We start from the raw sequence: 53,778 nt of genomic DNA, 5'->3' as shown, positions 1-53,778 counted from the left end.
GAGCATCGCTAACGGCTCGATCTTACAGTTGTGTGACACGCGTGCTGCGCTGCGGCGTTCATCCACAGCGACCCTCCGTCACGCGTCCGTCATGATCCTGTCATCAAGCGCATCGAAGACGAGCGTGATCTTTCCCTCGATCGCTGATGGACGTACGCGATGGCCGGCAAAATGCTTTCCACTGAACCAATGGTCGACCCCACTGCGTCAGTGCGCGACTGCCAGCTTGGCGCCTACACCGAAGTCGGCGCCCGGACCATTCTGCTCGAGGTCACGATGTCGGATTATTCGTATGTCGTGAATGACTCGCAGATCACCTACACAACGATCGGCAAGTTCTGTTCCATCGCAGCGATGACGCGCATCAACCCGGGTAATCATCCGATGCACCGGGCCTCGCAGGCGCATTTCACCTACCGCGCCTCTAGCTACTTTTCGGGCGAGAGCGACGATGCCGAGTTTTTTGCGTGGCGCCGCAAGCATCACGTCCATATCGGCCATGACGTCTGGACCGGCCACGGCGCGGTTATTCTGCCTGGCCGCTCGATCGGCACCGGCGCGGTGGTCGCGGCCGGCGCCATCGTGACCAAGGATGTCCCCGCCTATACGATCGTTGCAGGCAACCCGGCACGGCCGATCAGGCGGCGGTTTCCGGAATCCATTGCCGACCGGCTTGCGGAGCTCGCGTGGTGGGATTGGGACCATGAGACGCTTCGCCGCGCCCTGCCCGATTTCCGCAAGCTCGATGTAGAGGGCTTTCTCGAAAAATACGAAGCCGCCGCAGCGGCTACTCGCCGTCCATACAGCCAGAGTGCCGCATCGTGACTGAACTGTTCATCGAAGGTGGCCGGGCCCTGCTCGGTCACGAAATCGTCGAAACCTCATTGCGGATCGCTGGCCGCGAGATCGCGGCCGTAGGTGCGGACAGCACCCACAGCATCGGCGGCGTCAATGCCGATGGCCTCCTGGTATTGCCGGGCATTGTCGATCTGCATGGCGATGCCTTCGAGCGGCAGATGATGCCACGCCCCGGGGTCGACTTCCCGATCGATGTGGCGCTTGTTGACAGCGACCGGCAGGCGATCAGCAACGGGATCACGACCGTCTATCACGCCACGACCTGGTCGTGGGAGCCCGGCCTGCGCAGCGCCGACAATGCCAGGCGCTTGCTGGAGGCGATCGAGCAGATGCGGCCGCAGCTCGCCGCCGACACCCGCTTCCACTTGCGTCACGAGACCTACAATCTCGACGCGGAAAGCGAAATCATCGACTGGCTGTCGGAAGGACGCGTCGACCTGTTCGCCTTCAACGACCATATGGACTCGACCGTCGCCAGCCTCGCCAAGCCGCAAAAGCGCAGCCGAATGGTCGAGCGCACGGGTCTCAGCAATGAGGCGTTCGATCGCCTGGTGGAACGTGTGGTCTGCCGCGGCCACGACGTGCCGGCTTCGATCGACCGGCTGGCGCAGGCAGCGCGCGCGGCAGACGTCCGGATGCTCTCCCACGACGACGAAAGCCCGGCGATGCGGCAGGCCTTCCGTGCGCAGGGCGTTGCAATCGCCGAATTCCCGGTCAACGAGGAAACTGCACGCGATGCTGCCGAAGCCGGAGACTTCATCGTGTTCGGCGCGCCCAATGTGGTGCGCGGCGGCAGCCATACCGGCTGGACCAGGGCCTCCGACATGATCGCCAAGGGCCTCTGTTCGGTGCTTGCGTCGGACTATTATTATCCGGCGCCGCTATTGGCGGCATTCCGGCTTGCGGCCGACGCCGTTCTGCCGCTGGCCGCGGCATGGCAATTGATCTCGGCGGCACCGGCGCGTGCCGCCGGCCTCGCCGATCGCGGTACGCTCACCGCAGGGCAGCGCGCCGACATCCTTCTCGTCGATGACACGGTGCCGCTGCGGCCGCGGGTCGTCGCAGTCATTGCCGCGGGGCGCCTTGTACATCTGACGGAGGCGAATCGCCTCGTCCGTTCGTCCGCAGCATCACGCAAGGCGGTTGCAGCCGCGTGAGGCGGCCCTATTCTGGCGCAATGGCACATTACCCCCGTTACGCAATCTATTATGCGGCCACGCCCGGCAGCGCGCTCGACCGGTTCGGCGCCATGCTGCTCGGCTACGATGCCCATAGCGGCGAAGACCTTCCCTTTCCGGACGATCTCCCGTTGGACTGGCGCGAGCTGACGCGCGATCCGCGCAAATACGGCTTTCACGCCACGCTGAAGGCGCCGATAGCGCTGGCCGACGGCAAGGCCGAGGCGCAGCTTGCTGCGGCCTGCGAATTGTTCGCCGATCTGGCCCGGCCAGTGCCCGTGATCCAACCGGTTGTCGATTCGATCAGCGGCTTCATTGCGGTCATTCCCGGCGAACCGTCGGCAGATCTCGACCTGCTTGCCGCCCAGGCGACCAGAGCATTCGATTCGTTCCGTGCTCCACTCAGCCCGGAAGATCGCGCGCGGCGAAGTCCGGAGGCGCTGACGCCACGGCAGCGCGACTATCTCGACCGCTGGGGCTACCCTTACGTCTTCGAGGAATTTCGCTTCCACATGACGCTGACGGGACGGCTTCCCGCCGAACGGCGCGAGCCGATTGTGGCAATGCTGCGCAGCAGGTTTTCGACAACCGGCATCGGCGCGATCGCGATCGACGCCATCGCCTTGTGTCGCCAGGACAATGCGAATTCGCGGTTTCGGGTCATCGGCCGCTGGCAATTGCGCGACTGACGCCCACACCGCTCATTCCGCCAGCGCCTCTTTCCGCGTTCTCAGAATTGCCGGCGAAAGCATTGCCAGCAACAAGGCGGCGACGACTGCGAGGATGACCGCGCTGATCGGCCGCGACAGAAAGACGGTGAAATCGCCGTCCGCGATCAACATCGCGCGCCGGAAGTTTTCTTCCAGTTGCGGGCCGAGCACGAGGCCAAGCAGGAGCGGCGCCGGCTCGACGCCGATCTTGATGAAGAAATAGCCGATCAAGGCGCAGCCCATCATCAGCCAGACATTGAATAGGCTGTTGGCGATCCCATAGGTGCCGATACAGCAGAACAGAACGATGGCGGGAAACAGCAGGCGGTAGGGAATCTTCAGCATCGAGACCCACAGGCCGATGAGCGGAAGGTTGATGACCAGCAGCATCAGGTTGCCGACCCACATGCTGGCGATGACGCCCCAAACGAGCTTGGGCTGCTCGGTCATGATCTGCGGGCCGGGCTGGATGCCCTGCATCATCAGCGCGCCGATCATCAGCGCCATCAGGGCGTTGGCGGGAATGCCGAGCGTCAGCAGCGGAATGAAGCTGGTCTGGGCGCCGGCATTGTTGGCGGCCTCCGGACCGGCAACGCCCTCGATGGCGCCCTTGCCGAAGCGTGAGGGATCGCGGGCGAGCTTCTTTTCCAGTGCGTAGGAGGAGAACGGCGGAAGGGCAGCGCCGCCGCCGGGCAACACCCCCAGCACAGAACCCAGCGCCGTGCCGCGCACCACGGCCGGAAAAGCCGCCCGCAAGTCCGTCCAGCTCGGGATCAGGCTGCGGATCGACTGGCTGACGACACGGCGCTCGGCGGGTCTTTCCAGATTGGCGATGATTTCACCCAGCCCGAACAGCCCCATCGCGATCGGCACGAAATCGAGACCATCCGATAGAGCGGCGATGCCGAAAGTCATGCGTGCGACGCCCGAGGAGACATCGATCCCGACGAGGCCGAGCAACAACCCCAGCAGCACCATTGCCAGCGATTTGGCGACCGAGCCATGCGCCAGCACGACCGCGGCAATCAGGCCGAGCACGAGGAGACTGAAATATTCGACCGCGGTGAATTTGAGCGCCAGCACCGACAACGGCACGCTGAGTACCGCGATCACGATCGTCGCCATCGTGCCGGCAAAGAACGAGGCAATGGCTGCAATGGCCAGCGCGGTTCCGGCCCTGCCCTGCTTCGCCATCTCGTGACCGTCGATGCAGGTGACGACCGATGACGTCTCGCCCGGCACATTGACCAGGATGGCGGTGGTCGAGCCGCCATATTGCGCGCCGTAAAAGATACCAGCCAGCATGATCATGGCGCTTGCAGGCGACAGGCCGAAGGTGAAGGGCAACAGCAACGCCACCGTTGGAATCGGACCGATGCCGGGCAGCACGCCGATCGCGGTCCCGATGACCACGCCGATCAGGCAGAAAATCAAATTGTTGAGTTGAAGGGCCGTCGAAAGACCCATCAGCAGATTGTCAAAGAGTTCCATATGGTCTGCCTGCGAAGCGTGCCGCCCTAGCGGGGCCAGATCGGGATCGGCAAGCCCAGCAACTTGACGAACAGAAGAACGGCGGCGCCCGAAAGCACGACGGCAAACGCCACGGTCTCGACAAGCCGGCCTTCTCGCGTGGCAACGCTGGCGAGCATCACGGCGGCGACGGAGGCGATCGCGAGGCCCAACCGCTCCGCCGTCAGCGCGAAAACGCCGACAGAAGCCAGGATCGCCAGCAGCGGCCGCAACTGAACGGGCGCGATGCCGCGACCCGCGCGCCAGAGCCCGCGTCCGGTAAAGAAGACGCCGAACGCCATCAGCGCGAGTGCGACGACGCGCGGCATGTAGCCCGGCCCCATATCGGCGGCGTGCCCGACCGTCAGATTGCGCGTGGCGACGAGCGTACCCGTCGCCACCGCCACGAGGAACAGGCCGAAGAGCAGGTCCTGCAGGTCGATCCGGGAACGCGTCATCGGCACGCCCTTAGCTGCCCTTGATGCCGGCTTCGCGAATGATCGTGCCCCAGCGCGTCGTCGCGTCCTTGAGCCAGTTGCGGAATTCCTCCGGCGATTGGCCGCGCACCACGCCACCCTGCTCGGCGATCTTCTGCTGAATCTCGGGCAGCTCCAGGATCTTGCGGATTTCGGCGTTCAATCGCGCGACCATGGCGGGCGGCGTGCCACCGGTGGTCAGGATGCCCTGCCAGGTCCCGGCGTCGCCGCCGGGCAGGCCCGCCTCCTTGAAAGTCGGCAGATCGGGAGCCGAGGCAATCCGCTGCTCGCCGGTGACGGCAAGTCCGACAAGCTGCTTGTTTGTCACAAAGGGCATCGTCGCCGCAGCGCCGTTGATGATCACGCCGCTCTCCCCGGACACCACGGCGCGCGAGGCAGCGGCCCCACCCTTGTAGGGAACGTTCTTCCACTGAATTCCCAGTTCCTTCGCCATCACCACGGCGGTGATATGATTGGCGCCGCCGACGCCGGAATTGGCGACGGTGAGCTTGTTCGGATGGGCCTTGGCGTATTCGATCAGCTCCTTGGACGTCTTCGCCGGGACCGACTCATGGACGGCCAGGACGTAGGGGCCGAACATCACCATGGAAATGGGCGCAAGGTCCTTCTGAACGTCGAAAGTGAGATCGGAGAACAGGCTGGGCGCCGTTGCCAGCGATCCGACATCCATCAGCAGCAGCGTGTGGCCGTCGGGCTGCGCCTTGGCGACGGCATCTGCCCCGAGATTGCCCGCTGCACCAGGCTTGTTCTCAACCACGACCGACTGGCCGATGGCGGCGGATAGTTTTGGACTGATCAGGCGCGCCAAAATGTCCGAGGTGCCACCGGGAGCGAACGGCACGATCAGCCGCACGGGCCGCTCAAAATTCTGAGCACCGGCTCCGCTTGGCGCCAAGGCACACACCGTAAGGACAGCGGCGGCAATCGCCCGGGCGAGAGTTGGCATAGACATCGGTCGTTCCTCCGTTTCAAAGCGCAATTCAGCGCGATCCCGCCGTTTTCACCGGCAGGCTGCAGACCTTCGAGGCAGCGTTGGGCAGGAATGATAGGTCATGGGCAGGGTGGCCTATGAATTAGTCTGCGGATAGGTCGATACCTTTTTTGGATGGATCGGCCGTGCATCAGCCGGTAGAAGTCGGACATCCGGTCGGTCACCGGCCCTTCGTCTCAGGTTGAAAATACAGATTTCATGTTTGAGCTGAGCCAGTTGCGCTGCTTTGTTGCAGTTGCGGAAGAACTGCATTTCGGGCGCGCGGCGCTGCGGCTGAACATGACGCAGCCGCCGCTCAGCCGACAGATCCAGATTCTCGAACGCGTCCTCGACGTGACACTGCTGGAGCGCAGCAACCGGGCCGTCCGGCTGACGCCGGCGGGCCAGCGTTTTCTGATTGATGCGCGGCATCTCCTCAAGCTTGCGGAAAGCGCGGCCGTGCTGGCCCGGCGGATGGGAAGCGGCAAGGCCGGATCGATCAATATCGGCTTCACGGCGACATCCGCCTACAGCTACGTGCCGGCGCTGGTCGCGGCCTGCCGGCGTGAACTTCCCGATATCGAGATATCGCTGAAGGAAATGGTCTCCAGCGACCAGCTCAAGCGGCTCGATTCCGGCGAGATCGATATCGGCCTGCTCCGCCCGCCGATACCGCGCGGTGGTCTTGACGCCTTCCGCGTGACAGCGGAACCGCTGGTTGCGGCGCTGCCGAGCGACCATCCGCTGGCTCGGGCGGACGAGCTACGTCTGGAGGATCTCGCAAGCGAGCCCTTCATCATGTACGAGCCCTATGAAGCTCGCTATTTCCACGATCTCCTGGTCGAGCTGTTCTCACGCGCAAATCTAGTGCCGAATTACGCGCAGCATCTTGCGCAGATCCATTCGATCCTTGCCATGGTGCATTCGGGTGTCGGCGTGGGGTTAGTCCCCGAGACCGCGGCGAATCTGCGCTTCAGCGGCGTCGTGCTGCGGCCCGTCCTGATGCAGTGGCAGCGCCCGGCCGAATTGTTCTTTGTCCGGCGCGGCGACAATGACAATCCGCTTCTCCCCGTCATTGCCGGCATTGCCCGAGATCTTGCCGGCCAACCCGGCTCGATCCAATCAATGGATCGATTGATACAGTGATTGGGTCTTCGTCCGTGGGCATCTTGCATTAATCCTTTGGCGTAAGCCGCTGAAGGATCAAAGCATGAGCAGGATGACCCCCAAGGAGATGGCCAGCCGGATCGGCGATGGCCTGCTGTCGTTCCCCGTCACACCGTTTAGGCCCGACAACACGTTCGACGAGACCCGCTACCGTTCCAATCTCGACTGGCTGTGCGGGTATGAGGTGGCGGGTCTGTTTGCCGCCGGCGGCACCGGCGAATTCTTCTCGCTGAGCCCGGCCGAGGTTGCGAAGGTCGTGGCAACGGCTGTGGACGAGACCAAGGGACGCGTGCCGGTGCTCGCCGGGATCGGCCATGGCACCGCGATGGCGACGCAACTTGCCATTGGGGTCGAGGCGGCCGGCGCCGACGGCTTGCTGCTGCTGCCGCCCTATCTGGTCTTTTCGGAACAGGAAGGACTGGCTGCCCATATCGAAGCGGTGTGCAACGCGACCAAGCTCGGTGTCATCGTCTACAACCGCGATAATGCGGTCCTGAACGAGGATACGCTCGAGAGACTGTGCCAGCGCTGCCCCAACCTGGTCGGCTATAAGGATGGTATCGGCGACATCGAGCTGATGACCCGCATCCATCTACGCATGGGCGACCGGCTGACCTATATCGGCGGATTGCCGACGGCCGAGACCTTTGCACTGCCTTATCTGGAAATGGGCGTAACCACCTATTCCTCCGCGGCATTCAACTTCGTCCCGGAGTTCTCGACCAAGTTCTACGCGGCCGTGCGGCGCCGCGACCGCGAGACGGTGCAGGCGGGGTTGCGCGACTTCATCCTCCCGCTGATCGCGATCCGCAATCGCAAACGCGGTTATGCCGTCTCGATCATCAAGGCCGGTATGAAGGTGATCGGCCGTGACAGCGGCCATGTCCGTTCGCCACTGACGGACCTGACGCCCGCCGAGACCGAGGAAGTGGCGGCACTCGTCGCGCGTCTCAAGACCAGCGAGTTCGCGAAGCGGGAGCTGGCGGCCGCGTAGCCGCAGCGCGTTAGAGCCCGGTTCTGATTAAATCAGAACCGGGCTCTAGATTCTGTTTTTGACGCGTTTTCTTGACGCGAACCGGTGTCCACTTCGCTTGAAAACGCTCTATCGCCGCTGGTTGTAGACGTCCAGGCAGACGGCGCCGAGCAGCACCAGGCCCTTGATCACCTGCTGGTAGTCGATGCCGATGCCGAGGATGGACATGCCGTTGTTCATGACACCCATGATCATGGCGCCGATCACGGCGCCACCGACCTTGCCGACGCCGCCATAGGCGGACGCGCCGCCGATGAAACAGGCCGCGATGACATCGAGCTCGAAGCCGGCCCCGGCCTTCGGCGTCGCCGTATTGAGCCGCGCGGCAAATACGAGACCGGCGAGAGCTGCAAGCACGCCCATATTGACGAAGGTCAGAAACGTCAGCCGTTCGGTCTTGATGCCGGACAGGCTGGCGGCCCTGGCGTTGCCGCCGATGGCATAGATGTGGCGGCCGATCACGGTGCGGGTGGTGACGAAGCCGTAGAGCGCGATCAGTGCCGTCATGATCACGAGCACATTGGGCAGGCCGCGATGCGAAGCGATCAGGCCGGCGAAGAACACGATCACGGCGAACAGCACCGCGCTCTTGGCGAGGAAGAAACCAAACGGCTCGACCTCGATGCCGTGTGAGGCCTGCCGCGCCCGGCTCTTGGCACTGGTGTAGACCAGGGCCACCGCCAATACCGCGCCGATCAACAGCGACGTCGGATAAAGCGTGCCGGCGCCGGGAAACAGTTCCGGGATGAAGCCCGAGGACAGTTTCTGGAAGGTCGGCGGAAATGGCCCGACCGACTGACCGGCCAGGATGGCAAGCGCAAGCCCTTTGAACACCAGCATGCCGGCCAGCGTCACGATAAAGGACGGGATCTTGAAATAGGCAACCCAATAGCCTTGCGCGGCGCCGATCAGGGCGCCCACCAGCAGGCAGGCGATGAAGGCCAGCGGATAGGCAATGTGATAGCGCACCATCAGCACGGCTGCGACGGCGCCGACAAAGCCCGCGACCGAGCCGACCGAAAGGTCGATATGGCCGGTGACGATGATCAGGAGCATGCCGAGCGCCATGATCACGATGTAGCTGTTCTGCAGCACCAGATTGGTCAGGTTCAGCGGCTGCAGCAGCGTGCCGTCGGTCATGACCTGGAAGAACAACATGATCGCAAACAACGACAGCAGCATGCCGTAGTTGCGCAAATTGTTCTTGATGAAGCCAGCGTGCCCGGGCAGCGCAACCGTCTTGTCGGTCATGGCCGCAAATCTCCCTGAAGTACCTTCTTGTGCATTTCCTTGTTGCGCATGATGGCGCGCATGATCCTTTCCTGGGTGGCCTCGGCGGCGGTGAATTCTCCGACCAAAGCGCCGTCATTCATCACGCAGATGCGATCGCAGACCCCGAGCAGTTCCGGCATTTCCGACGAGATCATCACTACGCCCTTGCCTGCCTCGGCAAGCTCGTTGATGATACAATAGATTTCGTATTTTGCCCCGACATCGATGCCGCGCGTAGGCTCGTCGAGGATTAATACTTTCGGATCGGTCATCAGCCATTTCGACAACACCACCTTCTGCTGATTGCCGCCGGAGAGTTGGCCGGTCTCCTGATAGACGTCGGAACAGCGAATCCGCATCCGGTTGCGGTATTCGCTCGCGACACGCAGCTCGGACATGTCATCGATCCTACCCTGCCGCGCCACGCGGCTCAGGCTCGCCAGCGTGATGTTCTTGCGGACGTCGGCATCCAGGATCAGGCCAAGCTCCTTGCGATCCTCGGTGACGTAAGCAAGGCCGGCGTCGATCGCCGCCGCCACGCTCGTCAGGTTGACCTCCCTTCCGTCGAGCCAGATACGTCCGCTGATCCGCTCGCCCCAGGCGCGGCCGAACAGGCTCATGGCGAATTCGGTACGGCCGGCACCCATCAGCCCGGCGATCCCAACCACCTCGCCGCGCCGGACCTCGAAATCGACGCCCTTGATAACCCTGCGGTCCCTGTGAATCGGGTGATACACCGTCCAGTCCTGCACGGCGAAGACCGGTGCGCCGATGGTGGCGGTGCGTTGCGGAAAGCGATGCGCCAGGTCGCGATTGACCATGCTGCGGATGATCCGGTCCTCTTCCACGGGCTCGGCCCGGCAATCGATGCTGTCGACGGTGCGGCCGTCGCGCAGCACCGTGATCCGGTCGGCGACGCGCGCGACCTCCGACAATTTGTGCGAGATCAGGATCGAAGCGATGCCATGGGCGCGGAAGGCAAGCAGCCGGTCCAGCAATGCAGCGCTGTCATTCTCGTTCAGGCTGGCAGTCGGCTCGTCGAGGATCAGCAATCGCACCCTCTTGGATAGCGCCTTGGCGATCTCCACCAGTTGCTGCTTGCCGACGCCGAGGTCCGTCACCAGCGTATCGGGCATCTCCGTGAGGCCGACCTGGGCCAGCAGTTCCTGGGTGCGGCGATAGACCGTGTCGCGGTCGATCACGCCGAGGCGCGAGGGCGGATGCGACAGGAAGATGTTCTCCGCGATCGACATCAGCGGAATCAGCGCCAGCTCCTGATGGATGATGATGATGCCGAGCGCCTCGGAATCATTGACGTCGCGAAAGCGCCGCTCCTCGCCGTCGAATATGATGCTGCCTTCGTAATCGCCATGGGGATAAACGCCGCTGAGAACCTTCATCAGCGTCGACTTGCCGGCGCCATTCTCGCCGACCAGCGCGTGGATCTGCCCCGCCTCCACCGTGAAGTTGACGTCGCGCAGGGCCTGCACGCCGGCAAAGCTCTTGCTTACGCCGCGCATTTCGAGAATTGCGGTCATCGTGCCATCATATCCTTTGTCTCTCTGCCCGCCGCACAGACAGGCACGTGGCGACGCCGGTTATCGCCGGCGCCGCCGTCCTGCTCAGTCGATCTGCGATTTCTTGTAGTAGCCGCTGTCGATCAGCACCTTCTCCCAGTTGCTCTTGTCGACGACGACGGGCTTCAAGAGATAGGACGGGACCACCTTGACGCCGTTGTTGTAGGTCTTGGTGTCGTTGACGGTGACTTCCTTGCCGCTAAGGGCTGCGTCCACCATGTCGGCGGTGACGCGGGCGAGATCGCGGGTGTCCTTGAAGATGGTCGAATACTGCTCGCCGCGCAGCATCGATTTGATCGACGGCACCTCGGCATCCTGGCCGCTGACGATCGGCATCGGCATGTTGCCGCTGCCGTAGCCGACGCCCTTCAGCGACGAGAGAATGCCGATGGAGAGGCCGTCATAAGGCGAGAGCACCGCGTCGACCCGCTTGCGGCCGTAGAACGCGCTCAGGAGGTTGTCCATCCGCGCCTGGGCGGTGGCGCCGTCCCAGCGCAGGGTCGAGACCTTGTCCATGCCCTTCTGGCCGCTGCCAATCACCAGCTTGCCGCTATCGATATAGGGCTGCAGCACCGACATCGAGCCGTTGTAGAAGAAGTAGGCGTTGTTGTCGTCCGGCGAGCCGCCGAACAGTTCGATGTTGAACGGCCCCTTGCCTTCCTTCAAGCCCAGCCGCTGCTCGATCGATTGGGCCTGCAGCACGCCGACCTGAAAATTGTCGAAGGTGGCATAGTAGTCGACATTGGGCGTGTCGCGGATCAACCGGTCATAGGCGATCACGATGATCCCCTTGGCCTTGGCCTGCTTCAACACGTCGGACAGTGTGGTGCCGTCGATCGCCGCGATCACCAGTACCTTGGCGCCCTTGGTCACCATGTTCTCGACCTGCGAGAGCTGGTTCGGGATGTCATCCTCGGCATATTGCAGGTCGGTGTTGTAGCCGCGCTCCTTCAGTATCTTGACGATGTTGTTGCCGTCGTCGATCCAGCGCGCCGACGATTTAGTCGGCATCGCGATGCCGACGGTTCCCTTGCTTTGGGCGAACGCGCCGCTCACCGCCGTCGTGGCCATGGTCGCTGCCAGCGCCAGAGCCGACAATGTTGTTTTCAGACTAGTCATGCTTCTCTCCCTTGATCACCGAGGATCTATGATTCCTGGATTTTCAGACCGCTGGCTGCGGTTCTCGAAACTCAGTCGCTCTGCGCGTTTGTGCCGCGCCTCGTATTCCTCCATCAACCCGTTGCAAGTTTGACGTCTGGTTCAGGGCGGCCACGCGCTGCAACGTCGAGCAGGAAGGTGCGGCCATGATCGGGGTCGGCGCGTTTCGCGTCGTCTCCCATCCCCTGCCAGGCCGACGTAACGAGCAGGCGCGAAAAATCCTGGCCGACAAAAGCGGGACAACTCGATTGCCGTGCCGGAACGCGGAGACTGCGCAGATGCTCGCCTTGCGGGCTGTAGACGTCAATGCAGCCGCCACCCCAGCGCGCGTTCCAGATCAGCCCGTCGGCATCGACCACCGCACCGTCGATGCCGCCGCCGCCTCGCCAGGTGATCAACGGCGCGGGCGCACCGCGCGGCAGGCCGGTCGCCGCATCGAGCTCGACGCGGAACAGCACGTTCTCCCCGGTGTCGGCGAAATAGCCGATGGTTCCGTCCGGCGAGAAGCAGATCGCGTTGGGAATCGTGATGTGATCATAAAGGCGCGATAGCTCGCCGCGGTGCAGCGCATAGATGGCGCCCAGTCCCCGCTCGGCCTGGCGGCCCATGGTGCCGATCCAGAAGGTGCCAGACGGGTGCACCCGTGCATCGTTCGAACGAGTCGCGGCATTGTCGGCTTCCAGCGGGCGGTACAGCGTCATCCGTCCTTCCGTCGTATCGCGCACATAGAGACCGTCATCCGCGACGAGCAACTGCCGATGCGCGTCGATCCGCCCAAGCGCGCTGCCCATCACGCCGAGGGAATGGATTGCGGTCCGCCCGGTATCGAGCTGCGCCTCGAACAGCCGGCGCCCAATGATATCGAACCACCAGGCGGTATCGGTGGCAACGTCGTAGGTCGGCCCTTCGCCAAGATGGCACCGCTCGCTGCAGAGAACGGTCGTCGGCACCTCTTCCTTCTTGCAACCACCAATCATCGCCCGCGCTCCCCGGGCAACTCTACCGCGGATTGTGTCCCGATTGCGCCCTCGATCGCATGCGTGAAGCGATATAGCGTGGAGTGGTGATAGACCTCGCCCGGCGAAAGCCGTGCCGTCGGGAAGTCCGGCCGATTGGGCGTATCGGGCCAAGCGTGCGGCTCGAGGCAGATGGCATCGGACTGCCGATACAGGCGGCCGCCTTTTCCAGCGGTGGAGCCGTCGAGAAAGTTTCCAGAATAGACCTGCAGGCCGGGCTGGTTGGTGAACAGTTCGAGTATGCGGCCGGATGTTGGCGCTGCGAGCCGCGCGGCGAAGCGAGGCTCGCCACTTGGCGGCCCACTTGGCGGCGCGAGGCAGAAATTATGATCATAACCGCGGCCAAGACGGAGCTGCGGATGGTCGTTGCGGATCCGCGCGCCGATCTCGATGCCTGTACGGAAGTCAAACGGCGTACCGTCCACCGCGGAAGGTGGCTCTGGCAGCGGGATCGCGCCGGCATCGATGGCAAGGAAATGATCCGCCGCCACGGTGAGGCGATGATCGAGAATGTTCTGGCCGGAGCCCGCACCCGCCAGATTGAAAAAGCTGTGATTGGTGAGATTGACCACGGTGGGACGATCGGCTCGCGCCGTCATGTCGAGAGACAATTCCATCGGCCCGGTGAGACGCCAAGTCACCTCCACGTCGAGCGCGCCGGGATATCCCTCCTCGCCATCGGCGCTGGTGTAGGCGAGCGTCACGGCCGGGCGATCGCCGTCCTCAATCCCAACAATCCGCCAGTTGCGGCGATCGAAGCCCTCCAGCCCGCCATGCAACGCATTAGGTCCGTTGTTGGCCGCGAGCTGCACCTCAGTGCCATCGAGCACAAAGCGCGCGCCGGCGATACGGTTGGCGTAACGCCCGACGGTGGTGCCGAAGAACTGCCGGCGGGCGAGATATCCCTCGAACGCGTCATGGCCGAGCACAATGTCGTCGCGACGTCCGGTGACATCCGGCACCAGCAAGGCCTGCAGGCTTGCGCCATAGGTAATGATGCGCGCTTCCAGTCCGCCATCACATTGCAAGACGACGCGCTCGACTTCGCTGCCGTCAGGCAGGACACCGAAGCGGGAGCGCGCCACACGTGCGACGGACGGCATGTTCATGTCTCGTCCTCGAATGGCTCAACCGTGCGGCGGCGGCCCAGCAGGAACGCGTCGGCGACGAGTTGCAGCGGCGCAAGATCGACGTCGCTATCGCCGGTTGCGGCGAGTTCGCGAAAGCGGTGATAGAGCCCGGCATATTCAGCGTCCGCGGCATCGACGAGTTGTTTGCCCCCTGCCCTCAATCTTGCCCCGCCCATGGACAGGGTGACGGGACCGCCGTCGGTATCGAGATGGATGTCCCAGCTCTGCGGGCCGGTCTGGCGGAAGTCGAACTCGGCCGTAATCTTCAGCCCCTGCGCGTCACTGAGTGCAAGGTTGGCTGCGATCGGCGCGTCGCGATTGGCGGGGAACGCGAGATCGGCCGAGGTCACGAACAATGGCTGCGGCAGAATACGCGTCAGGATCGAAAGCGCGTTGATGCCGGGGTCGAACACGCCGAGCCCGCCCGGCTCAAAGATCCAGGCCTGTCCGGGATGCCAGACCCGCACGTCTTCCTTCCAGGCAATTTGGACAGCCGTGACCTTCCTCCCGGCCAGCAATTGCCGCGCGGGCTCGACGGCCGGAGCGAAGCGCGAGTGCCATGTGGCGAACAGCGTGCGCTGCGCAGCCGTGGCCGCGATCATCAGCGGCTTGATTTCGGCCACCGTGGCGCCCGGCGGCTTTTCCAGCATCACATGCTTTCCAGCGGCCAGCGCCGTCGTCGCCTGGGCGTGACGGACCTGCGGCGGGGTGCACAGCGCCACTGCATCGATCGGCGGACCGTCGCGCAGGAGCTCATCGAGCGTCGCCGCATGCGGCACGCCGGGAAGCGAGGCATTGCGGCTCGCGACGGCAACCAGCTCTACGCCGTCGGTTGCAGCAATCGCCGGCACGTGCTGGTCGCGTGCGATCTTGCCGAAGCCGACGATGGCGACGCGAAGCGGGTTCATGATTGCTCTCCAGGTTCGACCACCGCGGAGACCGCAGGCGCGGCGTCGGACGATGGCGAAACGTCCTCATGACGGCGCAATCCGTTGTGGATCACCTCGGTCATGGCCGCGGTGGCTGCCTCGGCATCGCCACTGGCAATCGCATCGACGATGCGCTGATGCCACAGCAGCACGGTCTCGCGGTCCTGCGTTTCGACCGGGGCGCTGAGCAGGAACGAAGCGCGCAACGCCGCCTCGATGACGTTGCCGATCGAGCGCATGAACAGATTGCCGGAGGCGTTGGCGACGGCCAGATGCAGGGCAAGATCGCCGTCGGCAAACCCAACGGAGTCGGAGGCCTCGCGCCGCATCCGCTCCATGCTCCGGTTGAGTTCGGCGATGTCGGCTTCCGAGCGGCGGCTAGCGGCGAGCGCGGCAGCGCGCGGTTCTACCGCGAGCCGGATTTCGGCGAGATCGTTGAGAAAGCGCCGGTCAATGCCGGCATCGAGATGCCAGGCCAGCACGTCGGCGTCGAACATGTTCCAGGCGCCGCGCTCGCGCACCACGGTGCCGACCCGCGCCTTGGTGGTGAGGAGCCCCTTCGCAACCAGGGTTTTGACGCTCTCGCGCAACACCGGCCGGGACACGCCGAACATCGCCGTGAGTTCGGCGTCGCCCGGAAGGCGGGCGCCTTCGGCGTAGCGGCCGGCGATGATGTCGACGCCGATGCTGCGGGCGACCTCGGCGTGGTTGGAATGCGCGCGCCGCGTCGGGATGACGACAAGCCGGGAGGTCATGATTTGAGAACTCCTGCCTTACGGGGGCCGGCGCGACGGGCGATGCCGAGCATGGCCTGCTGCAGGGCGATGAAAGCGAAAAGCAGGATACCGGTCACGATCTTGGTCCACCAGCTCGACAGGGTTCCATCGAAATTGATGTAGGTCTGGATCAGGCCCTGGATCAGCACGCCGAGCAACGTGCCGACCACCGAACCCTGACCGCCGGTCAGCAAGGTGCCACCGATCACCACCGTCGCGATCGAATCGAGTTCCACGCCGACCGCGGACAAGGAGTAGCCCGCCGCAGTGTAGAAGGAGAACACAATGCCGGCGAGCCCGGCAAGGACGCTCGACAGCATGTAGATGCGCACCGTCATCGATCCGACCGGTATGCCCATCAGTGCGGTGGTCGCGCGGCTGCCGCCGAGCGCATAGACGTTGGCCCCGAAGCGGGTGAAATGCAGCAGCACGGCGCCCGCCGCGACCACCGCGAGCATGATCAGGGCAATGGAGGTGAGCCTGCCTCCCCCGGGCAGCCGCAGCGCGAAATCCGACACGGTTGAATAGAGCGGCGCGCTGATCGGCGTCGATTCCGTCGACATCAGGAAGCTGGCACCGCGGGCGAGGAACATGCCCGCCAGCGTGACGATGAAGGGCGGCATGTCGAAGACGTGAATGATGGCGCCCATGGCCGCACCAAAGGCGGCGCATAGCAAGAGGATCGCGGCGAAGGCGACCAGCGGCGGCACGCCGAGGCGCTCGATCGCCAGCGCGACGAAGACGGTGGTGAAGCCGATCACCGAGCCGACCGACAGGTCGATGCCCCCGGAAATGATCACGAAGGTCATGCCGGTGGCGACGATGCCGAGAAAGGCATTGTCGGTCAGCAGATTGGCCGCCACGCGGGTGGAAGCGAAATTGGGGAATTGCGCCGTGCAGAGCGCAAATCCGACGACGAAAACGATGGCCGTTATCGCGACCGGCGGCAGCCGCCTCATTGTCGCGCCCTCCCCAGCACGGCGCCGGCGCTGGCGAAGCGCGGCGACTGCAGCAGCAGCACGATCAACACGACGGCCGCCTTGACCAGGAGATTGAACTCCGGCGGATAGCCCGACAGCAAAATGCCGGTGTTCATGGCCTGGATGATCAACGCGCCGACCATCGCCAGCACGAGGCTGAAGCGTCCGCCGAACAGCGAAGTGCCGCCAATCACGACGGCCAGAATGGCATCGAGCTCGAGCCAGAGCCCGGCATTGTTGGCGTCGGCGCCCATGATGTCGGCGGCGGCGATAACGCCGGCAAGCGCCGCGCAAAGGCCGCACCAGACATAGACCGCGAGAATCATGGCGCGGGTGCCGATCCCCGCGAGTTCGCTCGCCCTTGCGTTGCCCCCGGTCGCCTCGATCAAAAGGCCGAGCGCCGAGCCGCGGACCACCACACCGGTGACGATCAGCATGCCGAGCACGACCGCGACCGGCGTCGGCACGCCGAGCACGGCGCCGTTACCGAGCCAGACCAGATCGGGCGCGGTGAAAGTGACGATCCGACCTTCGGTAATGAGCTGCGCAACGCCGCGGCCCGCCACCATCAGGATCAGAGTGGCGACGATCGGCTGGATGCCGAGCACCGCAACGAGGAAGCCATTCCACAACCCGCACAGCAATCCGGCGCCGAGCGCGGCGGCAAGCGCCAGCGGCAGGCCATAGGTGTCGGCCAGGCTCGCGGCAATGGCGCCGGCAATCGCCATGACCGCTCCCACCGACAGATCGATGCCCCGCGTCGCGATGACCAGCACCATGCCGAGCGCAAGCAGCGCGACCGGCGCGCCGCGGTTCAAGACGTCGATCAGGCTGCCGAACAGCCGTCCGTCCTGCATCCGCACATCGAAGAATTGCGGCGAGACCGCACGGTCGATCGCAAGGATCACCAGCAAGGCGACAATCTGAGCGAGGCCACGGCTTTGCAGCAGTCTTTGCATCATGCTTGCCCGGCTTCCGCGCCAATGGTGCTGCTAGCGGCAATCGCCGCAAGAATATTGCAGATGTCGATGGCTTCCCCTTCCAACTCGTCGACATGGGCGCGGTCACGCAGCACGATCACCCGGTCGGAATAGGTCACGATCTCGTCGAGCTCGGAAGAAATCACCAGGAGCGCCAGGCCGTCGTTGCACAGTTCGCGGATCAGGCGGATGATCTCGGCATGGGCACCGACATCGATGCCGCGGGTCGGCTCGTCCAACACAAGAACGCGCGGTGCTGTGGCGAGCCAGCGGGCGAGCAGCACCTTCTGCTGGTTGCCGCCGGACAATAGCCCGATCGGTCGCTCCGGCTCCGGCGGACGAATGTCGAGCAGGCGGATGAACCGCATCGAGATCTCGTCCTGTTCGGAGCGAGACAGCGGTTTTGCCAGGCCGCGCTTGGCCTGCAGCGCCAGCACGATGTTTTCGCGCACGGTCAGGTCAGCAATGATGCCCTCGGTCTTGCGCTCTTCGGGGCAATAGCCGAAGCCATGGGCAACCGCATCGCGCGGCGATTGCAGCCGGACCGGCTTGCCGTCGACCGTGGCGCTGCCGCTATCGGCGCGCTCGGCGCCAAACACCAGCCGCGCGGTTTCGGTGCGTCCCGATCCGAGCAGACCGGCCAAGCCAACCACCTCGCCGCGGCGAAGCGCGAGATCGAACGGCGCAACATAGCCGGCCTTGCCGTAACCCTCGAAGCGCGCGCAGAGCTCCCCCGCCTGCCGCACCTGCGCTGCCGCGCGCTCACTCGTCGTCTCGGCGAGTTCGCGGCCGAGCATCATGCGGATCAACTCGATCCGCGGCAGTTCGGCCGTCTTCCGCTCGCCGATCAGCCGGCCATTGCGCAGGACCGTGATGCGGTCGCAGATCTCGTAGACCTGATCGAGAAAATGCGTGACGAAGACGACGCCGATCCCGCGCGTGGCCAGCTTGCGCATCACCGCGAACAGGATCTCGACTTCGTGGCGATCGAGGCTCGCGGTCGGCTCGTCGAGGATCAGCACGCGCGCCGACTGGTCGACGGCGCGGGCGATCGCGGCGATGTGCTGCACCGCGACCGAATAATTTCCGAGCGGCTCGGCGACGTCGATATGCAGATCGAACTCGGCCAGCAACGCGGTGGCGTTCCGGCGCATCTCGGCCTCGCGCACCAGACCGAGCCGCGTCGGCTGCCTGCCGAGATAAAGGTTTTGCGCCACCGACAGGTTCAGGAGCAGATTGACCTCCTGATAGACGGTCGCAATCCCCGCATCGACCGCCGCCTTGGCCGAACGCAGCGCAACCTCGGTGCCACTGAGCCTGACAATGCCGGCATCGCGCGGGAAGACACCGGTCACCGCCTTGATCAGCGTCGACTTGCCTGCGCCGTTCTCGCCGAGCAGCGCGTGGATTTCACCGGCCTGCAAGGTGAAATCCACCTCCTGCAGAGCCCGCAGCGTGCCAAAACTCTTGCTCAGGCCCCGCACTTCCAGCAGAGCCGGGCCCAGGTCGGAAGCTGCATTCATACCGGCATTACTCCCACCGACGTTCGCGTCGACCGCGAACGCCTGGCATGTGCGCCTCATGAGGCGGATTCGTCGAGAAGGCTTTCGCCGCCGGGCCGGCGCTAACTCGAGGCCCGGCGGCGCAACGCCGGACGGTCAGTAGCCGAGGCCCTTCTTGCTGTCATAGATCTTCTGCGGATCATCGGCCGCCGTGTAGAGCTTCGATTCCGTCTGGATCCACTTCGGCGGCACCGTTCCCTTCGCCTTGTAAGCCATGATGGCATCCAGTGCCGGGCCCGCCATGTTTGGCGTCAGCTCCACGGTGGCGTTGGCCTCGCCGGCCGCGATGGCCTTGAAGATATCAGGCACCGCATCGATCGAGACCGTCAGGACGTCCTTGCCAGGCTTGAGGCCGGCCTCCTTCATCGCCTGGATCGCGCCGACCATCATGTCGTCGTTGTGCGCATAGACCGCGCAGATATTCTTGCCGCCGCCTTCGGCCTTGATGAAGCTTTCCATCACCTCCTTGCCCTTGGCGCGGGTGAAGTCGCCGGTCTGGCTGCGCACCACCTTGAGGTTGGCGTTCTTGGCGACGACGCCGTCAAAGCCCTTCTTGCGGTTGGTCGCGACGCTCGCACCGACCGTGCCCTGCAGCTCGACGACGTTGCATGCTTTCCCGGCTACCGTCTTCGCCAGCCATTCGCCGGCGACCGCACCTTCATGCACGCTGTCAGAGGTGACGGCGGTGAGATACAGCTCCTTGCCCGACGGATCGATGTCACGGTCGAGCAGCACGACCGGAATCTTGGCTTCCTTGGCCTCCTTCAACACCGCATCCCAGCCGCTCGACACGACCGGCGCGAGGAAGATCGCGTCCACGCCCTGGGCGATGAAGGAACGGATCGCCTTGATCTGGTTCTCCTGCTTCTGCTGGGCGTCGGCGATCTTGAGCGTGACCTTGCGCTTGGCTGCCTCCGATTTGGAGACCGAGGTCTCCGCCGCCCGCCAGCCGGATTCGGATCCGATCTGGGAGAAGCCGACGGTCAATTCCGCGGCGGTGGCCGGGAGCGAGAGGGTGATGGCGACTAGGGCGGTGGCCGCAAGGAGGGCTTTGGAGGTCATGAGGCGCATTCTCCCAAAAATGTTGTCAGGGTGCCTCGCATCACCGAAATCGGTATCAAGGCACCTTTAGCGCTGTCCATTGGCGGCAGCGCGGGGAATATTTCACGGAAGATCGGCCCTGACTAGTCATATTATTTTACTATTTGGTTCCAAGCCCGCCCCCACGCCAGCCAAGCATTTGCTCCCTACAGGAGGCCCTCACCGCCCGGCGCCTTGCCCGGAGGCTGCTTGATCACGCGCGCGGTTTGACCTTGATTGCCTCACTCACGCAGCGCAGCTACGCGTTGTCCGATACCGCCCGCGAACAAGGATTCGATATGCAGCCCGTCACCGCGAAACCGCTCTACATCCGCATGCACGCGGACGATAACGTCGCGATCGTCGCGAACCGCGGAGGTTTGCATCCGGGCGCTGAGTTCTCATGCGGTTTGCGGCTGATCGAACAGATCCCGCAAGGCCACAAGGTCGCCCTCGCCGATATCGGAGAAGGCGAAGCCATTCGCCGCTACGGCGAGGTCATCGGCCATGCCGCAGCGCCGATCGCGAGAGGTAGCTGGGTCAAGGAATCGCTGATGCAAATGCCCGACGCACCCTCGTTCGATAATCTGCCAAGACCGAACGGCGGCGCGATCGGGCTGCCGCCGCTGGAAGGCTACACGTTCGAAGGCTATCGCAATGCCGACGGTTCGGTCGGCACCCGCAACATTCTCGCGATCTCGACCAGCGTGCAATGCGTCGCCGGCACGGTCGAATTCGCACTGGAGCGGATTCGCAAGGAGCTGTTGCCGAAATATCCCAACGTCGACGACGTCGTTGCGGTCACGCATGCCTATGGCTGCGGCGTTGCGATCAACGCACCGGGCGCTGCCGTACCGATCCGCACGCTGCAGAACCTGGCGCGCAATCCCAATTTCGGCGGCGAGGTGATGATCGTTGGCCTCGGCTGCGAGAAGTTGCAGCCCGAGCTGCTGCTACCCGAGGGCATGAGCGCCGATGACGAAATCATGCGCATGCAGGACGAAGGCCTCACCGGCTTCGGCGAGATCGTCGAGGACATCGTGCAGATGGCCGATGCGCGCCTCAAGATTTTGGATCAGCGCCGCCGTGAAACCTGCCCGGCATCGGCGCTGGTGGTCGGCATGCAATGCGGCGGCAGCGATGCGTTCTCGGGTGTCACGGCCAATCCTGCGCTGGGTTTTGCTGCGGATCTGCTGGTGCGCGCCGGCGCGACCGTGATGTTCTCTGAGGTGACGGAGGTGCGCGATGCGATCCATCTTTTGACGCCGCGCGCGGCAACCCAGGACGTTGCCGACGCGCTGGTGCGCGAGATGGCCTGGTATGACCGCTATCTCGCCGGCGGCGAAGCCGACCGCAGCGCCAACACCACGCCGGGCAACAAGAAGGGCGGCCTCTCCAACATCGTCGAGAAGGCGATGGGCTCGGTGATCAAGTCCGGCACCTGCCCGATCGCGGGCGTGCTGGCGCCGGGCGAACGTGTCAGCCAAAATGGACTGATTTTTGCCGCGACTCCGGCAAGCGATTTTGTCTGCGGTACGTTGCAATTGGCCTCCGGCATGACGCTGCATGTTTTCACCACCGGCCGCGGCACGCCCTATGGACTTGCCGCCGTGCCGGTCATCAAGGTCTCGACCCGCAGCGAGCTGAAGCAACGCTGGCACGACCTGATCGACGTCGATGCCGGCAGCATTGCGACCGGGGATGCGACGATCGAGGACGTTGGCTGGGAGATATTCCGCCTGATCCTCGACGTCGCGAGCGGCCGCGAGACCTGGGCCGAGCACTGGAAGCTGACCAACGCGCTCGCGCTGTTCAATCCCGGTCCGGTGACCTGAGTCAAAACTGAACCGTCGGTGGCCGGCGTTCCCCGGATGCTGCGCAGCGCGCCGCGGTAGCGGCGTGGTGCGCTGCTGATCCGGGGTCCACACGCTGCGGTGGTGGGTCCCGGCTCTGCGGTGCAGCGCTAAGCGCTGCGCCGCGTCCGGGACATGCGAGAGCTAAGCCGCCATCAGCCTTTCGATATCGGGTATCGGATGGGAAGTTAATTGCTTCGGAATCTCGCCTACGATCCGCTCTGCCACTTCGGCATGAAAAGCCTGTCGGAGATTGCCCAGAACTTTCGCTGGTGCGACCACAACCAACTTGTCGAAGTGATTGCCGTGGGCAAGCCGATAGAGGGCGTCGGCAATGGTGCCAGCGAACCGCTCTTCGGCGATGTAATGCCAGTCGGCTTGCTCCATTGCGCTTCGAGCCGCGCCCACGCTCTGGACGGACCGCCCGGGACGATCGGTTCCCTGTTCGCGTGTTGCCGGATTTTCCTGCTCGAGCACGTGCTCGACTTCCAAATTGAGGTGCTGCGGGGTGCCTTTGTTACGGAGAAAGAGGGCCTTTTGGCCATCGCCGATGAGAACGAGCGCGTTGTGAGAAATGCGGGGTTTCGCTTCAGAGGTCATATTCGGTGCTCCATGTGGCCCAACGCGCGAATTTCTGGCTGGTTGCGTCTACCGGAACTTTCTCCTCCATCGACTTGGCTCCCGGAACCAAAGTGGATGCGACGCTTTGAGCCGCGGGCAGTATTCGAACGAGGAGGAACTTTAATGAGGAAGATCGCAATCGGCCTACTGGCCGGCACGGGTCTGCTCCTGACAGGCAGTGCAAATGCCTCCGACATCTACACCGACAGCGAATACAAAAACTCCGACCTGATACAGCAGGTCCGCATGGTCTGTGACGAGAACGGACGCTGTTATCGCACCCGCGGCAGCAGCCGCGTCATCGTCCGCGATTCATACGCCTATGCACCGCGCGAGCGATATATCGAGCGTCGATACTATCGCGATCGCGATTGGGACGACGGGCCGCGAGCCGGCGTTGGTTTCCGGGCACCTGGCGTAAGCGTGGGCGTCGGCGTGGACAGCAACCGCTGGTAGGACAATCGAGGAGAGACTTCGGGCTCGCCTGAGGTCTCTCCACCAGTGTCGGAATATTTCATTTGCCCTCTGGAACGGCGATCCGACGTGCCTGTTAGCGGGTGAAGAACCGGCAAGCGGAGAGGCTCACATGAAAGTTTCCGATGCGATGACACCCGAGGTTCAACTCTGCACTCCCGATGACACGTTAAGAGACGCCTCGCAGGCCATGGCGGCCCTCGGTGTCGGGTTGCTCCCGGTAACGGACAATGAGCGCCTGGTCGGCATGATTTCCGACCGCGATATCGCGATCCGCGGGATTGGCATGGGTCGAGGCCCGGAGGCGCGGGTCGGCGACGTGATGACGGCCGACGTCAAGTACTGCTACGAAGACCAGGATCTCGACGAGGTGTGCGCCAACATGGGTGACATCCAGGTTCGTCGCCTGCCCGTGCTCAATCGCGACAAGCGGCTCGTCGGCATCATTGCGCTGGGCGACATCGCGCTGGTGCAAAGCGGAGACGGGACGGGTGCGGCGTTGAGCCGAATTTCACGTCCCGGCGGGCAGCATGCGCAGGTTTGATCTGCGGAAAAGCCGGTAGAGACGTCCCCGTTGATTTTGCGCGGGGTGACAGGAACCCCGGTCAACCGCTCGCCGTTCTAGTGGTCGTCCCGCGGACGGGGACGCCGACGGAGCGGCGCAGACCGATGACACGAAAGCCAACGTTCCCCCGAAGCCGAAGAATCTCGTCGTTCCGAAATCCCGAGCGCTATCGGCCTCGGGCGCTCGACGATTCCGGGGATGAACTGCTTGACGATTGGATGGTAGCGTATCCCGCCGCCGATCTGGCCCGATCGGACTAGGACTTCTTCTTCGAACGCTTCTTGGGCACCTTGGCACCCCTTTTTCGGGCTTCGGACAGACCGATTGCGATCGCCTGTTTCCTGCTCTTTACCTTCTTGCCGGATCGACCGCTCTTCAGCGTGCCGGCTTTGCGCTTCTTCATGGCGCGGCCTACCTTCTTTGCCGCGCCCTTCGAATATTTGCGCTTCTTCGCTTTCTTCGCCATCTTGCTAATCCCGCAACAGCTAAGTAATCAATCAGCGATACTCCCTATGGTTCCTTTTCACCTTGCCTCGACCCGGCGGTTTCGGCCGCGTTTTCGCACTGCAGGAAGTTCTCCTGCATTTTGCTCGGCGTTGCCGCAAGGGCATATGTCAGGGATCAGACAGACGACAATCCGCCGGTGGGTTAATCTTGTAATGAGGTTAGCCAGATGTTCGCCGCCCTCTTACCGATCGAATGCCCGCATTGCGTCAGATGCCTGACTCGAATGCGACTGGCCGACGTTGTCTTGGCTGCCGACCGTTCCGAAAAGCGAACCTTCGAATGCGCAAAATGTAACGCTACCGAAATCAGGATCGTTGCAGATCCGCTGGATTCCGAAGAATTGAACCGCCTGACGGACAACATCAGGCCGCCGGCATGAACCTGACGCGAATTGCGATGCGGATCGGAATGTCCTGCGCACTTGTGGCCTTCAGCGCCGTCGTTCCCTTCATCAGACATATGGCTTGGCTTGGATGACGTTGCTGCCCGCGATTTTTACCCTGGATATTGGCGGAAGACCCACCCTCGCCTTCGAAGCCAAGAACTTGCGGGAATCTCAGCAGCTTTGTCACGAGCATTGGCTGCGTCAGGATATCGCCGGCTTGACCTCGAACGGTGCACCTCTCTGGGATGGCAAGGCGCGGCTCCGGGCCCGACGCTCGACCGAGAACGAAATTGCCCTGTACCGGGAGGCCGCACGGGATGCCGCGCAGCCGCAGGAAGACCTCCTGCTGGCCTTTCTCGTGGAACTGGATGACCTCGAAGAGGCCCCGGACCCCGCCTGACGCTCAACTCAGGTTTCGTTGTCGCATGTCCCATTCCTCACGCTGGGCCGATGCCGGAACAACTCGGCATCGCCGATCATTCTCATCGTCAACCGATGCGGAGGGCTTTGGAATGAAAGCGCTGGCGTGGCATGGCAATTGGCGACGCTTGCTGCGAGCAGGAGAAGGACCGCTTCATCAAGGTCGTCGTGAAGCCGTGATGCCATGCCGCGTGTCCTGATCGGCACGTCGGGCTGGCACTACGAATCCTGGCGTGGGCCGTTCTTTCCCAAGGGACTGCCGCTCAAGGAACAATTGCAATTTTACGCCGGTCAATTCCCGACCACCGAACTGAACGGGGTATTTTACCGGACGCCGACGCCGGAAGCGGTAAAGGGCTGGCACGCGCAGACGGGAAGCAATTTCGTATTCGCCTGGAAGGCATCCAAATTCATCACGCATTGGAAGCGGCTCTCGGAGAATTCGGTCAACAGCCTCGAACTGCTCGAAAGCCGCCTCTCCCTGCTCGGCAGGAAGGCGGGACCGGTGCTGTTTCAGCTACCACCGAATTTCCAGGCCAACGCCGACCGGCTTGCCTCGTTCTTCAAGCTGCTCTCGAAGAAGCGCCGGTACAGCTTCGAATTCAGGCATCCGAGCTGGTACGAGCCGAGGATCATCCGGCTGCTGCGGAAGCAAAACGTCTCGCTTTGCATTTCCGATCATCATGACGCACCGGCGCTGTGGAAGCGCACCGCCGATTTCGTATACGTCCGCGGGCATGGGCCCGGAGGCCGCTATCGAGATCACTATGGCGAGGCCGCCCTTGCCGGCTGGGCCCGTCGCATCAGGTCCTGGAAAAGGCAGGGCTGCGACGTCTTCGTCTATTTCGACAATGACCAGAAGAGCGCCGCGCCGGCCGATGCCCGGCGCCTCATCGAGCTAATGTGACACGCCTGATCGCGGCAAAGGCGGGGAACCAAGGCGTCAATCTGCCGTTTGCCCTTCGAACTATTTTTCTAGTTATCGGGTTTTCGGATGAGCCATTTCGCCGATCGCCGCAGCAGGTCGCTGTGGATGGACGTTGCGGTCGCTCCCAACGCAGCACCGCTGCAGGGCGACAAGGAATGCGATGTCGTGGTCATCGGCGCTGGCATCGCAGGAATCTCCACCGCGTACGAACTTGCGATCGAAGGCTCGCGGGTCATTGTGATCGACCGCGGCGATATCGCCGGCAGCATGACGGCGCGGACCACGGCGCATCTCGGCTCGCCGTGCGACGATCTGACATCGGCGATGATCCGACTGCGCGGCGAGGTACTTTCGCGTCTGTTCCATGAAAGCCAGGCTGCTGCGATCGATCGCGTCGAAGCGGTGCATAAGAAGGAATCCATCGAGTGCGATTTCCGTCGCCTCGACGGCTATCTTTTTCAGGCGCTCAATACGGATTCGAAAATCATCGACGATGAGCTTGATGCCGCTCGCAAAATTGGCACGCCCGTCCATCGGCTGGTCGGCGTCCCCTTCACTCACTGCGAGCAACAACGCGTGTTGCGCTACCCGCGGCAGGGTACGTTTCATCCGCTCAAATATCTCAAGGGGCTCGCCGCGATCATCGAAGCGAAGGGCGGGACGTTCCACGCCGGCACGGTGGTCGAGTCCGTCGAAGAGCGTGACGATGGCAGGGTGGTCGTCTCAACCGGCGGCGGCAAGGTCATTGCCCGGGCGGCGGTCGTGGCGACGAACTCGCCGATCGTGGATCGATTTGCCTTGCATACCAAGATGGCGCCCTATCGCACTTACGCGATGGCATTTTCGGTAAAGAAAGGCGCGATCCCGGACGCCCTGTATTGGGACACGCTGGATCCCTACCACTATGTGCGGCTGCAGCCGGGCGAGGATCAGACCGACTATCTCATCGTCGGAGGTGAAGATCACAAGAGCGGTGAAGCCGACGATGCCGAGATGCGTTTTCAGGCCCTCGAAGCCTGGACGCGCAATCTCATTCCTGACGTTCAGGAGGTTACTTACCGCTGGTCGGGGCAAGTTCTCGAGACCATCGACTATGCGGGCTTCATCGGCAGGAATCCGGGGAGCGAGAATATCTACGTGCATACCGGCGATTCCGGCCAGGGCATGACGCACGGGGTGGCGGGCGCCATGATCAATGCGGCATTGATCCTGGGCCGCGACACCAAATGGACCGAAGTCTACGCCCCCTCGCGCAAGACCCCCGCCGCCGTCGGCAATTTCCTGAAAGAGAACCTGACGCCGGTGAAGAATTTCGCAGAATATCTCGCGCCGGGCGAACTAAATTCGGTGAGCGACTTAGAGGCCGGACACGGCGCCATCATACGCCACGGCCTCAGCAAGATCGCCGCCTATCGCGATCCCTCTGGCAAACTCTATACCCGCTCGGCCGCTTGCACGCATATCGGCTGCCATCTGCATTGGAATTCTTTTGAGACATGTTGGGACTGCCCCTGCCACGGATCTCACTTCGCATTCGACGGGAAGCCGCTCAACGCTCCCGCGGTAAGCCCGCTGGCCGCGCACGACATCGAGGATCGGCCGTAAGATTTCACCGGCTGCTATCCGCGGGAGCGGACGCGGCTCTCCTGAGAGAAACTGGCGTAGGCGATCGGGAGTGCGATCGCACTCCCGTGCGCACAGGAACGAAGGCTGCAGCCGGACATTGACCTGGACCAGACCCACCACAGCGCAGGTCACGATTATGGGTACCATTAAACGGACGACCCGCCGAGTTGCGGGGAAGACCAAGGAGGTCATCGCCGAAGTCGTCGGCGACGGCAAGTTGCAAGAGGAAGCCAAGGCAGAACAGCGCAAGATCGAGGATGAGGATAAGGAACCCAGCGAGCTCAATCCGTTGGGAAACCTCCACCGCCTCACCTAGCCGCGGCGCCAAGGCTGCGGCGTCGCCGCCGCTTTTGGAGGGAGAGAGATACAATGCTGCACTATCCGCACCCACCTTTTCCCAGCCAGCATCAGCCGATGCCGGGCACGACCGGCGCGATGAAGCCGCTGCCGGATCATGGCGAGACCTCCTATAAAGGCAGCGGCCGGCTCAACGGCAAGAAGGCGGTCATCACCGGGGGTGATAGTGGCATCGGCCGCGCGGTCGCTATTGCTTTCGCCAGGGAGGGAGCCGACGTTTTGATCTCCTATCTCGATGAGCACAACGATGCTGGCGAAACCGAACGGCTGGTGACGGGAGCCGGCAGAAAGGCCGTTCTTCTATCGGGCGACATTCAACATCCCGATCATTGCCGGGCAGTCATTGCCAAAGCCGTATCGGAGTTCGGCGGCATCGACATCCTCGTCAATAACGCCGCACATCAAGCGAGCTTCAAGTCCATCGAGGATATCAGCGACGAGGAATGGGAGTTGACCTTCAAGGTCAACATCCACGCGATGTTCTATCTTACCAAAGCGGCCGTCAGCCACATGAAGCCGGGAAGCTGCATTATCAATACCGCGTCGATCAATTCGGATGTGCCAAACCCGAGCCTGCTGGCCTATGCGACGACCAAGGGAGCGATCCACAATTTCACGGCAGGGCTCGCGCAGATGCTGGCCGAGAAGGGCATTCGCGCCAATGCCGTCGCACCGGGGCCGATCTGGACGCCGCTCATTCCCTCAACCCTGCCCGAAGATTCCGTGAAGAACTTCGGCAAGCAGGTTCCGATGAAGCGCCCGGGCCAGCCGGTCGAACTGGCGACTGCCTACGTCATGCTGGCCGATCCGCTTTCCAGCTACGTCTCCGGTGCGACCATCGCGGTCACCGGCGGAAAGCCGTTCCTGTAACGGATGCAGGCCGGACGCGGCAGCCGGTGCCATCTAGCTGCGAATAGCAGCTTGCATGCGATCACGCAGATACTGAACGAGAACGACCGTCTTTGCGTCGACGATCTCTCCAGTTGAGACCATCGCAGCCGCCTGCTCCAGGGTCGTCTCGACCACCTCAATATCTTCCCCCTCCTCCTTAAGCCCGCCGCCGTCGGACACCTTGTTCACCGGCGAGTAAGTGCAGACGAAGAAGACGATCTTTTCCATGATCGCGGCTGGGCTCACATAGAGCTCGAACAACCGTTCCAGTTTCGAGATGTTGTAACCGAGCTCTTCCTGCATCTCTTTCACAATGCGCCGTTCGGCCTCCTCGCCATCGAGCTTGCCGGCGCACGCCTCTACGGTTCGCTCCATGCCGTCCTGCAGCAATACCGGCAGCCGCAATTGCCGGGTGAGCAGCACGGTCTTGCGATCCGCATCATAGGGAAGAATGACGGCCGAATTGCCGTTGTCGTAGATCTCGCGATGGCGCCGTTGTCGTTCGCCGTCACGCCTGCGCTGTTCGTAGCTCACGCGGACCAGCTTTCCCTTGCCCTGAGCAATGGTCTCGACCTTGCATATGCGCACGGTCTCGCCGTCCTTTTTCATGGGCTATAAACGCCGCTGATCAGGCTTCGATCCCTTCGGGCAAGCGAACAGCCGAAGCGTTTTCCAGCGAAAGCCTGCCCCGGACTTGGTCCGGGGTGGACACCGGTTCACGTCAGGAAAACGCGTCAAAACAGCAGCGACGCTTCAACTTGCGCTCGCGCAAACGGGGTCATCAGGCTGAGGCGAGCACCGGATGTTCGGACTGCTGCCGCCTGAATTGCTGATAGGCCGCGATTGCCTTGTTGGCCAGCATCAACCGCCGACGCTCGCCACGCCGCACCATCAGTTCTATCGTGTCGCTGAGGAAACGCCCAGCCACCATCGCATCACCCAGTTCTCCCGTGCGCTCGAGATAGTCCCAGGCGATTTCAATCGAACTCTCTATCAACAGGGGCAGCGGTTCTTTCATCTTCTTCGCGTCCAATCATTTTTGAAAGAACGCCCGGCGACAATCTCCGTTCCTGCAGTAGCGTATGGCAGCCTTTGCGGAAACGCTTACGGTCCTCCGGCAACAGCTCCCGCAATCACCATCGTCAGATCGTCCAGATCGATCCTGCCCTTGACGACGAGGCCTTCGGAGTCATCGACGCTGAGCGCCCGCGGATCATTCGCTGCCTGCCGTTTCAGTTCAGCAACGATTGCTTCCTTCAACTTCTCTTCAAGCATCTGCAGCGTCTCCATCCATCCCACAGCGCCGGACAATCGTACTGTGTCATAGCCCCTCATGGTGAGGAGCGCGAAGCGCGTCTCGAACCATGAGGCCCCGTCTGTGGCCTACATCCTTCGAGACGCCCGCTTCTCGCGGGCTCCTCAGGATGAGGGGCGCGAGCGGCCCTCATGCAGCAAACTAATGGGTGTTGGTCTCATGCCACTTTTCCAGGTCTACTTTCGACGACGACCGTTGCTCCTTCTCCGGCTTCTCTTTCCACGGCTTGTCAGTCTGCTTGTGTGATCCCCAGTCGGTCTGCTGGCGCGGATCATCGGTGGGCTTTTCCTTGCTCATTGGGACACCTCCAGAATTGGAAGCGGAAAGTATGGGATTTTGTTCCGATAAATCGGTGGACTCAGGGTTCCAACGTCTAGAAGCGTACAGACAGGCGATGTTCCCGCCTCCTAGTCTTTTTGAATGGACAAGAGGAAGGTCGAAGATCGGCCCCAGCGGGACCTGCATTCCGAAGCACTGGCAGCGCTGGAGAAGGCGCGGGCCATGCCTCATGGTCCTGCACGAAGCGAAGCTTTGAAGCGCGCAGGTCTTCTACAGAACGCCGCCGACATGCAGGGACTGACATTTGCCAAGCGTGGACGTCCCCCGAAAACCTGACCGACCCTTCGCGGCAGGGATCCACCCGGAGTCCGGCACGGCGCGCGTGATGCCCGCCAAACGGTCACCCGATCGGAACCCGGCAACGGTCTCGACGTTGGCCTTGCGAACAGCAAGGAGGCTCCGATGGGATTGGCCGAATACATGATCGTCTCCGAGCCGGACGGCTGGACGGTCCTCCATGACGGGAATGCGCAGAATAGATATGACACGAAGGAAGCAGCCTTCGAAGCGGCCGTCGCCGCCGCGTCGCTGGCGATGCGCGAAGGGCACGAGATTCATGTCAGCGTCCCCGGTCGGGACGGCGGTTACAAGACCGCACTCGGCGCCGAGGACACGCAAGGCGTGCTGTGATGGCCGCAGTCCCCAGCGCAGGCTGTAGAGTTGTAGCCCGGATGAGCGAAGCGACATCCGGGTTATCTCGGGCACCTATCCCGGATGTCGCTTCGCTCATCCGGGCTACGAAGCTCCTGTTGGAGAAGCGAATTTTCCCTGCCTCAGCCCTGGTTCTCCCGATACCGCTGCTTCACGATTTCGTCGCCGGCCTGCGTCGCGGCCCTGTTGCGATAACGATAGCTCAGCGTCCCATAGATCAGCGCGGTAAGAAGCACGAACGCTCCGATGAAATAGACTGCTTCGAGTCCCATCACGTTCTCCCAAAATCTTGTTGTGTGCCGGCTACGCTTTTACTTCGTCGCGGCCATGCACTTGCGCGGGCGGTGCCGTCGCCTCCACGGCCGTAAATGGCTCGAGAATGCGATAGCTGTGTTCGGCATGCGCCGGCACCAGCCAGGAGTCTCCTGGCTCCAGCCTTATCGTCTGACCCTCGATAACAAGTTCAGCACGTCCATTCACGACATAGCCCACCGTTTCATAATCTCTCGGCCGGGATATGTCGGTTTGCGGCTGTTCGTTTTCCCATAGGCGCATCGAGAGGTGTTTGCCGGAAACGAGATAGGTTTGACCCATCGTTCCCTTGGGTGCGGTTTTGCTGGATACCTTCTTGACGGTGCTGTCGCTCATCTGCCGCTCCATCTCGCTTCATCTGGAATCAATTGGGCGTGGCACTGCCGGTTCCATTTGATGCTTCAATTTAACGGCGCCTCCTGAGGGACGCAGGAGGAACCTGATTCTCCGGTCCGCGTTTCCAAAGATACGGATGGGATGGAAGTCGGGGAGGATTCTGTGGACGACTTCAGGGACATTCAACACGGCGTCAACGATCCCGTTGGTGGCCTCGACGTCAAGCGAAGGTTCAAGGACAATCAAACCGAGCACGAACGCGCCCAAACCGCGGCGGACGTTCGCTCCAGCGCCGTTGCCGCTCCGGACGAAAAATTCCTGCCGGAAGCCTTGAGGCGCCGGCCAACGGGTCCGCTCAACCCGCGGACCGGTCGTCGTCCTGCTCCGTAAGCAGCTTTTGCTCCAGGTGCGTAGTTCGCCGCTGGAAACGTTCAGCAATGCGGACCCGCGTCTCTTTACCCGCTAAGGAACCGGCCCGATCGTCAAAAACAAGATCGTGATAGGTGACGCAGGCCACATTCGCGCGTGACCGTTGGCCGTATTGCAGTGGTGCAAGCCACACTGCATTTCGAACCAACGGAGCTTTCCATGAAGCTGTTGATTTCCGGATTCGTGGCAGTCGCCCTGCTCGCGGTCGCAACCACGATGCGCTCGTACTCAATTTCCCATGAACGTTCTACCGTAACCACCGGCGTGGCGTTGTCGAAGAAATCTCCGGCCTCCGCGGGCGTCACCAGGCTTCCGATCGAGGAGTACGAGGATATGTCGCTGGTCTTCTCGACACCACCCGCGAAGCATTGACGCAATCGGCATAGTCGCAGCGTCGATCGGCCCTATCGCTTGGTCGCCCGCTCGAGGAATTGCACCAGCGCGGCGCGGTCCTGCTCCGAGCCGATGCGCTGCTCCGGCATCTTGGTGCCGGGCGTGTAGGCCTGCGGCCCGACCTCGAACAGTTTGGAAACCGTCTCGGGCGTCCAGACGATATCGAGGCGCTTGAGCGCTTCGGAAAAATTATATCCGGGCGCGGTTGCAATTCGTCGGCCGAAGATGCCGGCGAGCGTGGGGCCTGCGCGGTTGACCTGATCGGCACCAAGCGTATGGCAGGCCACACAGGCTCGAAAGACCTCCGCGCCGCGATCTCCGGCATAGGCGGCGAGCGGATCTCCTGCCGTTTCCACGAGAAGCGGATCGACCGGCTCGCCTGTCGCAGCATTCCAGCGCCGGATGATGTTGTCGGCGCCGCCCGTGAGCAGCGTGCGGCTGTCGGGTGCGAATACGACCGACCAGACCGGAAGGCCCGGACCAACCAGCGTGCGCGCGAGCGTACGCGCCTTGCGGTCGATCACCGCGACCGTGCCGCCGATGCCCGCGGCGGCCACATGCGCGCCATCAGGCGAAATCGCAATCGAGATCACCGGCCTCGGCCCTGCCGCAAGCTCGCCGGCGCGCGCACCGCTGGCGGTCAGGAAGTAAACCTTGCCGTCGGCACCGCCGACCGCGATTTCACCGTCACGGCCTGCGGCCACGGCATTGAGCGGTGTCGGCATCGGAACGACGGTCGGCGCCTGCGCGCCCGACAGCGGCCAGATGCGAACGCTGAGGTCGTAGCTGACGCTGACCAGCGTGCGGCCATCGGCCGTAAACGCCACGCCGTTGACGTTCTGCGTATGCTCATCGAGCACGCGCGGCGCGCCGCCTGCGAGCGGCCAGAGCCGCACCGTGTGATCCCACGACGCCGACGCGAGCGTCGCGCCATCGGGCGAAACGGCAAGCGCCACGATCGGCGCCGTGTGGCCTTCGAGCACCGTGTCGGGCTCCGCCTTGCCAAGGGTCCAGATGGCGATGCGACCGTCAGCGCCGGCGGTCGCTGCGCGTCCTTCCCCGAGCAGCACGACCGCGTTGACCGCGTCGGAATGGAAACGAAGCACCTGCTCGGCCGCATTGCGCGTCAGCGACCAGCGGATCGCGGTTGAATCGAAACTGCCGGAGATCGCGCTTTGACCGTCGGACGAGATCGCCAACGCCCGAACCGGCCCGCCATGCCCGCGGAGTTGCGCGACGGCAGCCGTTGCGCTGATCGGCAGCGCGATCAGCACGGCCGCAAGTGCCAGAAGCGCCGACCGGCCTGCCTTGCGACGGGAAGCTTTCGCCGAATCGGTGAATGCCATTCCCGCCGGCCCTCAGCGTACGCCCGGCCTGTCGCGGTCGAGCCCCTTGGCCTGCAGGTCGTCGAGGTAGTCCTGAAAGCGCCGCTCGGCATTCTCACCGAGATCGTGCAAAAACGCCCAGGAGTAGATGCCGGTCGCGTGCATGTCGTCGAACCCTATTCTGACAGCATAGTTGCCGACAGGATCGACCGAAAGAATGGTAACATTGCGTTTGCCGCCGACGGTCTTGCGCTCGGCTTCGGAATGCCCCTGCACTTCGGCGGACGGGCTGGTGACCCGGAGCAATTCGGCGGAGAGATCGAATGTGCGGCCATCGTCAAAGGCCACGCGCAACGTGCGGCGATCCTTCGGCAGGCGAATTTCAACCGGCCACGCCAGCGTGACGTCAGGCACGCCCACCGCCGGCGTCAGCCCGGGCCGATCAGATTATGGCCGGGATCGCTGACCCTGGCGCCCGTGGTCGTAAAGGCGACGGAGCTTGGCTCCTGAATGGTGTTGAGCACCATCGCGACGCCGACAGCAGCGACGATGGCGAACGCCAGAGCCGCAACAAAGGATTTCATGTCACTTCCTCACGTTTTGCTTGCGCCTGACCGGACTATTCGGCCGGTACTGCGCGGGCCGTGCTATCAGATGGAGCTTCGCCCTTTGCCTGCTGTTCCTTGACCCAGATCGCGTGATGCTCCTTGGCCCAGTTGAGATCGACCTCACCGGTTCCCATCGCATCAAACGCCCCCTCCATGCCGATCGAACCGATATAGATGTGCGCCAGCATGGCGGCGATGAAGAGCATCGCGATCACGGCGTGGATCACGGTCCAGAACTGGAGTGCGGTGACGTTGCCCGGAAGATATGGGAACAGCAGGAACCAGCCGGACACCGACATCAGCACGCCGCCGATGATCACGATCCAGAAAATGCCCTTTTGACCGGCATTGAACCGCTTGGCTGGCGTGTGGTGCCCTCCCTTTGAGAAAAGACCGCCACCCTGCTTGATCCACTCAATGTCCAGCTTTCCGGGGATATTATCCTTGATCCAGATCAGGAACATGATCGCAAGACCCAGCATGAACGGGAATGCCAGGTAGTTGTGCGCGAGCTTGGCCCAGGCCGACATGGCCGCAAAGGCGTCCGCGCCGAACAGTGGCAGGATCAGGGTGCGTCCGAAGCTGACGTTCAGACCCGAGAGCGCCAGGACGATGAAACAGCTTGCCGTCAGCCAGTGGGTGAAACGTTCGAAGCTGGCAAACCGCAACATCGTCTTGCCCGAAAACCCATTCTCGACGCGAATCCGGCCGCGCACCATCAGGAAGATCGCGAGCACAGCCAGCATGCCGAGGATGGCAATGCCGCCGATCCAGGGCAGCTTGCTGCGCTGGAAGTCGCGCCAGTCGCGCCCCGCAGGCTGGATCAGATTGGCAGCATTTCCGTCGGGGATCGATACGCGCCCGGTGATCTTGTCGCCCTCCTTCAGCGCGTTCAGAAGCTTGTCTTCCTGAACGGCCTCGGCGGTCGGCTTGAAGGAAATCTGTGCGGCCGCGGGCTGCGCGAACACGAACAACAGCGCGAGCGCGGCAAGCAGCGGCTTGAAAACAGCGAATTTGAGATTTGAAAGAGAGCCTGGCATTTGCACAACGCCTTTCGGTTATCGGAATTACCCTGATGCCGCCGCGCCGAAGCGCGGCGGCCGTTGCATCAGCCGGTCGGTGAATCGCTGTAGGCGGTCTTCCAGCCCCACATGCCGGAGCCATAGCCGCGCTTCATCACCCGCTCCTTGTAGATCTCGGCGATGATCGCGCCGTCCCCGGCAAGCAGTGATTTGGTCGAGCACATCTCGGCGCAAATCGGCAGCTTGCCTTCGGCCAGACGGTTGGCGCCGTATTTGGCGTATTCGGCCGGCGTCGAGTCGGCTTCCGGCCCGCCCGCGCAGTAGGTGCACTTGTCCATCTTGCCGCGCGATCCGAAGTTGCCGACCTTCGGATATTGCGGCGCGCCGAACGGACAGGCGTAGAAGCAGTAACCGCAGCCGATGCACAGATCCTTGGAGTGCAGCACGACGCCGTCGGCGGTGGTGTAGAAGCACGACACCGGGCAAACCGCGGCGCACGGCGCATCCGTGCAGTGCATGCAGGCCATGGAGACCGAGCGTTCGCCGGGCTTGCCGTCATTGATGGTGACGACGCGGCGGCGATTGATGCCCCACGGCACTTCATGTTCGTTCTTGCAGGCGGTCACGCAGGCGTTGCACTCGATGCAACGGTCGGCATCACAAAGAAATTTGACGCGAGCCATGATCTATTCTCCTCTCACGCCGCTTGGATCTGGCACAGGGTCACCTTGCCCTCGTGCATGCCGGTGACCGGGTCGTAGCCGTAGGACGTGATCGTGTTGACGCTTTCGCCCAGCACGATCGGGTCCGAGCCCTTCGGATATTTGCCGCGTTGGTCGACGCCCTGGAACCAGCCGGAGAAGTGGAATGGCATGAACGCCACTCCCTTGCCGACGCGGTCGGTGACCAGCGCCTTGACGCGGGCCTTCGAGCTGTTTTCCGGACCGTAAACCCAAACCCAGCCGCCATCCTTGATGCCGCGCTCGGCGGCATCCGAGGTGTTGACCTCGACGAACATGTCCTGCTGCAATTCCGCGAGCCATTTATTGGATCGGGTTTCTTCGCCGCCGCCTTCGTATTCGACGAGGCGTCCCGAAGTCAGGATGATCGGGAATTGCTTGGCGAGCCCCTTCTCGACCGCCGCCTTCTGGATCGAGAAGCCCACATTGGCCATGCGGAACTGACGCCCGTCCGGACGCGTCGGATATTTCGCGACGAGATCGGGCCGCGCGGTGTAGATCGGCTCGCGATGCACCGGCACGGGATCCGGCAGATTCCACGCCACCGCGCGGGCCTTGCCGTTGCCATACGCCATCACGCCATGCTCCAGCGTGACGCGGATGATACCGCCCGACAGATCGACCGCCCAGCCGACGCCATCGGGATTGTTGCCGCCGATCTTGTTGATGGTCGCGAGTTCGGCTTCGGTCAGATCCTTGTCCCAGCCGAGCTTCTTGAGCACGCCATAGGTGAACTCGGGATAGCCGTCGGTCAGCTCCGACCCCTTGCTGTAGGAGCCTTCGGACAGCAGGTTGACCTTCTTGACCGAGCCGTCCGGCTGCTTCTCCTCGTAGACGACGCCGAAGCGGGCACGGAACGTGCCGCCGCCATCCTTGGCGTGCAGGTTGGTGTTGTAGAGCGTGTGCGTGCCCGGATGCCGGATCTGCGGCGTGCCCCAGCACGGCCACGGCAGACCGTAATAGTCGCCGCCGATCTCCGGCTCGTCCGCCTTGGCGCGCAGGGTCACCAGGTCGAATTTGCCCTGGTTCTTCATGTGCGCCTTGAGCCGCTCCGGCGACTGGCCGGAATAGCCGGTCGAGAAGCCGCCGCGGTTGATCTCGCGCAAGAGGTCCTCGGCCGACGGATGCTTGTTCTCGACCTTGATGTTCTTGAACATCTTGTCGGCGAAGCCGAGCTTTTCCGACAGCCGATAGATGATCTCGTAGTCGTCCTTCGCTTCGAAGATCGGCTTGACGATCTGCTCGCCCCACTGCAGCGAGCGGTTGGAGGCTGTACGCGAGCCCGAGGTCTCGAACTGGGTGCAGGCCGGCAACAGATAGGTGCCGTTCTTGCGCTCGGAGATCGCCGCGAATGTCGTCGGATGCGGATCGGCAACCACGAGCAGTTCGAGCTTCTCCAGCCCCTTCACCATCTCGGTCATGCGCGGGATGGTGTTGCCGCCGTGCCCCATGACGACCACGCCCTTTACATTATCGCGTTGATCGACATCGTCGGGGTTGGCCAGCGTCGCATCGAACCAGCGGGTCCACGGGATGCCCGGCAGCTCCATGTTCTGCTTGCGGGTACGCGCCGGACGGCCCGACTTCGCTGGGACTTCATCGAAACGCGACTGCAGGTAATCGTATTCGACCTCCCAGACCCTCGCCCAGTGCTTCCAGGCGCCCTCGACCAGGCCGTAGTAGAGCGGCAGCGTCACGATATCGAGGCCGATATCGGTCGCGCCCTGCACGTTGCAGTGGCCGCGGAAGATATTGGCGCCACCACCGAAGGTGCCGACATTGCCGGTCGCCAGCAGCAGGTTGCAGTAGGCGCGGACGTTGGCGGTGCCGACGGTGTGCTGGGTGCCGCCCATGCACCAGACGAAGGCCGACGGCTTTTGCTTGGCGAAGGTCCCGGCAACTTTCTTCAACTGCTCGCCGGGAATGCCGGTGACACGCTCGACCTCTTCCGGGGTCCACTTCGCGACTTCGGCGCGGATCTGGTCCATGCCGTAGACGCGCTGCTGAATGAACTGCTTGTCTTCCCAGCCATTATTGAAGATGTGGTGCAGCATGCCCCAGATCACCGCGATATCGGTGCCGCCGCGGAAGCGGACATATTCGGTGGCATGCGCCGCGGTGCGGGTGAAGCGCGGATCGAGCACGAATACGTTGGCGCGGTTGAGCTCCTTGCCGGAGAGGATGTGCTGCAACGAAACCGGGTGGGCTTCGGCGGCGTTCGATCCCATGAAGACGATCGTCTTCGAGTTGCGCATGTCGTTGTACGAATTCGTCATCGCGCCGTAGCCCCAGGTATTGGCGACGCCGGCGACGGTGGTCGAATGACAGATGCGGGCCTGATGATCGATCGAATTGGTGCCCCAGAATGCCGCGAACTTGCGGAACAGGTAGCCGCCCTCGTTGGAGAACTTCGCGGAGCCGAGCAGATAGACGGAATCGGCGCCGGACTTGGCGCGGATCTCCAGCATCTTGTCGCCGATCTCGTTGATGGCTTGATCCCACGAGATCTTCTGCCACTCGCCGTTGACCAGCTTCATCGGATATTTCAGCCGGCGGTCGCCATGGACGAGTTCGCGCACGGCTGCGCCCTTGGCGCAATGCGAGCCGCGGTTGATCGGGCTGTCCCACGCCGGCTCCTGGCCGACCCAGACGCCGTTCTGCACTTCGGCGATCACGGTGCAACCGACCGAGCAATGCGTGCAGATGTTCTTCCTGATTTCGGTGGGCGCGCCGACCTTCTCAGGCCCTGCCTGCGCCTTGCGCACCGATCCGAGCGGCATCAGGCCGAGCGCGGCGCCCGCGCCAGCCGCCAGACCGGACCGCCGCAGAAACGTACGGCGGTCGAGAACTCCCGACGCGAGGCCGGCGGCGATACCCTGCAAACGCGCCCTGCCCGCGGATCCGTCTCTTCGCTTCATCAACATGTGCGTGGTCCCATCAGTAGCGGTTTACGCGATAGAAATTCTTGACGTGATCGCTTTCCTTGTAGCGCGCCTTGAGGCGCTCGGCCTGCGACTCGTCCGCGAGCGCCTCGCTGCCCGCAAGCGGCACAACGGCGGCTGCAGCGACCGCCGAACCGCCCATCAGAAACAGGCTGCGCCGATCCATTTCTGTGGTCCGTGACTTACCGTCAGATGGCTTGCTCATTGCATTCTCCCCTTGTCACGTTGCCTCACCGCCATCACTCGGACAGCGTGAAGGCCTCTGATTCCAATTCCATGAAGACACGGCCGGTGCGGCCGACGGCGCGGTAGAAGCGCGCCGATTGCGACATTTCCAGATCGGCGAACATCCGCGCCGCCCACGGCTTGAGATGACGCTCGAAAAAGCGCGCCTGCTCGGCGAACTCGGCTTCGAAGTCGCCGCGTGCGAGGCCCGCCATGACCTCGAGCAGGATAGCGATATGGTCTTCCGGCTCCCGCGAGGTACCTGCGCGCTCGATTCCGAGCGCACGCAGATCCTCGCGCACCCGCGCCAGCGGGCGCTCGTGAAGAAAGCCGGTCAGATAGTAGGAGGCATAGGGCAGCAGTTCGCCGCGGCCGAGCCCGATGAAGAGATCGAAGAACTCCTTGCTGACGGCGCGATCATCCGTCGCCGCAGCGGCAGATGCGAGTTCGACATGCGCCATGCCGAGATCGGATCCGTCGCCCTTCAGCGTTGCAACCCGTTGCAGTGTTTCCGTATCGGGCGCCTTGCCGAGCAGCAACGACAGCAGCCCGTATTCCGCGGCACGCAGTTGGTCGATCTCGTCGATTTCGGATTTCGATGTCACCTGATCCTCGGACGATCCGTAGAGATCGGGACGCAGTGCGAGACGGTCCACCTGCGTCAGCGCCTCGACCGCGAGAACCCGCTCGGCAGGAATGCGCGACCATGCGGAAACGGACGGCTGTGCAATGCCCAACCCCCGCGCCAGCGATCCGACGCCACCTGCTGCCTTGATTGCTAGTTCCAGTCCGGCATCACGCATGGTGCTACCGATATCTCCCCGCCCGCGCCCGCGTGCCTCTTATTCAGGCACACACTTTAGAACTGGAATTATTCCAGGGAGAATTTGTAGCATAGGCGCGGCCTATGTCCGCAAATACTTTTGTCTAAACAATCGGTTTTGCGGTGCCATGGCGTCGCACTCGTTGCTGCGACGCAACAGGTTTCGCTGCCTCTGATTCGCCCACCGATGTGGGTTCCCCTGTACCCCGGTTCGCCTCTGAAACGAGTTCCGTTTCTGTTGAGGGTTCATCACGCTGTCGCAAAGACTCCTCAGGAAGGTCTTCCTGCGGTTTTGCCGAGAGTTCACGTTCAGCCGGCTGTGGCGAAGGACCTGCCGTCTCGGTTCCGGAATTTGCGTCGGAATTCGTTGTTTCGGCCGGCTGCTCGCCCATGATTTGCGCGACCAGCCGCGCCACGTCGACGCCTGCGCCGAGTTCGCCGCCGCCTGGCACTCCGCCCGGCGCGTTCCAGTCGTAGGCATATTCAAGTGCTGGACTGACGTAGTTGCGAATCGCGGGGTCCAGCGCCCAAGATTTTCGCAAAGCCGCATTCCGCAGATGTTCGGGAACGCCTTTGCGAAGGAAGGCGGTGATGTCGCTGGTCTCCGTCAGCTCCTCGAGGTTTGGCAGCGTCGAAAGATCGAACTCCGGCACGACCTCTTCGGGCTGCGCTGAAGCCGGAGCTGACGATTCGCCGCTTTCGGCAGCCGGCGCATCCCGCTTCGGCTCGGTCTGCTTGGCTTCCTGCTTGCGCTGCGACCATCGCGCCAGAAAGCCCTTGTCCCGATCGGCTTCGTCCGGCCCACTCATTTGCGACCCATCTTCTCGTCCGGCCCGCCGCCCGGCACGCGCGGCCGATCGCCGCTGGCGCGATCCCGCTTGCGCTTGTGAAACACGCGCTCGACATGGAATCGATCGACGAAGGCCGCAATCCATGATGCGATCTCAGGCGGCATCGGCACGGTGCCGATCACGTCGCAGCCGCTTTCGAACATCGCCTCCCCTTCGGTCGGGTCGGCGGTCACTTTCGTCAGCTCAAGCTCAGGGCCACCATCCTGCCGCCGCAACGCGACCCAGATCCGCGGCTCCCCATCGGCAAGGTTGTCGCGATAATTCGCCGTTTCCGAGCTGAACAGATCGATGCTGGCCGAGCCGGCGTAATAGATCGTCGCGTCGGCTTCGGTGGACAGCGCAGTCCAGGGTGCGGTCGCGGGCACCTCATCCAGGATCATTGCCGGCGACCACAACTGGTCGATCCAGGGATTGTCGATCGAGCGGCGCCGCACCACCACGCCGACCTCGCGGGATGCTTCCGTCATGTCCCATCCTCCATTCCGTGGATCACGTGACATTCGCGGCCGCAGCCAGCGGCAGCCCCGCGACCAGATTTTGCGGCTTTAGTCTCACCACCTTGTCCGCGCCCATGGCGAGGATGAGGTAGACCGGCTTGCCGCCGACCCGCTCGTCCACCAACCGCGCATCTTCGAACGTCAGGCGCATCAGCGCTACGATGCGTTCGGCAATGCCGCCCTCCAGCCGCTCGCCGCGCCACAGCGCATTGCCGATCCGCGTCGCCTCGCTGTCGAGGCCTATGAACCAGCGCCAGTCGCGATCCTCGATCGCGGCAATGGTTTCGACGCTGACGGTGATGCCGAGCAGATGAGCGATCCAGCGCTCGATAACCCGGCAGAGCCCGGCCCGCGCTTTCTTGTTGCCGCCGATGTTCATCGCCATCGCATGCGCATCCGACCGCGACCAGTAGGTCCAGGCGTTTTCGTCGTCCATGACGTCCATCTCGCCGAACGACTTCGGCTGCTGCAGCATGGCCGTGAGCGGCGATGAATGCAGGTCGTGCTGGGCATGCTGCTCCGCTTCGATGACTTCCGCATCGGCCAGCAGCAACGTGCCTTCGTGAACGGCGGCCAGTTGGCTGCGATAGAACAGCTCCGCGGCACGCAACATATAAGGGTCGTCGCAGCCTTCGAGCGCATTGCGCAGGATCAGGTGGCACAATTGCGACAGAAAGATCGGCGGCAGATCGCCGGCACCCTTGCGGGCGAGCGCGACATAGACCGCCTCGAGCGACGGCGCCGCCATCAGCCGGTCGCGGAAATTCACCATGAAGGACCAGTTTTCGCGCGCATCGGCATCGGCCAACGCGGCGATATCAGCGTTCGAGACCGGGCGCAGCGGATCGGCCATCAGGCGCGCATGCAAATGGCGCTCGGCGTCGCAGGCATCGCCCGGCGGCATCAATTCGGGCCGCGCCAGATAGGCCATGATGAGTTCAGGCGTCGCGACCAGCCCGCCGTGATCGGCGCGGCGCGTGAGGTGATGGCCCGAGGCGACCCAGAATTCTCTCATGTACGATCCGTCGTCCTGGCGTTGGTCCTGATCAGCCCGAGAAGATCGACCTCTTCGGCAGGTTCAACATCGCCTTCGACTTCATGGAAGGTAAAGGCGCTGGCATGGGCGTGCAACCGGTCGGCGTCCGCGGCAGCCGGGCGGGCTTTAAGGGTACGAAAGCGTTCGCGGATCTCGCCGTTTTCGACGCTGCGCTGAACGGCAAGCAACGTCTGCGGCGGATGTTCGCACAAGGAAGCTGCGAACGCGATCTCTTCCTCGGCGGCAAGACGCGCGGCATCCGCATCAGGCGCCCCGAATTTCTCCAGCAACTGGCTTGCAAGCCGCTCGATCATCGCCTCCCGTTCCGCTTCGCTCGCTTCGGTCACGACGGCAAGCGTCGACCATCCGAGACTATCGATCCCGAGAAAGCCGGAACGCAGCGCCACGCGCTGCTTCTGGCCGAGCGTCGCCGGATCCCGGTTCCAAAAAACGAACGCGCCGGAAACCGCCCATTCGCCGGGTTCCGCCGCCCGTTCGAAGACGAAGGTATCGGACGGGTCCAGCCTGATGGTTCGCGGAAATTTCAACATGTCCGCCTCATCCGAATTTCGGACCGCGCGCCTGCGGATCATACCAACTGGCTCTTGCCAGCGCATCCACAAGACCGTTCCGCTCAGGCGTTCCGCCGCCGGCCGGCATGCCGACCAGAAGATCGCCGTTGACGTCGATGCCCCGGCGCTCGCCGGCCTTGCTCTTGGGAAGCCGCTCCAGATAGTCCCGCGCGATCGCCTCGAAGCCGCGGTCCTTCCAGCGGTCGAACGCAGTCATCAGGTGCCGGGCGAAGCTTTCGATGATCGCATCGGTATCGACCATCTCGAAACCTTCGCTCAGCAGGGACACGCCCGAGGCCGCCTGCACCTCCGGAACATGCGCCATGGCGGCCGCGCGCAGGATCACGCCGAAAACGAGCCATGACGGTATGTCGTCTTCGGTGCATTCAGCAGGCCAGCCGAGCCGTCCGCCGCCAAGCAATCCGGCGTCAAACCGGATCGCGTCGGGCCAGTCGAAACTGACCTCTCGTTCCGGCGGACAATGAGCCGCAATCGCGTCCGCCAGCGCATTCATGCCGGCGAAGAACGCCCGCCGCGCCGACCTGAGCGGCTCGTCGGGTTCAAGCACCACCGCGAACTCGACCAGATCGTAGCGGCGCACCCACACCAGCGTTCCGGCCCCCGCCTCCGCCGCGATCTCGCGAGCATGGGCAAAGGCGTCGCCGAGCTCGCGCAACGCGACCAAAGTATAACCGGGTGGCAAATCGAGCGTCTGTTCCATATCTCTTGGACGAACGATCACGAGCGGCTAATCCCTAATTGCTCCACGGGCCGCTTGTGTATGCTATTCCGTGCAGGTTGGCCACGCGAGCGGCCTTTGTATCTTGCAGATATCCGTCCGAGCGGTTACCGCAGAACCGTAGGATGAAGCAACAACCCGCTTGATGCTCCGGGTTCAAGGTATTTCAAAATGAGTGCGGCGACATCTCGCCTCCTGATTTGCAGTTGCGAGAAGACCATGCCGCTCGATGCGGAAGCGATCGGTCGCGGCTGCACGGGCAAGGTCACGCAGGCAAACCAGCTTTGCGGGCTCGACCTCGACCGCTTCAAGGAGGCGCTCGCCGAGGGCGCGCCGATTACGGTTGCCTGCACCCAGGAAGCGCCGCTGTTTCGGGAGGTCGCGGAGAATGCCCCGCAAGCCCAGCTCAACTTCGTAAACATCCGCGAGACCGGCGGCTGGTCGAACGATGCCGCGGCAGCCGGTCCGAAGGCAGCCGCGCTGATTGCCGCCGCGGGCGAAGAAATGCCGCCGCTCTCGCTGGTGACGCTCGAGAGTAGCGGCGTCGCACTGATCTATGGCCGCGACGAAATCGCCATCGAGGCGGCGCAGCGTCTCGCGGATCGTTTGGACATTACCGTGCTTCTGACCAAGCCCGGCGATGTGATCCCACGCCGCACGAATGAATTTCCGGTGCTCAAAGGCACGATCCGCAACGCCCGCGGCCATCTCGGGCAGTTCGAGCTTGCGATCGATGACTACGCGCTGCCATCCCCCTCCTCGCGCGCCAAGCTCGTGTTCGGGCCGTCGCGCAATGGCGCGGCTTCGACCTGCGATCTGATCCTCGATCTCTCCGGCGGCACACCGCTGTTCCCCGCGCATGAACTGCGTCCCGGCTATCTGCGCGCCGATCCGCGCGACAAGGCCGCCGTCGAGCGCGCGATTGCGGATGCCGGCGGCCTGGTCGGCACCTTCGACAAGCCGCGCTTTGTCAATTTCGAACCGTCGCTCTGCGCGCATTCGCGCTCGTCCATCACCGGATGCACGCGTTGTCTTGATTTGTGTCCGACCGGTGCAATCACGCCGAACGGGAACGCGGTTGCGATCGACGCCAATGTCTGCGCCGGCTGCGGCTCCTGCGCGTCGGTATGTCCGACCGGCGCGGCGTCCTATGCATTGCCGAGCGCGGACGCGCTGATGCGGCGGCTGCGCACGCTGCTGCAGACTTACCGCAAGGCCGGCGGCAGCGACGCCGTGGTCTTGTTGCATGACGGCGAGCATGGCGAGGACGTCATCGATGCGCTGGCGCGGTTCGGCGAGGGCCTGCCGGCCAACGTGCTGCCGCTGCGGGTCAACGAAGTAACGCAGGTCGGACCGGAGATCATCGCTTCCGTGTTCGCCTATGGCGGCAGCGGCGTCGCTCTGCTAACGAGCGCCAAGCCACGCCACGATATCGCGGCGCTTCGCCGCGCGGTCGAGACGTCGGATCGGATCGTTAGCGCGCTCGGCTTCGGCGCCGGAATCATTCAGATCATCGAGACTGACGACCCGGACCAACTGCGCGCCATGCTGGACGCCGCTCCACGCGGCGTCGCAACGCAAAAGCCGGCCAGCTTTGTGCCGCGCGGCGCGAAGCGCGGCGTGCTCGAAACGACGTTTCGCGAGCTTCATCTCGCCGCGCCTACCCCTGTTGATGTCGTGCCGCTGGCGCCGGCCGCGCCCTTCGGCACCGTGAACCTGAACGTCGAGGGCTGCACCCTCTGTCACGCGTGCGTGACCGCCTGTCCGACGGGCGCGCTATCAGACAATCCCGATCGCGCGATGCTGCGCTTCACCGAAAGCCTCTGCGTGCAGTGCGGGCTCTGCCAATCCACCTGCCCCGAGAAGGTCATCACGATCGAACCCCGTCTCGACTTCCAGGCCTGGAACACGCCGCAGCGCGTGCTGAAGGAGGAAGAGCCATTCAACTGCATCGCCTGCGGCAAACCCTTCGGCACCAAGAGCTCGATCGATCGCGTGCTGGCCAAGCTCGGCGGTGAGAGGCACTGGATGTTCCAGGGCGCCAACGCCAGGCGCCTCGACGTCATCAAGATGTGTGCGGATTGCCGCGTCGAAGCCGTGGTGAACGAGAGTTTCGACCCGCATGCGGTGCCGCAGCGCCCGCCGGTCATGTCGACGGAAGATTATCTGCGCGCGCGCGAAGTGAAGAAGGACGATCCGCTTGGATCGTGAGCAGCAAGTGTCCGCCACCCCTCCGGATCTCAAGGCCCGTGCGACGTCGAAGGCATCAGGCATTCCCGGCGTCAAGCACGTCATCGCCGTCGCCTCCGGCAAGGGCGGCGTCGGCAAATCCACCACCTCGTGCAACCTGGCGCTCGGCTTCGCCGCGCTCGGACTGAAGACCGGCATTCTCGACGCCGACATCTACGGTCCGTCGCAACAAAAACTGTTCGGACTGCGCGGCAAGCCACGCCAGCTCGGCCCGCGCATGCTGGAGCCGTTGGAGCGCTTCGGCGTCAAGGTGATGTCGATCGGCTTTCTGGTCGAGGAAGACAGTGCCATGATCTGGCGCGGGCCGATGGTGATCTCGGCGATCACGCAGATGCTGCGCGAAGTCGCATGGGACGATCTCGACATCCTCGTCGTCGACCTGCCGCCCGGGACCGGCGACGCGCAGCTCACCATGGCGCAACAGGCGCCACTGGCCGGCGCGATCATCGTCTCGACGCCGCAGGACATCGCCTTGATCGACGCGCGGCGCGGCATCGCCATGTTTCAGAAGGTTAGCATTCCGATCCTGGGCCTGATCGAGAACATGTCGAGTTTCTGCTGCCCGACCTGCAACCACGTCACGCCGATCTTCGGCCACGGCGGCGCGCGGACGGAAGCCGAACGCCGCGGCATTCCCTATCTCGGCGAGATCCCGCTCGACATGCAGATCCGCCAGACCTCCGACGACGGCCGACCCATCGTCGCCGTCGAGCCCGACGGCGTTCACGCCAAGCATTATGTGAGTATTGCGCGTGAAGTCTGGACCGCGATCGTAACCGGTGCGGCGCACCGGCCACCGCCGCGAATCGTCATCGAGTAGTCGCAGCCCGGCAGCCTCACGGGCTCATAAAGATCGCATCGATCCGCTCTACGCCGCCGACAAGGCCGAGCGCATGCAATTCGTCGCGATACAGATCGACGATGAGAATCGACAGGATCACGAAAAGAACGGTGGCGGCGAACACCAGAAGCCGCGAGACAGATGTATCAGGCGCCTTGCATTGCGCGGCCGTCCGATCCCGAGATCTGCTCCAGAGCGGCGCCATGAGAGCCAGCAAGGCATAGAGCATTGCGATCCCTCCTCTCTGCGTCGCGCTTCCGAAGCGTAAACCGGCCGCAGGCCAATGTCGATAATTGTCTCCGTCACCTCTCAGGGTGACGGATCACATCGCGCGAATTTCATCACGCCCTAACGCGCCTCTTCGAAGCCGCCGAGCACAGCCGTGAGATTGGCGCCGAGAATATCCGAGAGATAGCCGCCCTCCTGGACGAAAACCGTCGGCAGGCCCAATCGGGCGATCGCGGCGCCGATGCGGCGGAAGCCGGCCGTGGTCACCGCAAGGCCGGCGAGCGGATCGTGCTCCGAGGCATCGAGGCCGAGCGCCACCACCAGCGCGCCGGGCGCAAACGCGCGGATGGTTTTTTCGGCGTCGCCGAGCGCCTTGACGTAATCCTCATCCCCGGTGCCCTTCGGCAACGGGATGTTCAAATTGGCGCCGAGGCCCGGGCCGGCACCGCGCTCATGCGCATATCCCCACACGAAAGGATAGAAGAAGACGGGATCGGCATGGATCGATACCGTGAGCACGTCGGAGCGCTCGTAGAAGATGCCCTGCGTGCCGTTGCCGTGATGCACGTCGACATCGAGGATTGCGACGCGCTCATGCTGCAGCCGAAGCTGCGCCGCTGCCACCGCGCTGTTGTTGAAGAAACAGAAGCCGCCCGACATGTCGGCATAGGCGTGATGGCCCGGCGGCCGGCACAGCGCATAGACGGCGTCTTCGCCGTCCATGACGAGTTGCGCCGCAGTCGTGGCGACATCGGTGGCGGCACAGGCGGCGGCGTACGTACCCTTGCCGATCGGAGCTGCCGTATCCGCCGCGTGCCAGCCGAGGCGGCCTACGATATGGGTTGGGTATGTGGCGCCGTAGCGAACCGGATGGATGTTGGCGATCATCTCCGAGCCGGAATCACCGAGCGCGACCCAGGCATCCCAGGCTTCTTCCATAAAGCGCAGATATTCCGCGCTGTGAACGCGCGCCCGCGGGCCTTGGCCGAACACCGTCGGCTCGACGAGGCTGTGCTTGCCGGCCTTAAGTCCCGCCAGCAACCGGTCGGCACGCTCGGGCTGCTCGGTGGTGCGCTTGATGACGCCGCGGACCAGGAAGAATTGCGGATCGTGGCTTCGATGCAGTTCGGTGTAGACGGCCTTCACACGGTAACTCCGTTGGTTGGAAACAGGATGCTGCTCGGCTCGGCAGCAGTGCCGAGCGGCGGCGTGAGCTCTCGCACCAGCCTGCCTACTTCGCGCCAGGCGTGGCCGATATGGTAGTCGACATGCGCGGTGATGCGCTCGGGATGACCGGCTTCGATCGCCGCCAGCAGCGGCTCATGGGTCCTCGCGATCTCATGCGGGTCGTCATAGAGGCGGCCGATCAGGCCGATGACCATGCGCAGCTCTGCTGCGAGATCGTCGAACAATCGCAAAAGGCGGCGGTTATCCGCGATTTCAAAAATCAGCCGGTGAAAGCGATAATCCTCTTCCACCTGCCGGGCCGGGTCGTCGAGATCGGCGGTCCGGTGCAGAACGTCGATTTGCCGGCGCAGCAGATCTCGCGACTCCGGAGAGAGACGCTTCGCCGCCAGCACGCTGGCATGCCGTTCGATGCACAAGCGCAGATCGTAGATCTCGTCGATATTTCTGATTTCGAGTTTGCGGACGGAGAAACCGCGTCGCGGACTCGCGACCAGCAGCCCCTGTTTCTCCAGAAGGCGCGCCGCCTCGCGCACCGGCGCGCGGCTGACGCCTAATTCCCGGGCAACCCCCGCCTCCACAACTTTGGAACCAGGAGGCAGCCGCCCCTGAACGATGGCCTGCATCAGGATTCGAGCGATCTGGCCAACCAGATCGCTGTCCGCAAGTGCCGGTAATCCAACCGGAAGAGACATAGGCCGCATCGGCTAAACCCGCGCCAGTCCGTGGTTATTTTTTAATCGTCGATTGTCGACACTTTAATCTTGTCCTGATGCTGCGCCGCACGCAAGCTGAAAAAGTTGGAAATGGATGAAGGCGGAAATGACAAGCGCAGCCCACCACACCGCGAAGGCCTGGCCGGCGGTGGACGACCAGACCCTGCAAATCCGGATCGACCTCGCGGCGGCCTACCGGCTGATTCACCGGCTCGGTCTCGACGACAGCATCTACACCCACATCTCCGTCCGCCTTCCCGGCCGGCAGGATCGCTTTCTCATCAACCCCTACGGCCTGCGCTTCGAGGAAGTGACGGCGTCCAACCTGGTGACGGTCGATCTCGACGGAAACGTCATCGACGATCCCACGGGGCTCGGCATCAACCCGGCGGGCTTTACGATTCACAGTGCCATCCACGCCGCGCGGCATGATGCCATCTGCGTCCTGCATACGCACACGGTCGCGGGCATCGCCGTTGCCTGCCAGAAGCAGGGGCTGCTGCCGCTCAATCAATGGTCGCTGCAGTTTACTGATTGCCTCGCCTATCACGACTATGAAGGCATCGCGCTCGATCTCGATGAGCGATCGCGCCTGGTCGCCGATCTCGGCGACAAGTTCGTGATGGTGTTGCGCAACCACGGCATGCTGACCTGCGGGCGCTCCGTCGCCGAAGCCTTCAAGCTGATGCACAATCTGGAGCGCTCCTGCCGCGCCCAACTCGCGGTGCAGTCGTCGGGGGCTGAAATCATCGAGCTATCCGCAGCCGTCGCCCGCAAGACGGCCGGCCAATACGCAAGCTTCTACGACGCGATCGAAACGAATGGCGTGCCCGACAGCGAATGGGCCGCCTTCAAGCGGATGCTCGAGCGGACCGATCCCGACTTTGCCAACTGACAAACCCGCCCTCGCCGAAGTGAGAGCGCCAAAAACCCTTTCTTTAAACGAGGTATGCGATGCCCAAGCGTAAGATTTTGATGAGCTTTGCTGCGATGTGCATGCTGAGCACCGCGGCGGTGGCCGAGGGGCCGAAAGCAGGCGGCGTCGTCAATGCCGTGATCCAGCCCGAGCCGCCGAGCCTGATGATGGGTCTGGTGCAGAACGGCCCGACGCAGATGGTGGCCGGCAATATCTATGAAGGCCTGCTACGCTACAGCCCCAAGCTTGATCCCCTGCCCGGCCTCGCCGAAAGCTGGTCGGTCAGCGAGGACGGCAAGGTCTACACCTTCAAGCTCGTGAAGGGCGTGACCTGGCATGACGGCAAGCCGTTCACCTCGGCTGACGTGCTGTTCTCGATCGAATTCCTGAAGCAGACCCATGCGCGTGCGCGCGGCAATCTTGCGCAACTCGAAAAGGTGGAGGCGCCGGACGAATCCACCGTCGTCTTCACCCTGAAGCAGCCGTTCGGCCCGTTCATCGGCATCTTCGAAGTCGGCTCGCTACCGATGATTCCGAAGCATATTTATGAAGGCACTGACTTCAAGACCAATCCCGCCAACAACACGCCTGTCGGCACCGGCCCCTTCATGTTTAGGGAATGGCAGAAGGGCTCGTTCATCCGCCTCGTCAAGAATCCGAGCTACCACATCAAAGGCAAGCCCAACATCGACGAGATCTACTGGCACGTGATTCCGGACGCCGCCGCGCGTTCGGTCGCTTACGAGACCGGCAAGGTCGACGTGCTGCCCGGCGGCTCAGTCGAAAACTTCGACGTACCGCGCTTGAGCAAACTGAAAAACACCTGCGTCACCGGCGCCGGCTGGGAATTCTTCAGCCCGCATTCCTGGCTCTGGCTCAACAACCGCTCCGGTCCCACGGCGAACAAGAAATTCCGCCAGGCGCTGATGTTTGCGATCGATCGCAACATGGCCAAGGACGTGGTCTGGAACGGCCTCGGCAAGATCGCGACCGGTCCGTCGGGCTCGGCGATCAAGTACTACACCAGCGCGGTGCCGAAATACGATTACGATCCGGCCAAGGCGAAGGCCCTGCTCAAGGAAGCCGGCTACAAGGGCGAGAAGGTTCGCATGCTGCCGCTGCCCTATGGCGAGACGTGGCAGCGCTGGGCCGAGATGGTCCGCCAAAACCTGCAGGACGTCGGGATCAACGTCGAGATGATCGCGACCGACGTCCCCGGCTGGAATCAGAAAGTCAGCGAGTGGGACTACGACATCGCGTTCACTTATCTCTACCAGTACGGTGATCCCGCGCTCGGCGTCGGCCGCAACTATGTCTCGAGCCAGATCGCCAAGGGCTCGCCGTTCAACAACGTCGAAGGCTATTCGAACCCCGAGATCGACAAGCTGTTCGCCGACGGCGCGGTCGCCTTCCCCGATAAGGCGCGTGAAGAGATCTACGCCAAGGCGCAGAAGATCCTCGTCGAGGACGTGCCTGTAGCGTGGATGCTCGAACTCCAATTCCCGACCATCACCCGCTGCAGCGTCAAGAATCTGATCACGACCGGCATCGGCGTCAACGACGGCTTCCGCGACGCCTGGATCGAGAAGTAATCGCCGTCTCATCGGGCGTCAGGCCGCAAGTCTGACGCCCGGCTACCCCGCGTCTCCAACGCCAGCGACAGCCCATGATCTCCTTCATCGCCCAGCGGATCGCGAAAGCCATCGTCGTTCTTCTCGCGCTTGTCGTCATGAACTTCTTCCTGATCCGGATGGCGCCGGGCGACCCGGCGGTGGTGATGGCGGGCGAAGCCGGCGCGGGCGACCAGATCTTCATCACCCAACTGCGCGAGAAGTTCGGTCTCGACCAGCCGCTGCCGGTGCAACTGTTCCTCTATGTCAAAGGCATCCTCAGCCTCGATCTCGGATTTTCGTTTCGGCAGCAGATGCCGGTCTCCAAGCTGATCCTCGATCGCCTGCCGGCGACGCTGTTGCTGACGGGCACCGCGTTTGCGATCTCGCTCGCGTTCGGCATCCTGTTCGGCGCATTGGCCGCGCGCTTTGCCGGCACCTGGGCCGACACCGCGATTACGATCGCGGCGCTGATCTTCTACGCCACGCCGCTGTTCTGGGTCGCGTTGATGGCGATCCTGTTGTTTTCGGTCACGATGGATTGGCTGCCGAGTTTTGGTTACGAGACGGTCGGCGCAGGCTACACCGGCCTTGCGCATGTCCTCGACGTCGCCGCCCATCTGATCCTGCCGGCGACGACGATCGGGCTGTTCTTCATGGCGACCTATGCCCGCATGACGCGCGCCTCGATGCTGGAGGTTAGCCGGCTCGACTTCGTCAAGACCGCGCGCGCCAAGGGCCTGTCTGACACCTTGATCCAGCGCCGTCACGTGCTGCGCAACGCGCTGTTGCCGGTGGTCACGCTCGCCGGCCTGCAGGCCGGCACGCTGGTCGGCGGCGCCGTGCTGACCGAAACCGTGTTCGCCTGGCCCGGCATCGGCCGCCTGATGTACGAGGCGCTGCTGCAGCGCGACTATAATCTGTTGCTCGGTGTCTTCGTCGTCTGCTCGGCCATGGTGCTGGCCTTCAACCTGATCACGGACCTCGTCTATCGCTCCGTCGATCCCCGCATCGAGTTCGCCGCATGAAACAGGTTTCGCGAGCGCTGTTGCGCAATCCCGGCGGCATGATCGGCATCACGATCCTCATCGTTGCGGTCGCTGTTGCCCTGATTGGCCCGCTGCTGTTTCCGACCTCGCCGTGGCGCATGGTGCAGCGGCCGTTCCTGCCGCCGTTCACGCTGGCCGGCTTTCCGCTCGGCACTGATGCGCTCGGCCGCGACGTGATGGCCGGCATCATCTACGGCGCGCGCGTCTCGCTGCTGGTCGGCCTGATCTCGACGCTGGCCTCGCTCGCGGTCGGCATTCCGCTCGGCGCGGTGGCCGGATATTTCGGTGGCAAGGTCGACGACGCGCTGATGCGCTTCACCGAATTCTTCCAGACCGTTCCGAGCTTTACGCTGGCGATCGTGCTCGTCGCGATCATGCAACCGTCCATTGTCTCGATCGTGGCCGCCATCGCCATCGTGAGCTGGCCGCCGGTGGCACGACTGGTGCGCGGCGAGGTGCTGTCGCTGCGCACGCGCGAATACGTCCAGGCGGCGGTCGTGACCGGCCAGACCAACTGGTGGATCATCTGGCGCGAGATCCTGCCCAACGCGCTGTCGCCCGTCATCGTGCTGGCCTCGCTGATGGTTGCAACCGCGATCCTGCTGGAGTCCTCGCTCTCCTTCCTCGGCCTCGGCGACCCCAACCTGATGTCGTGGGGCTACATGGTCGGCGCCGGCCGCACCGTGATCCGTCAGGCCTGGTGGATCACCGTGTTTCCCGGCATCGCCATTCTCGTTTCGGTGCTGGCGCTGAACCTGATCGGCGAAGGCCTCAACGACGCGCTCAACCCTCGCCTCGCCAAGGGAGGACGCTGAGCAT

61 protein-coding genes (1 of these 61 running past the window's edge) are annotated in these 53,778 nt (G+C 63.3%); 23 read left to right on the top strand and 38 right to left on the bottom strand.

Annotated elements, in window-relative coordinates; translation table 11 throughout:
- Positions 1 to 159: 159 nt before the first annotated feature.
- From LMTR3_RS29115 to LMTR3_RS29105, 3 genes are read left to right on the top strand one after another with little or no spacing between them, the layout of a single operon-like run.
- Positions 160 to 825 (top strand): transferase hexapeptide repeat family protein, encoded by a 666-nt coding sequence (locus tag LMTR3_RS29115; RefSeq protein WP_065748394.1) that lies wholly within the window; start codon positions 160 to 162, stop codon positions 823 to 825.
- The gene (locus tag LMTR3_RS29110) at positions 822 to 2,015 is read left to right on the top strand and encodes an alpha-D-ribose 1-methylphosphonate 5-triphosphate diphosphatase (RefSeq protein ID WP_065748393.1); all 1,194 of its coding nucleotides are present in this window, start codon (positions 822 to 824) and stop codon (positions 2,013 to 2,015) included. Before LMTR3_RS29115 ends, LMTR3_RS29110 begins: the two co-directional genes overlap by 4 nt.
- A gap of 20 nt (positions 2,016 to 2,035) precedes the next feature.
- Positions 2,036 to 2,725, top strand: coding sequence for a DUF1045 domain-containing protein (locus LMTR3_RS29105; RefSeq protein ID WP_065748392.1), 690 nt, complete (start codon positions 2,036 to 2,038; stop codon positions 2,723 to 2,725).
- 12 nt (positions 2,726 to 2,737) lie between these two features.
- Here the strand turns inward: LMTR3_RS29105 and LMTR3_RS29100 are convergent, their stop codons facing one another.
- Genes LMTR3_RS29100 through LMTR3_RS29090 form a run of 3 tightly spaced genes read right to left on the bottom strand, consistent with a single transcriptional unit; the run spans position 2,738 to position 5,704 of the window.
- Complete coding sequence (locus LMTR3_RS29100) at positions 2,738 to 4,237, bottom strand: tripartite tricarboxylate transporter permease (protein WP_065748391.1); 1,500 nt, start codon at positions 4,235 to 4,237, stop codon at positions 2,738 to 2,740.
- 26 nt (positions 4,238 to 4,263) lie between these two features.
- Entirely contained in the window at positions 4,264 to 4,713 is a 450-nt protein-coding gene (locus LMTR3_RS29095; protein WP_065748390.1) for a tripartite tricarboxylate transporter TctB family protein, read from the bottom strand.
- A gap of 10 nt (positions 4,714 to 4,723) precedes the next feature.
- Positions 4,724 to 5,704, bottom strand: a complete 981-nt coding sequence (locus tag LMTR3_RS29090) for a Bug family tripartite tricarboxylate transporter substrate binding protein (RefSeq protein ID WP_065748389.1) — start codon at positions 5,702 to 5,704, stop codon at positions 4,724 to 4,726.
- A gap of 237 nt (positions 5,705 to 5,941) precedes the next feature.
- Here LMTR3_RS29090 and LMTR3_RS29085 point away from each other — a divergent pair, with 237 nt between their 5' ends.
- Both LMTR3_RS29085 and kdgD read left to right on the top strand, forming a co-directional pair.
- Positions 5,942 to 6,868 (top strand): LysR family transcriptional regulator, encoded by a 927-nt coding sequence (locus LMTR3_RS29085; protein WP_065748388.1) that lies wholly within the window; start codon positions 5,942 to 5,944, stop codon positions 6,866 to 6,868.
- A gap of 64 nt (positions 6,869 to 6,932) precedes the next feature.
- On the top strand, positions 6,933 to 7,883 hold the full coding sequence (kdgD, locus tag LMTR3_RS29080) for a 5-dehydro-4-deoxyglucarate dehydratase (RefSeq protein ID WP_065748387.1): 951 nt from the start codon (positions 6,933 to 6,935) through the stop codon (positions 7,881 to 7,883).
- Positions 7,884 to 7,991: 108 nt separating this feature from the next.
- Here the strand turns inward: kdgD and mmsB are convergent, their stop codons facing one another.
- From mmsB to ytfQ, 11 genes are all read right to left on the bottom strand, one after another.
- Positions 7,992 to 9,173 (bottom strand): multiple monosaccharide ABC transporter permease, encoded by a 1,182-nt coding sequence (mmsB, locus tag LMTR3_RS29075; RefSeq protein WP_065748386.1) that lies wholly within the window; start codon positions 9,171 to 9,173, stop codon positions 7,992 to 7,994.
- Positions 9,170 to 10,732, bottom strand: coding sequence for a multiple monosaccharide ABC transporter ATP-binding protein (gene mmsA / locus LMTR3_RS29070; RefSeq protein ID WP_065748385.1), 1,563 nt, complete (start codon positions 10,730 to 10,732; stop codon positions 9,170 to 9,172). The genes mmsB and mmsA overlap by 4 nt, the downstream gene beginning before the upstream one ends.
- A gap of 84 nt (positions 10,733 to 10,816) precedes the next feature.
- On the bottom strand, positions 10,817 to 11,890 hold the full coding sequence (gene chvE, locus LMTR3_RS29065) for a multiple monosaccharide ABC transporter substrate-binding protein (RefSeq protein WP_065748384.1): 1,074 nt from the start codon (positions 11,888 to 11,890) through the stop codon (positions 10,817 to 10,819).
- A gap of 113 nt (positions 11,891 to 12,003) precedes the next feature.
- A complete protein-coding gene (locus LMTR3_RS29060; protein WP_065748383.1) occupies positions 12,004 to 12,906 on the bottom strand; it encodes an SMP-30/gluconolactonase/LRE family protein in 903 nt (300 codons plus the stop codon).
- Positions 12,903 to 14,048 (bottom strand): aldose epimerase family protein, encoded by a 1,146-nt coding sequence (locus LMTR3_RS29055; protein WP_065748623.1) that lies wholly within the window; start codon positions 14,046 to 14,048, stop codon positions 12,903 to 12,905. Before LMTR3_RS29055 ends, LMTR3_RS29060 begins: the two co-directional genes overlap by 4 nt.
- Before the next feature lie 2 nt (positions 14,049 to 14,050).
- Positions 14,051 to 14,983: a Gfo/Idh/MocA family protein gene (locus LMTR3_RS29050; protein WP_065748382.1), complete on the bottom strand. Its 933-nt coding sequence runs from the start codon at positions 14,981 to 14,983 to the stop codon at positions 14,051 to 14,053.
- Complete coding sequence (locus LMTR3_RS29045; protein WP_065748381.1) at positions 14,980 to 15,759, bottom strand: FadR/GntR family transcriptional regulator; 780 nt, start codon at positions 15,757 to 15,759, stop codon at positions 14,980 to 14,982. The genes LMTR3_RS29050 and LMTR3_RS29045 overlap by 4 nt, the downstream gene beginning before the upstream one ends.
- On the bottom strand, positions 15,756 to 16,739 hold the full coding sequence (gene yjfF, locus LMTR3_RS29040) for a galactofuranose ABC transporter, permease protein YjfF (RefSeq protein ID WP_065748380.1): 984 nt from the start codon (positions 16,737 to 16,739) through the stop codon (positions 15,756 to 15,758). The genes LMTR3_RS29045 and yjfF overlap by 4 nt, the downstream gene beginning before the upstream one ends.
- Positions 16,736 to 17,719: an ABC transporter permease gene (locus LMTR3_RS29035; RefSeq protein ID WP_065748622.1), complete on the bottom strand. Its 984-nt coding sequence runs from the start codon at positions 17,717 to 17,719 to the stop codon at positions 16,736 to 16,738. Before LMTR3_RS29035 ends, yjfF begins: the two co-directional genes overlap by 4 nt.
- Positions 17,719 to 19,263 carry a sugar ABC transporter ATP-binding protein gene (locus LMTR3_RS29030; protein WP_065748379.1) on the bottom strand — a complete coding sequence of 515 codons (1,545 nt, stop codon included), beginning with the start codon at positions 19,261 to 19,263 and terminating at the stop codon, positions 17,719 to 17,721. The genes LMTR3_RS29035 and LMTR3_RS29030 overlap by 1 nt, the downstream gene beginning before the upstream one ends.
- A 135-nt stretch (positions 19,264 to 19,398) precedes the next feature.
- A complete protein-coding gene (gene ytfQ, locus LMTR3_RS29025; RefSeq protein ID WP_065748621.1) occupies positions 19,399 to 20,364 on the bottom strand; it encodes a galactofuranose ABC transporter, galactofuranose-binding protein YtfQ in 966 nt (321 codons plus the stop codon).
- A gap of 317 nt (positions 20,365 to 20,681) precedes the next feature.
- On the opposite strand from ytfQ, the gene garD reads away from it, so the two are divergent.
- Positions 20,682 to 22,217 (top strand): galactarate dehydratase, encoded by a 1,536-nt coding sequence (garD, locus tag LMTR3_RS29020; RefSeq protein ID WP_065748620.1) that lies wholly within the window; start codon positions 20,682 to 20,684, stop codon positions 22,215 to 22,217.
- 162 nt (positions 22,218 to 22,379) lie between these two features.
- On the opposite strand, the gene LMTR3_RS29015 is transcribed toward garD, so the two are convergent.
- Positions 22,380 to 22,835, bottom strand: a complete 456-nt coding sequence (locus LMTR3_RS29015; protein ID WP_065748378.1) for a host attachment family protein — start codon at positions 22,833 to 22,835, stop codon at positions 22,380 to 22,382.
- A 144-nt stretch (positions 22,836 to 22,979) separates the two neighbouring features.
- On the opposite strand from LMTR3_RS29015, the gene LMTR3_RS29010 reads away from it, so the two are divergent.
- Together LMTR3_RS29010 and LMTR3_RS29005 are read left to right on the top strand one after the other, a co-directional pair.
- Entirely contained in the window at positions 22,980 to 23,312 is a 333-nt protein-coding gene (locus LMTR3_RS29010; protein ID WP_065748377.1) for a hypothetical protein, read from the top strand.
- Between the two features lie 130 nt (positions 23,313 to 23,442).
- Positions 23,443 to 23,874 carry a CBS domain-containing protein gene (locus tag LMTR3_RS29005; RefSeq protein WP_065748376.1) on the top strand — a complete coding sequence of 144 codons (432 nt, stop codon included), beginning with the start codon at positions 23,443 to 23,445 and terminating at the stop codon, positions 23,872 to 23,874.
- A 277-nt stretch (positions 23,875 to 24,151) separates the two neighbouring features.
- On the opposite strand, the gene LMTR3_RS29000 is transcribed toward LMTR3_RS29005, so the two are convergent.
- On the bottom strand, positions 24,152 to 24,361 hold the full coding sequence (locus tag LMTR3_RS29000; protein WP_057847722.1) for a DUF6496 domain-containing protein: 210 nt from the start codon (positions 24,359 to 24,361) through the stop codon (positions 24,152 to 24,154).
- Positions 24,362 to 24,875: 514 nt separating this feature from the next.
- Here LMTR3_RS29000 and LMTR3_RS28995 point away from each other — a divergent pair.
- From LMTR3_RS28995 to LMTR3_RS28975, 5 genes are all read left to right on the top strand, one after another.
- A complete protein-coding gene (locus tag LMTR3_RS28995) occupies positions 24,876 to 25,187 on the top strand; it encodes a hypothetical protein (RefSeq protein ID WP_065748375.1) in 312 nt (103 codons plus the stop codon).
- Positions 25,188 to 25,391: 204 nt separating this feature from the next.
- Positions 25,392 to 26,114: a DUF72 domain-containing protein gene (locus LMTR3_RS28990; RefSeq protein WP_065748374.1), complete on the top strand. Its 723-nt coding sequence runs from the start codon at positions 25,392 to 25,394 to the stop codon at positions 26,112 to 26,114.
- A gap of 87 nt (positions 26,115 to 26,201) precedes the next feature.
- Positions 26,202 to 27,740 (top strand): FAD-dependent oxidoreductase, encoded by a 1,539-nt coding sequence (locus tag LMTR3_RS28985; protein WP_065748373.1) that lies wholly within the window; start codon positions 26,202 to 26,204, stop codon positions 27,738 to 27,740.
- Between the two features lie 157 nt (positions 27,741 to 27,897).
- Positions 27,898 to 28,077 carry a hypothetical protein gene (locus tag LMTR3_RS38740; RefSeq protein ID WP_065748372.1) on the top strand — a complete coding sequence of 60 codons (180 nt, stop codon included), beginning with the start codon at positions 27,898 to 27,900 and terminating at the stop codon, positions 28,075 to 28,077.
- 53 nt (positions 28,078 to 28,130) lie between these two features.
- Positions 28,131 to 28,988 (top strand): SDR family oxidoreductase, encoded by an 858-nt coding sequence (locus tag LMTR3_RS28975; RefSeq protein WP_065748371.1) that lies wholly within the window; start codon positions 28,131 to 28,133, stop codon positions 28,986 to 28,988.
- Positions 28,989 to 29,021: 33 nt separating this feature from the next.
- Here LMTR3_RS28975 and LMTR3_RS28970 read toward each other — a convergent pair whose 3' ends face one another.
- From LMTR3_RS28970 to LMTR3_RS38735, 4 genes are all read right to left on the bottom strand, one after another.
- The gene (locus LMTR3_RS28970) at positions 29,022 to 29,618 is read right to left on the bottom strand and encodes an NUDIX hydrolase (protein ID WP_065748370.1); all 597 of its coding nucleotides are present in this window, start codon (positions 29,616 to 29,618) and stop codon (positions 29,022 to 29,024) included.
- Between the two features lie 172 nt (positions 29,619 to 29,790).
- Positions 29,791 to 30,027: a hypothetical protein gene (locus LMTR3_RS28965; RefSeq protein WP_065748619.1), complete on the bottom strand. Its 237-nt coding sequence runs from the start codon at positions 30,025 to 30,027 to the stop codon at positions 29,791 to 29,793.
- A gap of 86 nt (positions 30,028 to 30,113) precedes the next feature.
- Positions 30,114 to 30,299 (bottom strand): hypothetical protein, encoded by a 186-nt coding sequence (locus LMTR3_RS28960; protein WP_065748369.1) that lies wholly within the window; start codon positions 30,297 to 30,299, stop codon positions 30,114 to 30,116.
- Positions 30,300 to 30,465: 166 nt separating this feature from the next.
- Positions 30,466 to 30,621 (bottom strand): hypothetical protein, encoded by a 156-nt coding sequence (locus tag LMTR3_RS38735; protein ID WP_176722019.1) that lies wholly within the window; start codon positions 30,619 to 30,621, stop codon positions 30,466 to 30,468.
- Between the two features lie 444 nt (positions 30,622 to 31,065).
- On the opposite strand from LMTR3_RS38735, the gene LMTR3_RS28955 reads away from it, so the two are divergent.
- Positions 31,066 to 31,293, top strand: a complete 228-nt coding sequence (locus LMTR3_RS28955; protein ID WP_065748368.1) for a DUF2188 domain-containing protein — start codon at positions 31,066 to 31,068, stop codon at positions 31,291 to 31,293.
- 143 nt (positions 31,294 to 31,436) lie between these two features.
- On the opposite strand, the gene LMTR3_RS38730 is transcribed toward LMTR3_RS28955, so the two are convergent.
- Together LMTR3_RS38730 and LMTR3_RS28950 are read right to left on the bottom strand one after the other, a co-directional pair.
- Positions 31,437 to 31,586 (bottom strand): hypothetical protein, encoded by a 150-nt coding sequence (locus LMTR3_RS38730; protein ID WP_176722018.1) that lies wholly within the window; start codon positions 31,584 to 31,586, stop codon positions 31,437 to 31,439.
- A 31-nt stretch (positions 31,587 to 31,617) separates the two neighbouring features.
- Entirely contained in the window at positions 31,618 to 31,962 is a 345-nt protein-coding gene (locus LMTR3_RS28950; protein WP_065748618.1) for a cupin domain-containing protein, read from the bottom strand.
- A gap of 162 nt (positions 31,963 to 32,124) precedes the next feature.
- On the opposite strand from LMTR3_RS28950, the gene LMTR3_RS28945 reads away from it, so the two are divergent.
- Positions 32,125 to 32,352: a hypothetical protein gene (locus LMTR3_RS28945; RefSeq protein WP_065748617.1), complete on the top strand. Its 228-nt coding sequence runs from the start codon at positions 32,125 to 32,127 to the stop codon at positions 32,350 to 32,352.
- Positions 32,353 to 32,550: 198 nt separating this feature from the next.
- Positions 32,551 to 32,763, top strand: coding sequence for a hypothetical protein (locus LMTR3_RS28940; protein WP_141686861.1), 213 nt, complete (start codon positions 32,551 to 32,553; stop codon positions 32,761 to 32,763).
- 32 nt (positions 32,764 to 32,795) lie between these two features.
- Here LMTR3_RS28940 and LMTR3_RS28935 read toward each other — a convergent pair whose 3' ends face one another.
- The 13 genes from LMTR3_RS28935 to LMTR3_RS28880 form a co-directional block, all read right to left on the bottom strand.
- Positions 32,796 to 34,130 carry a c-type cytochrome gene (locus LMTR3_RS28935; RefSeq protein ID WP_084029872.1) on the bottom strand — a complete coding sequence of 445 codons (1,335 nt, stop codon included), beginning with the start codon at positions 34,128 to 34,130 and terminating at the stop codon, positions 32,796 to 32,798.
- A 12-nt stretch (positions 34,131 to 34,142) separates the two neighbouring features.
- On the bottom strand, positions 34,143 to 34,523 hold the full coding sequence (locus LMTR3_RS28930) for a gamma-butyrobetaine hydroxylase family protein (protein WP_065748615.1): 381 nt from the start codon (positions 34,521 to 34,523) through the stop codon (positions 34,143 to 34,145).
- 14 nt (positions 34,524 to 34,537) lie between these two features.
- Positions 34,538 to 34,693 carry a hypothetical protein gene (locus tag LMTR3_RS38725; RefSeq protein ID WP_176722017.1) on the bottom strand — a complete coding sequence of 52 codons (156 nt, stop codon included), beginning with the start codon at positions 34,691 to 34,693 and terminating at the stop codon, positions 34,538 to 34,540.
- A 35-nt stretch (positions 34,694 to 34,728) separates the two neighbouring features.
- The gene (locus LMTR3_RS28925; protein WP_065748366.1) at positions 34,729 to 35,757 is read right to left on the bottom strand and encodes a formate dehydrogenase subunit gamma; all 1,029 of its coding nucleotides are present in this window, start codon (positions 35,755 to 35,757) and stop codon (positions 34,729 to 34,731) included.
- A 68-nt stretch (positions 35,758 to 35,825) separates the two neighbouring features.
- On the bottom strand, positions 35,826 to 36,422 hold the full coding sequence (gene fdh3B / locus LMTR3_RS28920) for a formate dehydrogenase FDH3 subunit beta (protein WP_028348819.1): 597 nt from the start codon (positions 36,420 to 36,422) through the stop codon (positions 35,826 to 35,828).
- Positions 36,423 to 36,436: 14 nt separating this feature from the next.
- A complete protein-coding gene (locus LMTR3_RS28915) occupies positions 36,437 to 39,403 on the bottom strand; it encodes a formate dehydrogenase subunit alpha (protein ID WP_065748365.1) in 2,967 nt (988 codons plus the stop codon).
- Between the two features lie 13 nt (positions 39,404 to 39,416).
- The gene (locus tag LMTR3_RS28910) at positions 39,417 to 39,626 is read right to left on the bottom strand and encodes a hypothetical protein (RefSeq protein ID WP_065748364.1); all 210 of its coding nucleotides are present in this window, start codon (positions 39,624 to 39,626) and stop codon (positions 39,417 to 39,419) included.
- Positions 39,627 to 39,660: 34 nt separating this feature from the next.
- Complete coding sequence (locus tag LMTR3_RS28905; RefSeq protein ID WP_065748363.1) at positions 39,661 to 40,449, bottom strand: molecular chaperone TorD family protein; 789 nt, start codon at positions 40,447 to 40,449, stop codon at positions 39,661 to 39,663.
- A 124-nt stretch (positions 40,450 to 40,573) separates the two neighbouring features.
- Positions 40,574 to 41,278 carry a DUF3306 domain-containing protein gene (locus tag LMTR3_RS28900; RefSeq protein WP_065748362.1) on the bottom strand — a complete coding sequence of 235 codons (705 nt, stop codon included), beginning with the start codon at positions 41,276 to 41,278 and terminating at the stop codon, positions 40,574 to 40,576.
- Complete coding sequence (locus LMTR3_RS28895) at positions 41,275 to 41,787, bottom strand: DUF3305 domain-containing protein (protein WP_028348823.1); 513 nt, start codon at positions 41,785 to 41,787, stop codon at positions 41,275 to 41,277. The genes LMTR3_RS28900 and LMTR3_RS28895 overlap by 4 nt, the downstream gene beginning before the upstream one ends.
- 22 nt (positions 41,788 to 41,809) lie before the next feature.
- On the bottom strand, positions 41,810 to 42,832 hold the full coding sequence (locus LMTR3_RS28890) for a DUF6352 family protein (RefSeq protein WP_065748361.1): 1,023 nt from the start codon (positions 42,830 to 42,832) through the stop codon (positions 41,810 to 41,812).
- On the bottom strand, positions 42,829 to 43,404 hold the full coding sequence (locus tag LMTR3_RS28885; protein WP_065748360.1) for a DUF6505 family protein: 576 nt from the start codon (positions 43,402 to 43,404) through the stop codon (positions 42,829 to 42,831). Before LMTR3_RS28885 ends, LMTR3_RS28890 begins: the two co-directional genes overlap by 4 nt.
- A gap of 7 nt (positions 43,405 to 43,411) precedes the next feature.
- Entirely contained in the window at positions 43,412 to 44,146 is a 735-nt protein-coding gene (locus tag LMTR3_RS28880) for a biotin/lipoate--protein ligase family protein (RefSeq protein WP_065748359.1), read from the bottom strand.
- Between the two features lie 189 nt (positions 44,147 to 44,335).
- Between LMTR3_RS28880 and LMTR3_RS28875 the strand changes: the two genes are divergently transcribed.
- Both LMTR3_RS28875 and LMTR3_RS28870 read left to right on the top strand, forming a co-directional pair.
- On the top strand, positions 44,336 to 46,375 hold the full coding sequence (locus LMTR3_RS28875; protein ID WP_065748358.1) for a 4Fe-4S binding protein: 2,040 nt from the start codon (positions 44,336 to 44,338) through the stop codon (positions 46,373 to 46,375).
- Between the two features lie 7 nt (positions 46,376 to 46,382).
- A complete protein-coding gene (locus tag LMTR3_RS28870; protein ID WP_084029904.1) occupies positions 46,383 to 47,234 on the top strand; it encodes an Mrp/NBP35 family ATP-binding protein in 852 nt (283 codons plus the stop codon).
- A gap of 16 nt (positions 47,235 to 47,250) precedes the next feature.
- Here LMTR3_RS28870 and LMTR3_RS28865 read toward each other — a convergent pair whose 3' ends face one another.
- The 3 genes from LMTR3_RS28865 to LMTR3_RS28855 form a co-directional block, all read right to left on the bottom strand.
- Complete coding sequence (locus LMTR3_RS28865) at positions 47,251 to 47,484, bottom strand: hypothetical protein (protein ID WP_065748356.1); 234 nt, start codon at positions 47,482 to 47,484, stop codon at positions 47,251 to 47,253.
- Between the two features lie 119 nt (positions 47,485 to 47,603).
- Positions 47,604 to 48,629 (bottom strand): histone deacetylase family protein, encoded by a 1,026-nt coding sequence (locus LMTR3_RS28860; protein ID WP_065748355.1) that lies wholly within the window; start codon positions 48,627 to 48,629, stop codon positions 47,604 to 47,606.
- Entirely contained in the window at positions 48,626 to 49,363 is a 738-nt protein-coding gene (locus LMTR3_RS28855) for a GntR family transcriptional regulator (protein ID WP_283809331.1), read from the bottom strand. Before LMTR3_RS28855 ends, LMTR3_RS28860 begins: the two co-directional genes overlap by 4 nt.
- 127 nt (positions 49,364 to 49,490) lie before the next feature.
- On the opposite strand from LMTR3_RS28855, the gene LMTR3_RS28850 reads away from it, so the two are divergent.
- The 5 genes from LMTR3_RS28850 to LMTR3_RS28830 form a co-directional block, all read left to right on the top strand.
- Positions 49,491 to 50,279 (top strand): class II aldolase/adducin family protein, encoded by a 789-nt coding sequence (locus LMTR3_RS28850; RefSeq protein ID WP_065748614.1) that lies wholly within the window; start codon positions 49,491 to 49,493, stop codon positions 50,277 to 50,279.
- A gap of 59 nt (positions 50,280 to 50,338) precedes the next feature.
- The gene (locus LMTR3_RS28845; RefSeq protein ID WP_065748353.1) at positions 50,339 to 51,892 is read left to right on the top strand and encodes an ABC transporter substrate-binding protein; all 1,554 of its coding nucleotides are present in this window, start codon (positions 50,339 to 50,341) and stop codon (positions 51,890 to 51,892) included.
- 74 nt (positions 51,893 to 51,966) lie between these two features.
- On the top strand, positions 51,967 to 52,938 hold the full coding sequence (locus LMTR3_RS28840; protein ID WP_065748352.1) for an ABC transporter permease: 972 nt from the start codon (positions 51,967 to 51,969) through the stop codon (positions 52,936 to 52,938).
- The gene (locus LMTR3_RS28835) at positions 52,935 to 53,774 is read left to right on the top strand and encodes an ABC transporter permease (protein WP_065748351.1); all 840 of its coding nucleotides are present in this window, start codon (positions 52,935 to 52,937) and stop codon (positions 53,772 to 53,774) included. Before LMTR3_RS28840 ends, LMTR3_RS28835 begins: the two co-directional genes overlap by 4 nt.
- A 2-nt stretch (positions 53,775 to 53,776) precedes the next feature.
- A protein-coding gene (locus LMTR3_RS28830; protein WP_065748350.1) for an ABC transporter ATP-binding protein crosses the window boundary here: on the top strand, positions 53,777 to 53,778 show a 2-nt sliver of it. 1,606 nt of this gene lie beyond the right edge of the window; just 2 of its 1,608 coding nucleotides fall inside the window; its start codon straddles the right edge of the window (only 2 of its three bases are visible, at positions 53,777 to 53,778); its stop codon lies beyond the right edge, outside the window.

The organism is Bradyrhizobium sp. LMTR 3, assembly GCF_001693485.1.
Classification (GTDB): Bacteria; Pseudomonadota; Alphaproteobacteria; order Rhizobiales; family Xanthobacteraceae; genus Bradyrhizobium.
This window is presented reverse-complemented; position numbering and strand designations above follow the sequence as displayed.

Excerpts from the sequence above, each read along its gene's own strand:
- LMTR3_RS29115 (WP_065748394.1), top strand. The coding sequence starts at position 160 with ATGGCCGGCAAAATGCTTTCCACTGAACCAATGGTCGACCCCACTGCG.
- LMTR3_RS29105 (WP_065748392.1), top strand. The coding sequence starts at position 2,036 with ATGGCACATTACCCCCGTTACGCAATCTATTATGCGGCCACGCCCGGC.
- LMTR3_RS29100 (WP_065748391.1), bottom strand. The coding sequence starts at position 4,237 with ATGGAACTCTTTGACAATCTGCTGATGGGTCTTTCGACGGCCCTTCAA.
- LMTR3_RS29095 (WP_065748390.1), bottom strand. The coding sequence starts at position 4,713 with ATGACGCGTTCCCGGATCGACCTGCAGGACCTGCTCTTCGGCCTGTTC.
- LMTR3_RS29090 (WP_065748389.1), bottom strand. The coding sequence starts at position 5,704 with ATGTCTATGCCAACTCTCGCCCGGGCGATTGCCGCCGCTGTCCTTACG.
- LMTR3_RS29085 (WP_065748388.1), top strand. The coding sequence starts at position 5,942 with ATGTTTGAGCTGAGCCAGTTGCGCTGCTTTGTTGCAGTTGCGGAAGAA.
- kdgD (WP_065748387.1), top strand. The coding sequence starts at position 6,933 with ATGAGCAGGATGACCCCCAAGGAGATGGCCAGCCGGATCGGCGATGGC.
- mmsB (WP_065748386.1), bottom strand. The coding sequence starts at position 9,173 with ATGACCGACAAGACGGTTGCGCTGCCCGGGCACGCTGGCTTCATCAAG.
- mmsA (WP_065748385.1), bottom strand. The coding sequence starts at position 10,732 with ATGACCGCAATTCTCGAAATGCGCGGCGTAAGCAAGAGCTTTGCCGGC.
- chvE (WP_065748384.1), bottom strand. The coding sequence starts at position 11,890 with ATGACTAGTCTGAAAACAACATTGTCGGCTCTGGCGCTGGCAGCGACC.
- LMTR3_RS29060 (WP_065748383.1), bottom strand. The coding sequence starts at position 12,906 with ATGATTGGTGGTTGCAAGAAGGAAGAGGTGCCGACGACCGTTCTCTGC.
- LMTR3_RS29055 (WP_065748623.1), bottom strand. The coding sequence starts at position 14,048 with ATGCCGTCCGTCGCACGTGTGGCGCGCTCCCGCTTCGGTGTCCTGCCT.
- LMTR3_RS29050 (WP_065748382.1), bottom strand. The coding sequence starts at position 14,983 with ATGAACCCGCTTCGCGTCGCCATCGTCGGCTTCGGCAAGATCGCACGC.
- LMTR3_RS29045 (WP_065748381.1), bottom strand. The coding sequence starts at position 15,759 with ATGACCTCCCGGCTTGTCGTCATCCCGACGCGGCGCGCGCATTCCAAC.
- yjfF (WP_065748380.1), bottom strand. The coding sequence starts at position 16,739 with ATGAGGCGGCTGCCGCCGGTCGCGATAACGGCCATCGTTTTCGTCGTC.
- LMTR3_RS29035 (WP_065748622.1), bottom strand. The coding sequence starts at position 17,719 with ATGCAAAGACTGCTGCAAAGCCGTGGCCTCGCTCAGATTGTCGCCTTG.
- LMTR3_RS29030 (WP_065748379.1), bottom strand. The coding sequence starts at position 19,263 with ATGAATGCAGCTTCCGACCTGGGCCCGGCTCTGCTGGAAGTGCGGGGC.
- ytfQ (WP_065748621.1), bottom strand. The coding sequence starts at position 20,364 with ATGACCTCCAAAGCCCTCCTTGCGGCCACCGCCCTAGTCGCCATCACC.
- garD (WP_065748620.1), top strand. The coding sequence starts at position 20,682 with ATGCAGCCCGTCACCGCGAAACCGCTCTACATCCGCATGCACGCGGAC.
- LMTR3_RS29015 (WP_065748378.1), bottom strand. The coding sequence starts at position 22,835 with ATGACCTCTGAAGCGAAACCCCGCATTTCTCACAACGCGCTCGTTCTC.
- LMTR3_RS29010 (WP_065748377.1), top strand. The coding sequence starts at position 22,980 with ATGAGGAAGATCGCAATCGGCCTACTGGCCGGCACGGGTCTGCTCCTG.
- LMTR3_RS29005 (WP_065748376.1), top strand. The coding sequence starts at position 23,443 with ATGAAAGTTTCCGATGCGATGACACCCGAGGTTCAACTCTGCACTCCC.
- LMTR3_RS29000 (WP_057847722.1), bottom strand. The coding sequence starts at position 24,361 with ATGGCGAAGAAAGCGAAGAAGCGCAAATATTCGAAGGGCGCGGCAAAG.
- LMTR3_RS28995 (WP_065748375.1), top strand. The coding sequence starts at position 24,876 with ATGACGTTGCTGCCCGCGATTTTTACCCTGGATATTGGCGGAAGACCC.
- LMTR3_RS28990 (WP_065748374.1), top strand. The coding sequence starts at position 25,392 with ATGCCGCGTGTCCTGATCGGCACGTCGGGCTGGCACTACGAATCCTGG.
- LMTR3_RS28985 (WP_065748373.1), top strand. The coding sequence starts at position 26,202 with ATGAGCCATTTCGCCGATCGCCGCAGCAGGTCGCTGTGGATGGACGTT.
- LMTR3_RS38740 (WP_065748372.1), top strand. The coding sequence starts at position 27,898 with ATGGGTACCATTAAACGGACGACCCGCCGAGTTGCGGGGAAGACCAAG.
- LMTR3_RS28975 (WP_065748371.1), top strand. The coding sequence starts at position 28,131 with ATGCTGCACTATCCGCACCCACCTTTTCCCAGCCAGCATCAGCCGATG.
- LMTR3_RS28970 (WP_065748370.1), bottom strand. The coding sequence starts at position 29,618 with ATGAAAAAGGACGGCGAGACCGTGCGCATATGCAAGGTCGAGACCATT.
- LMTR3_RS28965 (WP_065748619.1), bottom strand. The coding sequence starts at position 30,027 with ATGAAAGAACCGCTGCCCCTGTTGATAGAGAGTTCGATTGAAATCGCC.
- LMTR3_RS28960 (WP_065748369.1), bottom strand. The coding sequence starts at position 30,299 with ATGGAGACGCTGCAGATGCTTGAAGAGAAGTTGAAGGAAGCAATCGTT.
- LMTR3_RS38735 (WP_176722019.1), bottom strand. The coding sequence starts at position 30,621 with ATGAGCAAGGAAAAGCCCACCGATGATCCGCGCCAGCAGACCGACTGG.
- LMTR3_RS28955 (WP_065748368.1), top strand. The coding sequence starts at position 31,066 with ATGGGATTGGCCGAATACATGATCGTCTCCGAGCCGGACGGCTGGACG.
- LMTR3_RS38730 (WP_176722018.1), bottom strand. The coding sequence starts at position 31,586 with ATGGGACTCGAAGCAGTCTATTTCATCGGAGCGTTCGTGCTTCTTACC.
- LMTR3_RS28950 (WP_065748618.1), bottom strand. The coding sequence starts at position 31,962 with ATGAGCGACAGCACCGTCAAGAAGGTATCCAGCAAAACCGCACCCAAG.
- LMTR3_RS28940 (WP_141686861.1), top strand. The coding sequence starts at position 32,551 with ATGAAGCTGTTGATTTCCGGATTCGTGGCAGTCGCCCTGCTCGCGGTC.
- LMTR3_RS28935 (WP_084029872.1), bottom strand. The coding sequence starts at position 34,130 with ATGGCATTCACCGATTCGGCGAAAGCTTCCCGTCGCAAGGCAGGCCGG.
- LMTR3_RS38725 (WP_176722017.1), bottom strand. The coding sequence starts at position 34,693 with ATGAAATCCTTTGTTGCGGCTCTGGCGTTCGCCATCGTCGCTGCTGTC.
- LMTR3_RS28925 (WP_065748366.1), bottom strand. The coding sequence starts at position 35,757 with ATGCCAGGCTCTCTTTCAAATCTCAAATTCGCTGTTTTCAAGCCGCTG.
- fdh3B (WP_028348819.1), bottom strand. The coding sequence starts at position 36,422 with ATGGCTCGCGTCAAATTTCTTTGTGATGCCGACCGTTGCATCGAGTGC.
- LMTR3_RS28915 (WP_065748365.1), bottom strand. The coding sequence starts at position 39,403 with ATGTTGATGAAGCGAAGAGACGGATCCGCGGGCAGGGCGCGTTTGCAG.
- LMTR3_RS28910 (WP_065748364.1), bottom strand. The coding sequence starts at position 39,626 with ATGAGCAAGCCATCTGACGGTAAGTCACGGACCACAGAAATGGATCGG.
- LMTR3_RS28905 (WP_065748363.1), bottom strand. The coding sequence starts at position 40,449 with ATGCGTGATGCCGGACTGGAACTAGCAATCAAGGCAGCAGGTGGCGTC.
- LMTR3_RS28900 (WP_065748362.1), bottom strand. The coding sequence starts at position 41,278 with ATGAGTGGGCCGGACGAAGCCGATCGGGACAAGGGCTTTCTGGCGCGA.
- LMTR3_RS28895 (WP_028348823.1), bottom strand. The coding sequence starts at position 41,787 with ATGACGGAAGCATCCCGCGAGGTCGGCGTGGTGGTGCGGCGCCGCTCG.
- LMTR3_RS28890 (WP_065748361.1), bottom strand. The coding sequence starts at position 42,832 with ATGAGAGAATTCTGGGTCGCCTCGGGCCATCACCTCACGCGCCGCGCC.
- LMTR3_RS28885 (WP_065748360.1), bottom strand. The coding sequence starts at position 43,404 with ATGTTGAAATTTCCGCGAACCATCAGGCTGGACCCGTCCGATACCTTC.
- LMTR3_RS28880 (WP_065748359.1), bottom strand. The coding sequence starts at position 44,146 with ATGGAACAGACGCTCGATTTGCCACCCGGTTATACTTTGGTCGCGTTG.
- LMTR3_RS28875 (WP_065748358.1), top strand. The coding sequence starts at position 44,336 with ATGAGTGCGGCGACATCTCGCCTCCTGATTTGCAGTTGCGAGAAGACC.
- LMTR3_RS28865 (WP_065748356.1), bottom strand. The coding sequence starts at position 47,484 with ATGCTCTATGCCTTGCTGGCTCTCATGGCGCCGCTCTGGAGCAGATCT.
- LMTR3_RS28855 (WP_283809331.1), bottom strand. The coding sequence starts at position 49,363 with ATGTCTCTTCCGGTTGGATTACCGGCACTTGCGGACAGCGATCTGGTT.
- LMTR3_RS28850 (WP_065748614.1), top strand. The coding sequence starts at position 49,491 with ATGACAAGCGCAGCCCACCACACCGCGAAGGCCTGGCCGGCGGTGGAC.
- LMTR3_RS28845 (WP_065748353.1), top strand. The coding sequence starts at position 50,339 with ATGCCCAAGCGTAAGATTTTGATGAGCTTTGCTGCGATGTGCATGCTG.
- LMTR3_RS28840 (WP_065748352.1), top strand. The coding sequence starts at position 51,967 with ATGATCTCCTTCATCGCCCAGCGGATCGCGAAAGCCATCGTCGTTCTT.
- LMTR3_RS28835 (WP_065748351.1), top strand. The coding sequence starts at position 52,935 with ATGAAACAGGTTTCGCGAGCGCTGTTGCGCAATCCCGGCGGCATGATC.